General features: G+C 72.0%; 53 protein-coding genes and 2 pseudogenes (1 of these 55 running past the window's edge). 21 read left to right on the forward strand and 34 right to left on the reverse strand.

Going from position 1 to position 57,062, the window contains the following annotated elements; genetic code table 11:
• Positions 1-341 precede the first annotated feature (341 nt).
• The 8 genes from ABNF97_RS19010 (at position 342) to ABNF97_RS19045 (ending at position 8,413) form a co-directional block, all read left to right on the forward strand.
• Positions 342-1,460, forward strand: coding sequence for a substrate-binding domain-containing protein (locus ABNF97_RS19010; protein WP_349339298.1), 1,119 nt, complete (start codon positions 342-344; stop codon positions 1,458-1,460).
• 124 nt (positions 1,461-1,584) lie between these two features.
• Complete coding sequence (locus tag ABNF97_RS19015; protein ID WP_130463018.1) at positions 1,585-2,577, forward strand: phosphotriesterase family protein; 993 nt, start codon at positions 1,585-1,587, stop codon at positions 2,575-2,577.
• A complete protein-coding gene (locus ABNF97_RS19020; RefSeq protein WP_349339299.1) occupies positions 2,577-3,605 on the forward strand; it encodes an ROK family protein in 1,029 nt (342 codons plus the stop codon). The genes ABNF97_RS19015 and ABNF97_RS19020 overlap by 1 nt, the downstream gene beginning before the upstream one ends.
• Positions 3,606-4,586, forward strand: a complete 981-nt coding sequence (locus ABNF97_RS19025; protein ID WP_349339300.1) for an ABC transporter permease — start codon at positions 3,606-3,608, stop codon at positions 4,584-4,586. It begins immediately after the preceding gene.
• An 18-nt stretch (positions 4,587-4,604) separates the two neighbouring features.
• Positions 4,605-5,870 (forward strand): alanine racemase, encoded by a 1,266-nt coding sequence (locus ABNF97_RS19030; protein ID WP_349339301.1) that lies wholly within the window; start codon positions 4,605-4,607, stop codon positions 5,868-5,870.
• Complete coding sequence (locus ABNF97_RS19035) at positions 5,867-6,658, forward strand: ATP-binding cassette domain-containing protein (RefSeq protein WP_349339302.1); 792 nt, start codon at positions 5,867-5,869, stop codon at positions 6,656-6,658. The genes ABNF97_RS19030 and ABNF97_RS19035 overlap by 4 nt, the downstream gene beginning before the upstream one ends.
• Positions 6,659-6,846: 188 nt before the next feature.
• Complete coding sequence (locus ABNF97_RS19040) at positions 6,847-7,590, forward strand: methyltransferase domain-containing protein (RefSeq protein WP_349339303.1); 744 nt, start codon at positions 6,847-6,849, stop codon at positions 7,588-7,590.
• A gap of 262 nt (positions 7,591-7,852) precedes the next feature.
• Positions 7,853-8,413, forward strand: a complete 561-nt coding sequence (locus ABNF97_RS19045; RefSeq protein WP_349339304.1) for a DUF1062 domain-containing protein — start codon at positions 7,853-7,855, stop codon at positions 8,411-8,413.
• 186 nt (positions 8,414-8,599) lie between these two features.
• Here the strand turns inward: ABNF97_RS19045 and ABNF97_RS19050 are convergent, their stop codons facing one another.
• Entirely contained in the window at positions 8,600-9,187 is a 588-nt protein-coding gene (locus ABNF97_RS19050) for a TetR/AcrR family transcriptional regulator (protein ID WP_349339305.1), read from the reverse strand.
• A gap of 119 nt (positions 9,188-9,306) precedes the next feature.
• On the opposite strand from ABNF97_RS19050, the gene ABNF97_RS19055 reads away from it, so the two are divergent.
• On the forward strand, positions 9,307-10,104 hold the full coding sequence (locus ABNF97_RS19055) for a class I SAM-dependent methyltransferase (RefSeq protein WP_349339358.1): 798 nt from the start codon (positions 9,307-9,309) through the stop codon (positions 10,102-10,104).
• A gap of 57 nt (positions 10,105-10,161) precedes the next feature.
• Here ABNF97_RS19055 and ABNF97_RS19060 read toward each other — a convergent pair whose 3' ends face one another.
• Positions 10,162-10,602, reverse strand: coding sequence for a MarR family winged helix-turn-helix transcriptional regulator (locus tag ABNF97_RS19060; protein ID WP_349339306.1), 441 nt, complete (start codon positions 10,600-10,602; stop codon positions 10,162-10,164).
• A 109-nt stretch (positions 10,603-10,711) separates the two neighbouring features.
• On the opposite strand from ABNF97_RS19060, the gene ABNF97_RS19065 reads away from it, so the two are divergent.
• The 3 genes from ABNF97_RS19065 (at position 10,712) to ABNF97_RS19075 (ending at position 13,312) form a co-directional block, all read left to right on the forward strand.
• Entirely contained in the window at positions 10,712-11,215 is a 504-nt protein-coding gene (locus ABNF97_RS19065) for a MarR family transcriptional regulator (protein ID WP_130463028.1), read from the forward strand.
• 353 nt (positions 11,216-11,568) lie between these two features.
• Positions 11,569-12,693 carry a hypothetical protein gene (locus ABNF97_RS19070; protein ID WP_349339307.1) on the forward strand — a complete coding sequence of 375 codons (1,125 nt, stop codon included), beginning with the start codon at positions 11,569-11,571 and terminating at the stop codon, positions 12,691-12,693.
• A 277-nt stretch (positions 12,694-12,970) separates the two neighbouring features.
• Positions 12,971-13,312, forward strand: coding sequence for an RNA polymerase-binding protein RbpA (locus ABNF97_RS19075; protein WP_130463029.1), 342 nt, complete (start codon positions 12,971-12,973; stop codon positions 13,310-13,312).
• Between the two features lie 85 nt (positions 13,313-13,397).
• Here the strand turns inward: ABNF97_RS19075 and ABNF97_RS19080 are convergent, their stop codons facing one another.
• The 9 genes and pseudogenes from ABNF97_RS19080 to kdd form a co-directional block, all read right to left on the reverse strand.
• A complete protein-coding gene (locus ABNF97_RS19080) occupies positions 13,398-13,931 on the reverse strand; it encodes an FxsA family protein (RefSeq protein WP_130463030.1) in 534 nt (177 codons plus the stop codon).
• Between the two features lie 60 nt (positions 13,932-13,991).
• A complete protein-coding gene (locus tag ABNF97_RS19085; protein ID WP_349339308.1) occupies positions 13,992-14,795 on the reverse strand; it encodes a polyprenol monophosphomannose synthase in 804 nt (267 codons plus the stop codon).
• Positions 14,792-16,432 carry an apolipoprotein N-acyltransferase gene (gene lnt, locus ABNF97_RS19090; RefSeq protein ID WP_349339359.1) on the reverse strand — a complete coding sequence of 547 codons (1,641 nt, stop codon included), beginning with the start codon at positions 16,430-16,432 and terminating at the stop codon, positions 14,792-14,794. The genes ABNF97_RS19085 and lnt overlap by 4 nt, the downstream gene beginning before the upstream one ends.
• A 478-nt stretch (positions 16,433-16,910) precedes the next feature.
• Positions 16,911-18,308, reverse strand: coding sequence for a glutamate mutase L (locus ABNF97_RS19095; protein ID WP_349339309.1), 1,398 nt, complete (start codon positions 18,306-18,308; stop codon positions 16,911-16,913).
• A gap of 2 nt (positions 18,309-18,310) precedes the next feature.
• The gene (kal, locus tag ABNF97_RS19100; protein WP_130463031.1) at positions 18,311-18,751 is read right to left on the reverse strand and encodes a 3-aminobutyryl-CoA ammonia lyase; all 441 of its coding nucleotides are present in this window, start codon (positions 18,749-18,751) and stop codon (positions 18,311-18,313) included.
• 86 nt (positions 18,752-18,837) lie between these two features.
• A pseudogene (gene kamE, locus ABNF97_RS19105) lies at positions 18,838-19,566 on the reverse strand (lysine 5,6-aminomutase subunit beta); the annotation flags it as partial.
• Complete coding sequence (gene kamD, locus ABNF97_RS19110; protein WP_349339310.1) at positions 19,563-21,167, reverse strand: lysine 5,6-aminomutase subunit alpha; 1,605 nt, start codon at positions 21,165-21,167, stop codon at positions 19,563-19,565. The gene kamD and the pseudogene kamE, both read right to left, overlap by 4 nt.
• 21 nt (positions 21,168-21,188) lie before the next feature.
• A complete protein-coding gene (locus ABNF97_RS19115; protein WP_349339311.1) occupies positions 21,189-22,787 on the reverse strand; it encodes an amidohydrolase in 1,599 nt (532 codons plus the stop codon).
• A 4-nt stretch (positions 22,788-22,791) separates the two neighbouring features.
• A complete protein-coding gene (gene kdd / locus ABNF97_RS19120; protein ID WP_349339312.1) occupies positions 22,792-23,880 on the reverse strand; it encodes an L-erythro-3,5-diaminohexanoate dehydrogenase in 1,089 nt (362 codons plus the stop codon).
• Between the two features lie 179 nt (positions 23,881-24,059).
• Here kdd and ABNF97_RS19125 point away from each other — a divergent pair, with 179 nt between their 5' ends.
• Positions 24,060-25,466 (forward strand): KamA family radical SAM protein, encoded by a 1,407-nt coding sequence (locus tag ABNF97_RS19125; RefSeq protein ID WP_349339360.1) that lies wholly within the window; start codon positions 24,060-24,062, stop codon positions 25,464-25,466.
• A 14-nt stretch (positions 25,467-25,480) separates the two neighbouring features.
• Here ABNF97_RS19125 and ABNF97_RS19130 read toward each other — a convergent pair whose 3' ends face one another.
• Entirely contained in the window at positions 25,481-25,675 is a 195-nt protein-coding gene (locus tag ABNF97_RS19130) for a CsbD family protein (RefSeq protein ID WP_130463035.1), read from the reverse strand.
• Between the two features lie 243 nt (positions 25,676-25,918).
• Here ABNF97_RS19130 and ABNF97_RS19135 point away from each other — a divergent pair, with 243 nt between their 5' ends.
• The gene (locus tag ABNF97_RS19135) at positions 25,919-26,530 is read left to right on the forward strand and encodes a histidine phosphatase family protein (protein WP_349339313.1); all 612 of its coding nucleotides are present in this window, start codon (positions 25,919-25,921) and stop codon (positions 26,528-26,530) included.
• Here the strand turns inward: ABNF97_RS19135 and ABNF97_RS19140 are convergent.
• The 4 genes from ABNF97_RS19140 to ABNF97_RS19155 form a co-directional block, all read right to left on the reverse strand.
• Positions 26,460-26,984 (reverse strand): winged helix-turn-helix transcriptional regulator, encoded by a 525-nt coding sequence (locus ABNF97_RS19140; protein WP_130463037.1) that lies wholly within the window; start codon positions 26,982-26,984, stop codon positions 26,460-26,462. The genes ABNF97_RS19135 and ABNF97_RS19140 overlap by 71 nt on opposite strands.
• Positions 26,985-27,148: 164 nt before the next feature.
• The gene (locus tag ABNF97_RS19145; RefSeq protein ID WP_130463038.1) at positions 27,149-28,288 is read right to left on the reverse strand and encodes an acyl-CoA dehydrogenase family protein; all 1,140 of its coding nucleotides are present in this window, start codon (positions 28,286-28,288) and stop codon (positions 27,149-27,151) included.
• A 49-nt stretch (positions 28,289-28,337) separates the two neighbouring features.
• A complete protein-coding gene (locus ABNF97_RS19150) occupies positions 28,338-29,450 on the reverse strand; it encodes a M24 family metallopeptidase (protein ID WP_130463039.1) in 1,113 nt (370 codons plus the stop codon).
• Positions 29,451-29,604: 154 nt separating this feature from the next.
• On the reverse strand, positions 29,605-30,450 hold the full coding sequence (locus tag ABNF97_RS19155) for an alpha/beta hydrolase (protein ID WP_349339314.1): 846 nt from the start codon (positions 30,448-30,450) through the stop codon (positions 29,605-29,607).
• Positions 30,451-30,878: 428 nt separating this feature from the next.
• Between ABNF97_RS19155 and ABNF97_RS19160 the strand changes: the two genes are divergently transcribed.
• Both ABNF97_RS19160 and ABNF97_RS19165 read left to right on the forward strand, forming a co-directional pair.
• Positions 30,879-31,325: a DUF6069 family protein gene (locus ABNF97_RS19160; protein WP_349339315.1), complete on the forward strand. Its 447-nt coding sequence runs from the start codon at positions 30,879-30,881 to the stop codon at positions 31,323-31,325.
• A gap of 156 nt (positions 31,326-31,481) precedes the next feature.
• Positions 31,482-32,411, forward strand: coding sequence for a 5'-3' exonuclease H3TH domain-containing protein (locus ABNF97_RS19165; RefSeq protein WP_130463041.1), 930 nt, complete (start codon positions 31,482-31,484; stop codon positions 32,409-32,411).
• A gap of 123 nt (positions 32,412-32,534) precedes the next feature.
• Here the strand turns inward: ABNF97_RS19165 and ABNF97_RS19170 are convergent, their stop codons facing one another.
• Complete coding sequence (locus ABNF97_RS19170) at positions 32,535-35,321, reverse strand: DEAD/DEAH box helicase (RefSeq protein ID WP_349339316.1); 2,787 nt, start codon at positions 35,319-35,321, stop codon at positions 32,535-32,537.
• Between the two features lie 86 nt (positions 35,322-35,407).
• On the opposite strand from ABNF97_RS19170, the gene ABNF97_RS19175 reads away from it, so the two are divergent.
• A complete protein-coding gene (locus ABNF97_RS19175) occupies positions 35,408-36,184 on the forward strand; it encodes an HAD family hydrolase (RefSeq protein WP_502930517.1) in 777 nt (258 codons plus the stop codon).
• Between the two features lie 90 nt (positions 36,185-36,274).
• Here the strand turns inward: ABNF97_RS19175 and ABNF97_RS19180 are convergent, their stop codons facing one another.
• The 6 genes from ABNF97_RS19180 to ABNF97_RS19205 form a co-directional block, all read right to left on the reverse strand.
• The gene (locus ABNF97_RS19180) at positions 36,275-37,219 is read right to left on the reverse strand and encodes a diacylglycerol kinase family protein (protein WP_349339318.1); all 945 of its coding nucleotides are present in this window, start codon (positions 37,217-37,219) and stop codon (positions 36,275-36,277) included.
• Between the two features lie 76 nt (positions 37,220-37,295).
• Positions 37,296-38,246, reverse strand: coding sequence for a twin-arginine translocase subunit TatC (tatC, locus tag ABNF97_RS19185; protein ID WP_130463044.1), 951 nt, complete (start codon positions 38,244-38,246; stop codon positions 37,296-37,298).
• A gap of 14 nt (positions 38,247-38,260) precedes the next feature.
• Positions 38,261-38,557 carry a Sec-independent protein translocase subunit TatA gene (tatA, locus tag ABNF97_RS19190; RefSeq protein WP_130463045.1) on the reverse strand — a complete coding sequence of 99 codons (297 nt, stop codon included), beginning with the start codon at positions 38,555-38,557 and terminating at the stop codon, positions 38,261-38,263.
• Positions 38,558-38,743: 186 nt separating this feature from the next.
• Positions 38,744-38,998 carry a hypothetical protein gene (locus tag ABNF97_RS19195; RefSeq protein ID WP_130463046.1) on the reverse strand — a complete coding sequence of 85 codons (255 nt, stop codon included), beginning with the start codon at positions 38,996-38,998 and terminating at the stop codon, positions 38,744-38,746.
• A 9-nt stretch (positions 38,999-39,007) separates the two neighbouring features.
• Positions 39,008-40,168 carry a helix-turn-helix transcriptional regulator gene (locus tag ABNF97_RS19200; RefSeq protein WP_130463047.1) on the reverse strand — a complete coding sequence of 387 codons (1,161 nt, stop codon included), beginning with the start codon at positions 40,166-40,168 and terminating at the stop codon, positions 39,008-39,010.
• 55 nt (positions 40,169-40,223) lie between these two features.
• Positions 40,224-41,225, reverse strand: a complete 1,002-nt coding sequence (locus ABNF97_RS19205) for a helix-turn-helix transcriptional regulator (protein WP_349339319.1) — start codon at positions 41,223-41,225, stop codon at positions 40,224-40,226.
• Positions 41,226-41,303: 78 nt separating this feature from the next.
• Between ABNF97_RS19205 and ABNF97_RS19210 the strand changes: the two genes are divergently transcribed.
• The gene (locus ABNF97_RS19210; RefSeq protein WP_349339320.1) at positions 41,304-42,386 is read left to right on the forward strand and encodes a DUF3866 family protein; all 1,083 of its coding nucleotides are present in this window, start codon (positions 41,304-41,306) and stop codon (positions 42,384-42,386) included.
• Between the two features lie 105 nt (positions 42,387-42,491).
• Here ABNF97_RS19210 and ABNF97_RS19215 read toward each other — a convergent pair whose 3' ends face one another.
• The 3 genes from ABNF97_RS19215 to rfbA all read right to left on the reverse strand — a co-directional run bounded on the left by ABNF97_RS19215 (position 42,492) and on the right by rfbA (position 45,172).
• Positions 42,492-42,695: a hypothetical protein gene (locus ABNF97_RS19215; RefSeq protein ID WP_349339321.1), complete on the reverse strand. Its 204-nt coding sequence runs from the start codon at positions 42,693-42,695 to the stop codon at positions 42,492-42,494.
• A gap of 62 nt (positions 42,696-42,757) precedes the next feature.
• On the reverse strand, positions 42,758-44,116 hold the full coding sequence (gene pafA / locus ABNF97_RS19220) for a Pup--protein ligase (protein WP_130463051.1): 1,359 nt from the start codon (positions 44,114-44,116) through the stop codon (positions 42,758-42,760).
• 183 nt (positions 44,117-44,299) lie between these two features.
• The gene (rfbA, locus tag ABNF97_RS19225; RefSeq protein ID WP_349339322.1) at positions 44,300-45,172 is read right to left on the reverse strand and encodes a glucose-1-phosphate thymidylyltransferase RfbA; all 873 of its coding nucleotides are present in this window, start codon (positions 45,170-45,172) and stop codon (positions 44,300-44,302) included.
• Between the two features lie 96 nt (positions 45,173-45,268).
• On the opposite strand from rfbA, the gene rfbB reads away from it, so the two are divergent.
• Together rfbB and rfbD are read left to right on the forward strand one after the other, a co-directional pair.
• Positions 45,269-46,285, forward strand: a complete 1,017-nt coding sequence (gene rfbB / locus ABNF97_RS19230) for a dTDP-glucose 4,6-dehydratase (protein WP_130463053.1) — start codon at positions 45,269-45,271, stop codon at positions 46,283-46,285.
• Positions 46,286-46,401: 116 nt separating this feature from the next.
• The gene (rfbD, locus tag ABNF97_RS19235) at positions 46,402-47,322 is read left to right on the forward strand and encodes a dTDP-4-dehydrorhamnose reductase (RefSeq protein ID WP_502930518.1); all 921 of its coding nucleotides are present in this window, start codon (positions 46,402-46,404) and stop codon (positions 47,320-47,322) included.
• A 36-nt stretch (positions 47,323-47,358) separates the two neighbouring features.
• Here rfbD and prcA read toward each other — a convergent pair whose 3' ends face one another.
• From prcA to ABNF97_RS19275, 8 genes are all read right to left on the reverse strand, one after another.
• Complete coding sequence (gene prcA, locus ABNF97_RS19240) at positions 47,359-48,222, reverse strand: proteasome subunit alpha (protein ID WP_349339323.1); 864 nt, start codon at positions 48,220-48,222, stop codon at positions 47,359-47,361.
• Positions 48,223-48,282: 60 nt separating this feature from the next.
• On the reverse strand, positions 48,283-49,122 hold the full coding sequence (prcB, locus tag ABNF97_RS19245) for a proteasome subunit beta (protein WP_130463056.1): 840 nt from the start codon (positions 49,120-49,122) through the stop codon (positions 48,283-48,285).
• 236 nt (positions 49,123-49,358) lie between these two features.
• Entirely contained in the window at positions 49,359-49,574 is a 216-nt protein-coding gene (locus ABNF97_RS19250) for a ubiquitin-like protein Pup (RefSeq protein ID WP_130463057.1), read from the reverse strand.
• Between the two features lie 92 nt (positions 49,575-49,666).
• On the reverse strand, positions 49,667-51,184 hold the full coding sequence (gene dop / locus ABNF97_RS19255) for a depupylase/deamidase Dop (protein WP_349339324.1): 1,518 nt from the start codon (positions 51,182-51,184) through the stop codon (positions 49,667-49,669).
• A 213-nt stretch (positions 51,185-51,397) separates the two neighbouring features.
• Entirely contained in the window at positions 51,398-53,179 is a 1,782-nt protein-coding gene (gene arc / locus ABNF97_RS19260; protein ID WP_349339325.1) for a proteasome ATPase, read from the reverse strand.
• Positions 53,180-53,570: 391 nt separating this feature from the next.
• A complete protein-coding gene (locus ABNF97_RS19265; protein WP_130463060.1) occupies positions 53,571-54,143 on the reverse strand; it encodes a hypothetical protein in 573 nt (190 codons plus the stop codon).
• A 58-nt stretch (positions 54,144-54,201) separates the two neighbouring features.
• Positions 54,202-55,146, reverse strand: a complete 945-nt coding sequence (locus ABNF97_RS19270; RefSeq protein ID WP_349339326.1) for a tRNA (adenine-N1)-methyltransferase — start codon at positions 55,144-55,146, stop codon at positions 54,202-54,204.
• A complete protein-coding gene (locus ABNF97_RS19275; RefSeq protein WP_502930519.1) occupies positions 55,143-56,297 on the reverse strand; it encodes a site-2 protease family protein in 1,155 nt (384 codons plus the stop codon). The genes ABNF97_RS19270 and ABNF97_RS19275 overlap by 4 nt, the downstream gene beginning before the upstream one ends.
• Positions 56,298-56,433: 136 nt before the next feature.
• Between ABNF97_RS19275 and ABNF97_RS19280 the strand changes: the two are divergent.
• Positions 56,434-57,062 (forward strand): annotated as a pseudogene (locus ABNF97_RS19280) (RecB family exonuclease); its annotated part runs 295 nt beyond the window's last position; the annotation flags it as partial.

Consider the following 57,062-nt stretch of genomic DNA (forward strand, 5'->3'; position numbering starts at 1 on the left):
CGCGGTTCCGCGCCGGCTCGGCAAGCAGAGTTACCAAGCGTGGCGCTCCGGTCAGCTGATCGTGCGCACGCTGACCCTGCGCTGCCTACAGACCAGCGGAACAGGGGTCTTTGGTTGGCCAATCGAGTGGTCTGCGTCTCCGGCCGCCCCCTTGACGGAGTGTGATGAACGCGATAATACTTTCAGTCTGAACGGAAATAGAGGTCACCGGCCCCCACCGGTAGGCACCGGAGCCCGGGGTAACGGCACGCGTCTGCCACACGTGCCGCGCCGGTCGCGTCGGAACCCCGTGTCCGTCCGGAGCCACCGGGTCCGGATCCGTTGCTGTGGAGGGAAGGGCAATGAATCTCAGCCGTAGACGTGGGGCCGCCCTGAGCGCGCTCTGCGCCCTGGCACTCATGATCGGTGCCTGTGCTAACGAGACATCCGGTGACGACGGCGGCGCGTCGAGCGGCCCTCGTACCGAACCGAGCCTGTCGTTCGTCGGCCCCGGCGGGGAGACCCCGACCGCCGCCGACCAGCTCTCGCTGACCCCCGAGGAGCAGCAGAAGGTCAAGGACGGCAACTACTCGGCCGCCTTCGTCTGGCACGAGGGTTCCGCGCTGACCAAGGCGGTGGAGTCCGGGGTTCGCCAGGAGTTCGACAAGCTCGGCATCAGGGTACTGGCCAGCACCAGCGCCGAGTTCGACGCGGCCCGGCAGGCCAACAACGTGCAGACCGTACTGGCGCTCAAGCCCGACCTGATCGTCACCATCGCGGTCGACCCCACCGCGGCGGCCACGGCCTTCAAGCCCGCCGTGGACGCCGGCGTGAAGCTGGTCGTGATGACCACCCCGCCGAAGGACTACAGGTCCGGGGAGCAGATCGTCGGAATCGTCACCGCCGACCTGACCGCGTTCGGCAAGGCCAACGCAGAGATGCTCGGCAAGGCACTCGGCGGCAAGGGCAAGGTCGGCTACGTCTACCACGACGCCGACTTCTGGTTCACCAACCAGCGAGACAAGGCGTTCAAGGACTGGCTGGGCTACCTCTACCCGGACATCGAGATCGTCGAGGAGACCGGCTTTTCCGACCCGGCCCGGACCGAGGACATCGCCACCGCGATGCTCACCCGCCACGCCGACCTGAACGGCGTCTACGTCGCCTGGGCCACCGCCGCCGAGGGCGTGCTCGCCGCGACCCGGCAGCAGGGGCGTACCGACGTCAAGATCGTCACCAATGACCTGGAGGCGAACCTCGCCGCCGACATGGTCAAGGGCGGCAACATCGCCGGCATCGTCGCCAACGGCTCCACCCGGCTCGGCCAGAACCTGGGCATCGTCGCCGCCTACGGACTGCTCGGCAAGGAGGCTCCGGAGATGGTCGTCGGGTCGCCGATGGCCGCCACCAAGGAGAACATCGCCGAGGCCTGGCGCGACGACTACGGCCAGGAGCCGCCGGCCGAGGTGCTCGGCAACTGACAGCCGCAAACCCGGGGTCCGGGGTCTTCCGGGGGGAGGACCGCGGACCCCGTCCGGGTCGCGTCACCCAGCCCTCGGCCGGGTGACGCGACCGAGGGCGAAGCGATGGGCAAGGAGAAGCCAGATGGGGTACGTCCAGACAGTCCTCGGGCCAGTGGCCCCGGAGTCGCTCGGCCGGGTGCTGAGTCACGAGCACCTCGGCGCGTTGGTGCCCGGGCCGTGGCTGTCCGGCGGTGCCGGTGACCACCGCGCGGACCTCGCCGTCGACGCGGTACGGGGCCTGCCGGAACTGGGCTTCGGCACGATCGTGGACCTGTCCCCGTACGAGGTGGTGGGTCACGATGTGACCCTGCTCCGCGAGGTGGCCCAGCGTACCGGGCTGCACATCGTCGCCGGGTCCGCGGTCTACCTGGAGCCGTACTCGCCGCGCTGGGCGCTGGACGCGAGCGTGGACGAGATGCGGGAGCGGTTCGTCGCCGACGCCACGGTCGGGGTCGGTGACACCGGTGTCAAGGTCGGCATCTTCGGGGAACAGGCCACCGGGCTGAACGAGATCACCCCGCACGAGGAGAAGTGCCTGCGAGCCGTCGCCCGCGCCCACGTCGCCACCGGGCTGTCGGTCAACACCCACACCACGCACGGCACGATGGCGCTGGAGCAGGTCGAGATCCTGCGCGAGGAGAACGCCGACCTCTCCCGGGTCGTCATCGGTCACCTCGACATCAACCCCGACCCGGACTACCTGCGGACGGTGTTGGCGACCGGCGTCAACATCGCCTTCGACACGCTCGGCAAGGAGATCTGGGACTTCGTACTCGCCCCGCTGCCCGCGAACCTGCCGGAGGGCGAGTTCGGCAAGCGGGCGTACCACCGGCCGGACCGCGCCCGGCTGGACGTGCTCGCCGGGCTGGTCCGGGACGGGTACGCCGACCGGATCCTGCTCTCGATGGACCTGACCGGCGCCGAGGCGTACCTGAACCCGGGCACGCACGGCCGCCTCGGCTATTCGTACCTGGGCCGGGAGATCGTGCCCGGTCTCGCCCGGCTCGGCGTGCCGCCGGAGGCGCTCGACCAGATGCTGGTGGCCAACCCGGCCCGACTCCTGACGGTCGGCTGATGGCCGGGCATCCTCGCTCGCCAGCCGGTCCGACCGAGTACGTCGCCGCGGTGGACCTCGGCGGCACCAAGCTCCGGGCCGCGCTCGCGGACCTCGCCGGTCACATCGTCGCCGAGGACGTGCTGGCCACCGATCCCCGGGGCGGGACGGCGGTCGCCGCACAGATCGACGCCCTGCTGCGCGAACTGGCCGTTCGGGGCGGCGTCGACTGGTCCGACGTCCGGGTCAGCGCGATCGGTCTGCCCGGCGCCCCGCACCCGGCGACCGGCACGGTCGAACTCTCCCCGAACGTTTCCGAACTCGGCGGCCTCGACATCCGGGCCGAGCTGGTCCACCGGTTGGGACACCCGGTGGTGCTGGACAACGACGTCAACATGGCGGCCGCCGGGGAGCGGTGGCTGGGCAGCGGACGTACCCACCGGCACTTCGTCTTCGTGGCGGTCGGCACCGGGATCGGCATGGGCATCGTGCTGGACGGGGAACTGGTCCGCGGCGCTCGGGGCGCGGCCGGCGAGATCTCCTACCTGCCGCTGGGCACCGATCCGTTCGATCCGGCGAACCAGATTCGCGGCGCGCTGGAGGAGGCGGTGGCCGGCGCTGCCCTCGCCCGCCGGTACCGCACGGCGAGCGGTGAGCCGGCCAGCGTCCCCGATGTCTTCGACCGGGCTGCGGCCGGCGATCAGGACGCCCGGGTGGCGATCGACGAGGAGGCCCGGTTCATCGCCCTCGGCGTCGCTGCGGTCACTGCCGTCCTCGACCCGGAGGCGGTGATCCTCGGTGGGGGCATCGGCTCCCGGATCGAGCTGGTCGAACCGGTCCGGCGCTGGGTTGCCGCGTTGAGCGCGAACGCACCGGTGATCAAGACCAGCCGGCTCGGCGACCGGGCCGGCCTGCTCGGCGCCGTCGCGGTCGCCCGCCAGGAGGCCGGGATCGATCCCGATCTACTGCCTCAGCTCGATTCGGTGCCGCGGCCCGTCGCGACCGAGCCTGACCGGAGCACCTCGTTCGAATCAGCGGAGGGACGTTAGATGACCCAGACCGATGCGGCGGTGCAGGCCAGGAGCCGGCCGACCTGGCGCCGAGTCAACTGGCGCGACTACGTGGTCTACATCGGTTTCGCCGTCGTGTTCCTGTTCTTCGCCGTCACCCAGGGCAGCAACGGCTTCCTGACCACCAGCAACCTGACCAACATCATCATCCAGACCGCGCCGATCACCGTCATGGCGGTCGGGCTGGTCTTCGTACTGGCCGCCGGTGAGATCGACCTGTCGATCGGCTCGGTCGTCGCGCTCTCCGCGCTGGTCGGCGCGGTCACGTTGCGGGAGACCGACAACATGCTGCTCGGTGCGGCCGCGGGGCTCGCCGCCGGGGCGGCGGTCGGCCTGGTCAACGGGGTCTTCGTCACCCTCGTCCGGCTGCCCTCCTTCCTGGTCACCCTCGCCACCATGGGGGCGGTAGCCGGGCTGGCCCGCGAGGTCACCGGCCTCCAGTCGGTACCGGTCGGCAACGAGGCGTTCCTCGCCCTCTTCGGCCAGGGTGAGATCTTCGGCATCCCCGGCCTGGTGCTCTGGTCGGCGGCGGCCGTGGTGGTCGGCTACTTCGTGCTGCGGCAGACCCGGTACGGGGCGCACACCCTCGCGGTCGGCGACAACGTGGCCGCAGCCCGGGTCAACGGCATCAAGGTGGTCCGCGTCAAGATCATGGTGCTGATGGGCAGCGCGATGTGTGCCGCCCTCGCCGGTCTGCTGTACGCCGGCCGCCTACAGGGCGCCCGGTACACCCTGGGCGAGGCCGACCTGATGTCCGTGATCGCCGCCGTGATCGTCGGCGGGACCAGCCTGTTCGGCGGTAAGGGCTCCATCGTCGGGGCGCTGCTGGGCAGCCTGCTCATGGGCATGCTCAACAACGGCCTGATCCTGGCCGGGCTCTCCGTGTCCCAGCAGATGATGGCGCGCGGCGCGATCATCCTCGTGGCCGTCTCCCTCTCGCTGCGCGAGAAGCGCGGCTGACCAGGAAGGAAGCAAGGCATGTTTCTGGATCTGCTGCGCCGACGCAACCCGGGCCTGCTGGCCGCCGCCGCGTCCCTGCACCACAGTGGCGACCTGCCAGCCAACTGCTACGCGTTGGACCTGGACACGGTCGCGGTCAACGCCGCCGCGATCCGGGGCGAGGCCGACCGCCTCGGGCTGTCCACCTATGCGATGACCAAACAGGTCGGGCGCAATCCCGACTTCTGCCGGACGATCCGCGACGCCGGCATCACCGAGGCGGTCGGCGTCGACCTGCGGTGCGCGCTCGCCGACCGGCGCGGCGGGCTCGACATCGGCCACCTCGGCCATCTGGTGCAGATTCCCCGGCACGAGGCGGCCACCGCCGCCGCGCTCGCCCCGAGGTACTGGACCGTCTTCGACGACACCAAGGCCGGCGAGGCGGCGGCCGCGAGCGCCGCGAGCGGCCGGGAGCAGGCACTGCTCGCCCGGGTCATGGCCCCCGGCGACCGCTTCTACCGGGGTCACGAGGGCGGCTATCCAGCCGACGAGATCGTCGCGGTGGCGGACCGGCTCGACGCCCTCCCCGGGGCGCGGTTCGCGGGCGTCACCAGCTTCCCGACCCAGCTGTTCGACCCGGCTGTCGGCCGGGTCGTTGCGACCCCCAACCTCGACACCCTGCGGACCGCCGCCGCGGCGCTGCGGGCCGCCGGCCGGTCGCACGTGGAGATCAACGCTCCGGGTACGACCTCCACCGCGGTCCTGGCCATGCTCGCCGAGGCCGGCGCCACGCAGGTCGAGCCCGGGCACGGACTGACCGGCACGACGCCCTGGCACGCGGTCGCCGACCTGGTCGAGGAGCCGGCCGTGCTGTACGTCAGCGAGGTGTCCCACCTGTGGGACGGTCAGGCCTACGTCTTCGGCGGCGGACTCTACGTCGACCCCGTGCTCGGGCTCGGCGGCACCCGCGCCCTGATCGTGCCCCAGGGCGGCGGTCTCGACGACGCCCACCTGGTCGAGGTGGAAATGCCCGCACCGGAGGCGATCGACTACTACGCGATGGCCGACGTCGGTGCGGTACCGACCGTCGCGCCCGGCGACACGGTCCTGTTCGGGTTCCGGCCGCAGGCGTTCGTCACCCGGGCACTGACCGCGGGCCTGACCGGCGTCCGGTCCGGCACCCCGGCCGTGCCCGGGGTCTACGCCGCCGACGGCTCCACGCCGATCCGGCTCGACAGCACCGATCCGCGGGGCGGCACCGATGCGCGTGCCCGCGCGACTGGCAGTACGGGAGGAGCATCATGAGCACGGCAACCCGGAACGCCGTTCCCCCGGCCGGGACGAGCGCCCCGCCGTTGCAGCTACGCGACATCCGCAAACAGTTCGGTGGGGTCGTCGCGATCGAGCGCTTCGACCTGGACCTGGTCGCCGGGCAGATCACCGCCCTCGTCGGCGACAACGGCGCCGGCAAGTCCACCCTCGTAAAGATCATCTCCGGGGTGTACCAGCCGACCGAGGGCGACCTGCGGATGCACGGCCGGCCGGTGGCGTTCCGGGATGCCTCCGACGCCCGGCGCCAGGGTGTCGAGGTGGTCTACCAGGACCTGGCCCTGGCCGACTCGCAGCCGGTGTACATGAACATGTTCCTCGGCCGTGAACTGACTCGCGGTCCGCTGCGACTGCTCGACCGGCGCCGGATGGCGCGGGAGACCCAGGAGTTGGTGGACGCCCTGGACGTGCGCATTCCCAGTGCGAAGGCGACGATCCGGGATCTCTCCGGCGGACAGCGGCAGGCGGTGGCGATCTGCCGTGCCACCCACTGGGCGAGTGGCCTGGTGCTGATGGACGAGCCGACCGCCGCGCTGGGCGTGGCCGAGACCGCCAAGGTGGAGGAGCTGATCATGAGGCTGCGTGACCGGGGCGCCGCCGTGCTGGTCGTCAGTCACAACCTCGACCAGGTCTTCCGGATCGCCGACCGGGTGGTCGTGTTGCGTCGGGGGCGCCAGGTCGGCGTCCGGGACATCGAGGAGACCAGCCGCAACGAGATCGTCTCGATGATCACCGGCGCGTCTGCGGAGGACGAGCGGCCCTGAGCCGATCCGGGGCGCAATCCCGGCCCCCGCCTCGCCCCTTTCGGGGCGCTGGCGCGGCCGGCCCGGCCTCCCGGTGCGGCGGGTGACGGCGGAGATTTCGGCCAACGCCCGATCCACCGCGCTGCGGCTAACTCGATGGACAGCAGCCGCACCGGCCGCGATCGTTGGTCACACCGCCAGGAGGTGACATGCGCCACGACGACATCTGGGACGCCGACGCCGCCCGCCGCTACGACACCCCGGGCAGCGGGATGTTCGCGCCCGAGGTTCTCGGACCCACCGTGGACCGCCTTGCCGAGCTTGCCGGAACCGGACCGGTGCTGGAGTTCGCCATCGGCACCGGGCGGGTGGCCGTCCCGCTCACCGCGCATGACGTACCGGTCAGCGGGATCGAACTGTCCCGCCCGATGGTCGACCAGCTACGTACCAAGGCCGACGAGACGACGATCCCGGTCGTCGTCGGCGACATGGCCACCGCCACCATCGACGGTCAGTACACCCTGGTCTACCTCGTCTACAACGGGATCTCCAACCTGCTGACCCAGGCCGAGCAGGTCGCGTGCTTCCGCAACGCCGCCCGTCACCTGTTGCCCGGCGGTTGCTTCGTCATCGAGCTCTGGGTGCCTGAGCTGCGCAAACTCCCGCTCGGCCAGGAGGCGGTGGTTTTCGGGGCCAGGACCGGCTACATCGGTCTGGACACCTACGACGTCCTGCGGCAGCAGGTGGTCTCCCACCACTTCCGGTTCGGCGACGGTCGGGACGCGCGGCTGTTCCGCAGCCCGCACCGCTACATCTGGCCGGCCGAACTGGATCTGATGGCACAGCTGGCCGGCTTCGAGCTGGAGTCCCGGCACGCGGACTGGATCGGTTCGGAGTTCACCGCCGAGTCCCGATCCCACGTCTCCGTCTACCGCCTCCCAGCCGCCGGCTGAGGCGCAGCTCAACCCGGGGTCGGAAACCGGTTGAGCCCACCTGGCACGGTCCCATAGGTTGCCTACGCCCGTCATCGTGAGGACAGAGGAAAAGACCGCGTGACCCCGCCCGCTCTCCAGACCTGACACCTTCCACCGCCCACCTGTAGCCGACGACTCCCGTCGGTTCTGCCGGGCCGCCCACGGGCGCCCGGTCATACGGCGCTTGAGGCCGCGCGCATTCGGCCTCGTGTCAGGTCCAAAGAGATCAGGTCTAGAGCTCATGTCTTCACCACCTCATATCGTGCTGCCCTGGGTCGTTCGGCGGACCAGGCTGCCGCTGCTGTCGCTGCGGTGCGTGAACTGTCGGTCAGAATCGGCCACCACCGGCGAGGGCAGGTTCCGCGTCAACGCCAACAGCAAGCTGCTGGACGTGTGGCTGCTGGTCCGCTGCGTGGCCTGCGATCGGACACGCAAGCTCACCGTGCACGAGCGAACGCCGGTCAGCTCGTTCGATCCAGCCGAGCTTCGTGGCTACCGCGTCAACGATCCCGAACTGGTGGCGTCCTGGCTATTGGATCCGCTGCTGGCCAGGCGCAACCGCTTCACCCTGGACTGGACCGGGGCCTGGCGGCTGGACACCCCGTCGGCCTGGCTCGACGCGGCATGGCCGGTCCAGGTGCAGGTCGTCTTCGAGGATCCGGTACCGGTACGCCCGGAGCGGCTCATCGCGCAGGGGCTCGGCCTCAGTAGGAACCAGGTACTGCGCCGGGTCAAGTGCGACATCACGCTGCGCCGCTCGACGAGTACCGGATTCACCTTCACCGTGATGGCCGGGGACTAGCCAGGGAGGTGCCGGGCGGGGCGACGCTGCCCGCCCGGCCGGGACCGCGACAGTCCGCGCGCGCTCACCCCGGGGACCGGCGGTCGGTCGACAGGCCGGTCGCCGATTCACTGATCGGAATCGCGGCTCTCCAGGTAGAGACGCCTCCGGTAGATCCACAGACCCAGCCTGTTGGGAGGAGCGCGGTTAGGGCAGGGCGCTGGCCAGGATGGTGGTCACCACGTTGCGGACGGCAGAAGGCTGCGGTGGGCTACCGTCCTGTTCGGTGGATAGCAACTGTGCGGTGCCGATCAGGGTGGGTGCGAGCGCGGCGATGTCGGCGTCGGGCGCGATCCGGCCGTGGTCGCGTTCGGCGGTCAGGTAGCCGGCGATCATGGCCGTGCCCTCGCCGACGAGTGGGAGCCGGGTGGTGCCGGCGGCACGCAGCCGTGTGCGTAGCTCGTCGCGGGCGATCACGAGGACCACGATCGCCACGGTGACCGGCTCGAAGAAGGTCATCAGGGCTCGGGTCAGGTTGTCGGCGACGGTGCCTGTTCCGGCCGCGTCTCGCAGGGCGGTGGCCTGAGCCTCGATCAGGGCGATGCGGTCCAGCACCAGTTCGGTGAGGAAGGCGTCGAAGTCGGCGAAGTGGCGATGCAGGACGCCCTTGGCGACACCCGCCTCCGTGGTGACCGCCCGGCTGGTCAGGCCGGTGACGCCGTCCCGGACCAGCACCCGCACGGCGGCCTCGAAGAGTTGCTGACGTGGGTCTCGCAGGGCTATGCCGGTCGGCAACGGGCGTCCCTTCCCTGGCTGAACGAGCAGGATTGCTCTAGTGGGCACACGCCCACTAGAGTGGGCGCATGGTCACTATATCGCCCTCCCCCGTGCCGGAACCGCACCGGCACCGTCGCATGGCGGAGTCGTTCGGGATAGACCCGGAACGGTACGACCGGAACCGGCCCCCGTACCCCGACGCCATGATCGAGCGAATCGTGGCCGCGAGTCCCGGCTCCGACTTCCTCGACGTCGGCTGCGGCACCGGCATCGAAGCCCGCCAGTTCCTGGCCGCCGGCTGCTCGGTGCTTGGTGTCGAGACCGATCCGCGGATGGCCGACTTCGCGCGGGGAACCGGCCTGCGGGTGGAGGTGGCGACGTTCGAGGCGTGGGAGCCGGCTGGACGCACCTTCGACGCGGTCGTCTCCGGCACGGCCTGGCACTGGGTCGACCCGGTCGCCGGCGCGTCGAAGGCCGCGGCGGTGCTGCGTCCGGGTGGCGTGCTGGCGCCGTTCGGGCACGTGTACCAGCTGCCGCCCACCGTGGCGGACGCCCTCGCCGCGGCGTACCGCCGGGTGGCCCCCGACTCGCCGATCAACCTCGCCGACCGGTCCGTGGGCTCGATCCTGGACGGCTACCGGGCGCTGTACGCCAGGGCCGCGGACGGGATCCGCGAGGCAGGCGGGTTCGACGAGCCCGAGCTGTGGCGGTACGACTGGGAGCGCTCGTACACCCGCGACGAACTGCTGGGCCTGATACCCACCTCGGGCGGCCTCACCAGTCTGCCGCCGGACTGGGTGGCAGAGGTACTGGCGGCCGCGAGCGCCGCGGTCGACCGGCTGGGCGGCACCGTCACGCTGCCCTACGCCACCTGGGGTCTCACCGCGATCCGGACCGACAACCAACCGGCCGGAGAGCAACGACCGAGACCGTGACGATCGACGGAACCAGACTCCTGCCCGGCCGTATGGGTTCCGTCGCGCGACGCGTGGTCAGGGGCCGGCCAGTGCCGCGTTTGCCCTGTCCAGGACGACGCCCAGGACGCGGCCTGCGGTGGCCAGGTCCTCGGCCGGCAGATCGCCCCAGAGTCTCTGGGTGATCGGGCCGATCGCGGTGCGGACCTGCGTCCAGCGTGCCTGCCCCTCGTCGGTGACCTGGACGCGGCCGTCGCCGTTGTCGCGCAGGAGCCCTGCGGCGGTCAGTTCGGTGATGCGTTCGGCCACCGCCGCGTGACTGAACTGGGTGGCACCGCCGACCCGGCGGATGAGCTCGGCCCGGTCGGTGGGCCGGTCGCTGGCCACGGTCATTGTCAGGGTCACCCACTGGGGTTCGGTGACGCCGGTCCCGGCGAGCTGCCGGTCCAGGATCGCGTTGAGGGCCTTCTCCGTCTGGCCGATGAGTGCGGTGCCGAAGACCTGGGCTGTGGTCGTCATGATGACCTCCGATTCGTTTACGGACCTAACGTTTATCGTCCTAACGTTTACCGCTGGAACGAAACGTACATCGTTAGTCTGACTAACGCAACCGGCTATGATCAGCGTCATGACCAGCAGAGCCGAGGGCGCGGACATGCCTGACGAAGGCGGCATCACGACACCGGAAAGGCTGCGCCGACGCGCCAGTCGCCTGCTGGCACATCTGTCCGCGCAGTCGGACCGGCTGATGACCCAGGGACTGGCCGCAGTCGACTCCCGCAGGTGGCACTACGCCGTGCTGGCCTCCCTGCAGGAGTACGGCCCGGGCAGCCAGGCGGCACTGAGCCGACGCACCGGCATCTACCGCAGCGACATGGTCGGCGTCCTCAACGAACTGGCGGAACGCGGCCTCGTCGAACGGGCACCGGATCCCGACGACCGCCGCCGCAACGTCATCACGATCACCGCCCAGGGGCGTCGGCAGCTGCGCCGCCTCGACCAGGTTCTGGACGACCTCCACGAGGAACTGCTTGCCCCACTGCTCCCCGCCGAACGCGACCAGTTCGTGCAACTGCTCACCCGCCTCCTGGATCACCACACCCGGCAGACACCCTGGCCGCCGGTCCCCTGACCGCGCAGCACGCGGTGGGCGGCGACCGCCCAGGTCCGGCCGGGCCCGCCGATGTGGGGTCGGCCGCCGTCAACGGATTTCCGGGGGCTCGACGGGGTCCGTCGCCTCCTGATCCCGACGGATCAGTGAGATCCCCAGGCCGCCCGTTTCACGCTGCCCAACCAGGCGTAAGAGAACAAGCAACACCAGAACGTGCCGCGAACGGGTCCCTCCCAGACCGGGATACTCGGAGCGAACACCGACTGCCAATCCACGCCCGGTGTCTATCACGCCTCACTCCGCTACACGGCACCGCGGTTGCCTCGGCGGCAGCCCCACCGGCACAGCGGGAGGCGCACTAGACTTCCCCGGCGATGGACGCGCAGAACCCCACTCCGGAGCCGCCGGTCGAGACCCGGCCCTGTGCCCACTGTGGACGGCCGGTGCCCCAGCGGGCGGCGGCGGGCCGACCGTTCCGGTACTGCCGGGACAACGACGGCGCATGCCAGCGGGCCTCCCGCAACCAGCGGATGCGGCACCGCAACGCACCGGGGCTGGCCGGCCAGGTGGCCCGCACCTGGGAGGTCGTCGACCGGCTCGACCAGGTCACCGAGGCACTCGCCGAGGCGCTGCACGCCGAGCTCTCCCCCGCCGGGGTGGAACGCCGACTCGCCGAGGTACGGGCCGAGGCGGCCAGCCAGATCGCGGCGGCGCAGACCGAACGGGACGAGGCCCGCCGGGAGGCCGAAACGGCGGCGGTCACCCTGCGCCAGGCGCAGCAGGCGGCGAGCGCGGCGGTCGCCGACCGAACCGCCGCCCGGGAGGAGTCCGAGCGGGCCGCCCGGACCGCGGAGCGGGCAACAGCCGAGACGGCCGCGGCGCTCGCCGCCACCGCGCTGCGTACCCAGGCTGAGCAGGACCGCGACGCCGCCCGCCGGGAGTTGCGGGCGCTGCGCGCCGAGGCGGACGCCGACCGGCGGCGGCTGGCCGCCCTGACCGGAGAACTCGCCGAGGCGACCCGGGACCGCGACGCGGCCCGGGCCGCCTCGGCGCGGGCGGCCCGGTCGGCCGCCGAGGCGCTCAGCCAGGCGGAACGCTTCCAGGCCCTGGCCGCCGAGGCCCGGACCGCCGCCGAGAGCGCGGCCGAGGAATCGGCCCGGTCCCGGGCCGAGGCCGAACGGGCGGCCGACGATGCCACCCGGGCCCGGTCGACGGCCGCTGCCGCCGGAGCCGACCTGGAGCGAACCCGGGCCGACCTGCGGGCCGCGCGGGACACCGCGGCCGCCGCCGAGGCCCGGCTCGACGCGCTGACGGTACGCCTGTCGGTGGCGGAAGCTGACCGGGACGCGGCCCGGGAGCGGGCCGGCCAGCTCTCCACCCAGGTCAGCGACCTCGCCGCCGCGCTGGCCGGGCTCAGCGCCCGGGCCGTCGCCGACCCGCCGCCCGGCCGACCCGCATCCGCCGGATCCCGTCCGGCCGAACCGGTCGCCGAGTCGTGATCGGCACCTTGCGGCCGGGCCCTACCACCGGGGGCGGCGAGCCCCCGGGACGCGGTGGCGCCCGGTGCGGCCCACCGGAAGCCGGACAGCCGACGCAGAACGACATATCTCGCAATTCACCACCGGCGCCGGTGATCTCGATCACCAGTGAGGAGATCCGGCTACGCTCGGAGCGTTTGACCACTTGTACGTTTCTGCCAGCGGGCGGGAATCGCCCAGCCGGCACCTGTCGTTACACCGATAAGAACAAGCACCACGACCGAGGGGAAAGCCGATCATGGGCGAGCGCATGCTGCGCGGGAGCCGTCTGGGAGCAGTCAGCTACGAGTCCGACCGCAACACCGAGCTTGCCCCGCGACAGACCCGAGAGTACCTCTGCGCCAAGGGCCACCAGTTCGAGGTACCCTTCGCCGTCGATGCCGAAGTGCCGATGACCTGGGAATGCAAGTTCGACGGCAGCGTCGCCCGGCTGATCGACGGCAGCGAGCCGGAGCAGAAGAAGGCCAAGCCGCCGCGTACCCACTGGGACATGCTGCTGGAGCGCCGCTCGATCGCCGAACTGGAGAGCATTCTCGCCGAACGGCTCGAAGAGGTCCGGACCCGGCGCGGCCGGGCCTGACCGGTCGCTCACCGGAAAGCACACCACCGCCCTCACGGCCCCGCCGTGAGGGCGGTTCCGTCTGTCTGCCAGCCGCCGGCGGCGGTCAGGGCCGGCGCGGCTCGATGATCTCGCCCTCGATCGCCGCACCCGGCGCGGCCGGCGGCGGAGGTGTCGCCTCGGTCGGCTCCGGACCCGTGTCCGGTCGCGGCTGACCCCGCCGCACCCGCACCCGGCGCGGCCCGAACAGATCCCCGGCGACCTGAGCGGACACCCGCCGCTCCGCCATCCGCTGCACCTGCCCCCGTGCCAGCCGACGCAACACCGGCACCGTCAACAGCAGCCCGACCACCCCGGTGACCAGCCCGGGAATCGCCAGCAGCAGCCCGGCGAGCAGCCCCACCAGCCCGTCGCTGACCTCACTGCCCGGCGGCCGGCCACCCTCCACGGCGGCCCGCAGCCCCCGCCAGGCCCGCATCCCCTCCCGACGCAGCAGGGCCATCCCCAACAGCGACACGGCCAGCACCAGCAGGATCGCCCAGCCGAACCCGATCCACCGCCCGAGCAGCACGAAGACCGCGACCTCCACGATCCCGGTCAGCAGCAGTGCCAGCGGCACGAACCTCACACCTCGGCGCATGTCACCCCATCTGGATGTCGGGCCCGCAAACCCCGTACCTCCAGCATGACACGCCCCCGGTCACGGCCACCGCAGCCGCTGGTCGCCGGCGGTGCCCCGACGGGACCGGCCCGGCGCCACCCGCCGGTCCGCCACCGACCAGAGCGTGACCCGCCACAACGCCTCACCGACGATCACCGGACTCATCTTGCTCGCCCCCCGCTGCCGCTCGGCGAACGTGATCGGCACCTCGACCGTACGCAGCCCGGCCCGGTGCGCCCGCCAGGAGAGCTCCACCTGGAACGAGTACCCCTGCGAGGCGACCGAGTCGAGGTCCAGCCGGGCCAGCGCCGGCACCCGGTACACCCGGAACCCGCCGGTCGCGTCGGACAACGGCATCCCCAACGCCACCCGGGTATAGAGGTTGCCGCCCCGGGACAGCAACCGCCGGCGCCACGGCCAGTTCACCACCTGGCCGCCGGGCATCCAGCGGGAACCGATCACCACGTCCGCGTCCCGGGCCGCGTCCAGCAGCCGGGGCAGCTCCTCCGGGGCATGCGAGCCGTCGGCGTCCATCTCCACCACGGCGTCGTAGCCGCGCCCGGCCGCGAACGCGAACCCGGCCACGTAGGCGGCACCCAGGCCCTGCTTGCCGGGCCGGTGCAGGACATGCACCCGACCGTCCGCCTCCGCCATCCGGTCCGCGATCGCACCCGTGCCATCCGGACTGTTGTCGTCGACGACCAGGACCTCCACCGACGGCGCCGCCCGATGCACCCGGTCGACGATCAACCCGATGTTGTCGGCCTCGTTGTAGGTCGGCACCACCACCAGGACCCGGCCCACCCCCGGATAGCCGTTTCGGTCATCCGTCGACTCATTCACCGCTCCTCCGCATCCGCCGGGTCGCCGGCCGTCGCCGTACCGACCCCGGGAAGCGGACGCCGGCGGGTCAGCGTCGCGGCGGCCAGCGCCGCGACCGCCATGGCCAGCAGTACCATCTCCGGCCACAGGCCGACCCGGGTGGCGACCGTACGGCCCTCCCCGAGGTGCATCTGCCGGGTCACCACCGCCCTGGTGTTGAACCCGGTCGCCCCGGTTACCCGCCCGTCGGCCCCGACGAACCCGGAAACACCGACCGTCGAGGCCATCAACGCCTCCCGGCCGTGCTCCACCGCCCGCAGCCGCACCATCGCCAACTGCTGCTCCGCCTCCGCAACGTTGAACGTGGCGTTGTTGGTCTGCACGACCAGCACCTGCGCGCCACCGGTCACGGTGTCCCGGACCACCTCGTCGTAGGCGACCTCGAAACAGATCACGTCGCCGAGGGTCACCCCGCCGACCCGCAACACCCCCGGCTCGGTGCCGGCGACGAAGTCGTTACGGACCCGGTCGACCTCCTTGCTGACCTGCCGGGCGATGTCACGCAGCGGCACGTACTCGGCAAACGGCACCGGATGTCGCTTGATGTACATCTGCGACCGGTCCAGGCCGGTACCCGGCAGCCACACCAGCCCCGCGTTGCGCACCTGCCCCTCGTCCGGACCGAGCAGCACCGCACCGACCAGGATCGGCGCCCCGACCGCGTCCGCCGCCTGCGAGATCCGCAGCCCCGCCGACGCGTTGCGGGTCGGGTCGACGTCGCTGGAGTTCTCCGGCCAGACCACCAGGTCCGGCTGCTCCGCCTCGCCGTCGGCGACCTGGCGGGCCAGCTCGATGGTGGCCTCGGCGTGGTTGTCCAACACCGCCTGCCGCTGGGCGTTGAAGTCGAGCCCCATCCGGGGCACATTGCCCTGCACGATCGCCACCCGGACGGTGCCGGCCCCGGCGCCCGCCAACGGCACCAGCAGCCCTCCCGCGACCAGCGCCGCAGCCCCGGCGACCAACCCGGCCCCACCCAGCCAGCCGGCCACCGGCAGCACCCGCCACGGCCGCCACACCGCCACCACCAGCAGCCCGCCGGCCACCGCCACCACGAAGGTGACCAGCGGCGCACCCCCGTACGCGGCCAGCCGCAGCACCGGCGAGTCACCCTGGCTGAACCCGAGCCGCCCCCACGGGAACCCGCCGAACGGGGTCCGGTCCCGCAGCGCCTCCTGCGCCACCCACAACACCCCGGTGACCAGCGGCCACGACCAGCGGAACCGATCCACCAGCGGACCGGTGAACGCCAACGCCAGCCCCAGCAGCCCCAGATAGCCGGCCTGCAACCCCGACAACAACAGCCACGGCACATTACCGGTGTAGAGATTCGTCCAGCTCAGCATCGGCAGGAACAGCGCCAGCCCGGCGACGGTGCCGAGCCCGAACCCGGCCCGTAGCCGCCGCCGGTGCACGGCCACCGACAGCAGCGCCACCCCGACCGGCGCCAGCCACCACACCCCGTACGGCGGAAACGCCACCAGCAGCACCAGCCCCGCACCGACCGCCGCCGGCAGCGCCAGCCACAGCGGCAGCGGCCGCGCGGTCGACCCGGCCGGCCGATCCCCACCCTCGGCAGTCTCCGTCGGCTCGGCCGTCACCACTGTCACGCGCGCCTCACGTCTTCTCGAACGCCACCGGCCGGAGTGCCGGTGAGACCACCTGGAGAAGGCTACCGGCCGGGCCGGAACGAAAATCGGGGCGCGACCGACAGGCCGCGCCCCGATGCTCCCAGGCCCTCCCCGGCCGGTGTGGTAGGGCGCACAACACGACCTTCGGACCGACCGGACGTGAACTGGCTGTTCCCGTCGAGCCGTTGTCTACTGGCCGCCTGCAAAACCCTGCCCGAGCACCGGTAACCGCAGCCGGTTCGCGCCGCCCCGCCGACCCCCGCCCGCTGGACCTGGCCGTTGCGACGACACGAACACATGCCGCTCGGCCAGCGGACGAAGGGACGAAGCGAACAACAGCCGCTTCCCGTTGGTAGGACTCAAAGACGGTACGTGGTACCCCCCGGGCACTGTCAACCGCCCCCGGCCAGTCGTCCGGATCCGGCGGCGTGTCGGAGCCGGCGCGCCGCTACCCATCCGGTTCATCTCCCGGCTGCCCGCCGGACACCGGCCGGCAGCCGGCTCCGCCGGCCAACAGGTGCCGACGCAGCAGCCCGGCCGCCGCCACCGGATGCGGCCCCGCCAACAACCCGGCCGCCGCCAACACGTACGTGAGGTCGACCACCGTACGGGCCGACCGGGGCAGCGCCCAGCCACCGCCGTGGTCGGTCAACACCCCGTCGAGCAGCCCGGCCCCGGCCGCCACCGACCCGGCGTGCCGGAACACCCCACCGGAGCCGACCAGCAGCCGCACGTCCCGCAGGTCCCGCCCCGGCTGCCCCGCCGCACCACCCCGGGCGTGCCGGCGAACCGCCACCACGGCGGCCAGCGCCGCGATCCGCCGCTCCGCCACCCGCTCCGGGTCGTCTACCACCAGCCGGCCCGGTTCGGCCGCCAGCGTCGCCGCCACCGCCGCCAACGGACCCTCCTCGCCCGGTGACAGCAGTCGCTCCGCCACCGCCGCCCGCACCACCCCGGGCGCACTCCACCGCATCCCCAGATCACCCTCGACGGTCCGGGCCCGCCACAGCGTCCCGGCCGCCGGCCGGCCCGGACCACCCGCCCGCTCGTCCGGCACCAGCACCGAGTACACGTCGGTGGTCGCCCCGCCGACGTCGACCACCAGCAGGTCCCCGCCAAGCTGGTCGGCGAGCGACTCCACCCCGGTCAACACCGCATCCGGGGTCGCCGCCCGGACCAGCCGGGCGAACCGGCCACCCCGGGACAACCGCTTGCCGCCGATCACATGCCGCAGGAACACCTCCCGGATCGCCGCCCGGGCCGGCCCCGCCGCCAGTACGCCGATCGACGGCAGCACATTGCCGGTGACCGTCACCGGCACCCCCCGCCCGGCCAACACCTCCCGGACCGCCGGGGCCGCCTCCGCGTTCCCGGCCACCACCACCGGCACCCGAAAGCGCGCCCGGGCCAGCCGCCCCGCATTCGCGGTCAACACCTCCGCGTCACCGCCGTCGGTCCCACCGACCAGCAACACCACGTCCGGCCGGGCCGCCCGCAACACCGCCAGCCCCGCACCGTCGAGCCGCCCCGCCCCGACGTGCACCACCCGGGCCCCGGCCGACAACCCGACCTGGTGCCCGGCCCGAGCCGTGACCAGCTCCTCGTAGCCGAGAACCGCCAGCCGCAGCCCACCCCCAGCCGACGAGCAGACATACCACGGCGCCGACGCCGCCCCGGACAACCCCGCCGTCGCCTCCGCCACCGCCGCGTCCAGCCCGTGCAACACGTCCGTGCCGACCGTGGTCCGGCGCGACGCCGAGGCCAGCAACTCGCCGTCGGCGAGATCCACCACCACCACCTTGGTCCAGGTGGAACCGACGTCGGCGCAGACCGCGTACGAGCCCACCGCTACCAGGGCCCGCCATCGGCCGGCCCCGCCGACTCGGCCGCCGGAACCACCACCGTCCCGACGGCGGTCACCGCCACCACCGGCGGATCGAGCACCTCCGCCGCCGACCCGCCCAACTCCGGCCGCCCCCGGCACACCACCCGGCACTCGAACTCACAGGTGCGGCTGCGACTGCCGACCCGAACCACCGTCGCCGCCACCTCCAGCACGTCCCCGGCCCGGACCGGCGCCTCGAACCGCACCTGCGCGTAGCCGGCGAACAACCCCTCGTCACCATCGGTCCGGATACACACCTCGGTCGCCACGTCACCGAACAACCCCAGCACGTACGCCCCGTCCACCAGGTTCCCCGCATAGTGCGCATGCGAGTACGGCACGTACCGGCGGTGCAGCACCGTCAGCCCCAGCCGTGGATCCGCCGCCACGTCCCGCCCGGTCATCCGCCCATCCCTTCCGCTCCGCGACCCGATGACCGACCCCGGCCACCACTCGCCGCCACCCCGTCCCGGCCACCCCCGCCGCCGGCCACCAACCGGTGCACCAGATAGCTCACCACCTCACCCGGGGTCGTCCCCCGGCCGAAAATCCGATCCACGCCCAGCTCCTCGGCCATCAACTCGTCGAACCGGGGCCCGCCGACCACCAGCAGCGGACGCCGGCCGGCCGGCATCGCCTCCCGAAACGCCGCCGACATCTCCCGGACGTTGTGCAGATGCGCGTCCCGCTGCGTCACCACCTGCGACACCAGCACCGCGTCCGCCCGCTCCGCCCGGGCCGCCGCCACCAGGTCCGGCACACTCACCTGGGCACCCAGGTTCGTCACCCGCAACTCCCGGTAGTACTCCAGGCCCTTCTCCCCGGCGATCCCCTTCACGTTCAGGATCGCGTCGATCCCCACCGTGTGCGCGTCGGTGCCGATACACGCACCCAGCACCGACAGCTTGCGGCGCAGCCGCCGCCGAATCAGGCCGTTGACCTCCTTCGCCGACAGCAGCGGATAGTCCCGCTCCACCACCCGCACCGCCGACAGATCCACCAGATGGTTCACCCGGCCGTAGACGACGAAGAACGTGAAGCCGTCACCCAGGGACCGGGCGTGCACCAGCATCGCCGGATCCAGCCCCATCTTCGCCGCCAACTGCAACGCCGCCCCCTCGGCCCGCTTGTCATGCGGCACCGGCAGGGTGAACGACACCTGCACCATCCCGTCCCCCGTGGCGTCCCCGTACGGGCGCACCACCGGACCACCGCTCACGACCCCGCCTCCAACAGCTCCGTCGCCGGGTTGTAGTAGTCCTCGGCATGCGCCGCCACCCCGGACAGTCCCCGACCCCGGTCCGCCGGCCGCTTCGTGATTCCGAACGTGCCGTCCGCGATCGCCGGCAACAACCCGCCGCCGGCGATCCGCTCCAGCAGCGCCACCGCCTCACCCAACACCGTCGCCGCCCGCCGCTGGATGAACCCGCCCGGCGCCGGCACGAAATCCTCGTGCAACCCGCCAGCCGCACCGAGGACGTACCGGACGTTGCGCAGCGCGATGTCCCGATCCGACAGCCACGGCGTCACCACCGCCTCGGTCATCATCCCGACCAGCAGAATCCCCTGCCCGGTCATCGTCCCGACCAGATTGAAGAACCCGTCCAGCAGATTGCCCCGGAACACGTCCCCGGTCATGTGCCGGGTCGGCGGCATCCACTTCAGCGGCGCGTCCGGGAACAACTCCCGGGCCAACAACGCGTGCGCCAACTCCAACCGGAACGACTCCGGCAGATCCGGGTCGATCTCGAACGCGTGCCCCAACCCCAGCTGCGCGTCCGGCAACCCCGCCTCGTGCGCGAAGTACTCGTTGAGCAGCTGCGACACCGTCACCGTGTGCGCCTCGTCGACCGCGTCCGCCGTCGTCAGGTAGTTGTCCTCACCGGTGTTGATGATGATCCCCGCCCGGGCGTGCACCTGCCGGGAAAACCGCTGGTCCACAAAGGTCCGCACCGGATTGATGTCCCGGAACAGGATCCCGTACATCGAATCGTTCAACATCATGTCCAGCCGCTCCAGGCCGGCCAACACCGCCATCTCCGGCATGCACAGGCCCGAGGCGTAGTTGGTCAACCGCACGTACCGGCCCAACTCCTTCGACGAGGAGTCCAGCGCCGCCCGCATCAACCGGAAGTTCTCCTGCGTCGCGTACGTGCCGGCGAACCCTTCCCGGGTCGCCCCCTCCGGCACATAGTCAAGCAACGACTGCCCCGTCGACCGGATCACCGCGATAACGTCCGCACCCGCCCGAGCCGCCGCCTGCGCCTGCGGAATGTCCTCGTAGATGTCCCCGGTCGCCACGATCAGATAGATCCACGGCCGACGCGGAGGATCACCGTGCCGGCGCACCATCCGGTCCCGCTCCGCCCGACTGCGGTCGATCCGGCGCAGCCCCGCACCGACCGCCCGCCGCGCCGCCGCCCGGGCCGACCCCGCCGCCCGACCCGCCGGCACCTCGAACCGGACCGACCCGGCCGCCGCCTTCTGCGCCAGCAGCGTCACCGCCGCACCGACATCCGTTCCCGCCGGCACCGCACCCAACTCCCGCCGCAGCGCGTCGAAAACCGGCACCGCCACCCCGTGCGCCAGCCCCACGTCCGCGACCACCGCGTCCACCAACCGGTTCACCCACGGAATCCCGTCCGGATCCGCACCACCGATCCCGGCCAGCCGCAAGACCGCCCGCTCCACCGACACCGTCGTATGGCTCCGGGCCAACTCCACCACCGGCCGCCCGGCCAGCCGCGCCAACTCCCGCGCCCGGCCCACCAGCACCGGATCCAACGCCAACTTGCCACCCGACCCGCTATCCCGCACCATCGCCCGACCCCAACCGTCCCGTCACGACGCCTCCTCCCCGTCGAAGATCACCGAACCGCGCAGCACCGTCCGGCGACACCCCGGCAACGGCGTCGGATCGTCCGGCCCCCGCTCCTCCGGATCCGCCGACACCAGCACCGGCAACCCACCGTCCACCCCGGCCGGCGTCGACCAGACCGCGAACGTCGCCGCCGCACCCGGCACCAACACCCCCTCGGTCAGCCGAGGATCCCGGCCACCCGCCCCCGTCGGCACCGCCCGCCAACCACCCCGGGTGTGCGCCGCGAACGCCGCCCGCAGACCCATCCGCTGCGCGGGATTGAAATGCGCCACCGCCGCCCGCACCGCACCCCACGGATCCAGCGGCGTCACCGGCGAATCCGAACCGAACGCCAACATCACCCCGACCCCGTGCATCGCACCCATCGGATTCGACTCCAGCGCCCGCCGCACACCGAGCCGCGACGCGTACATCCGCCGCTCGCCACCCCACAACCGGTCGAACGCCGGCTGCATGCTCGCCACGATCCCGTACTCGACGAAACCGGCGATCAACCGCTTGTCCATGATCTCGGCATGCTCGACCCGGTGCCGGGCCGCCCGCAACCGCTCCACCCCGAGCACCCGCGCCGCACCGGCGAACCCGGACAGCACCGTGGCGATCGCCGCGTCCCCGATCGCATGGAACCCGCCCTGCACCCCGTGCGCCGCACAGTCCAGCAGATGGTCCCGGACCTGCTCCGAGGTCAGATACCCGTACCCGCACGCCCCCGGCTCGCCGTCCTCGTACGGCACCGACAGGTGTGCCGTACGCGCCCCCAGCGCCCCGTCCGCGAACAGGTCACCACCGGCACCGACGGCACCCAACTGGCGAGCCCGCTGCGCCCCCATCAGCTCACCCCAGTACCCGTACACCTCCGGACCGTCGACACCGGACAGGCCGAGTACGGCCGTGAAATCCGCCTCGCCGGAGATCTCCGGCCCACCACACTCGTGCACCGCCGCGATCCCCAACGACGCCGCCCGGCGCAGCGCCACCCGCTGCGCCGCCCGGCGCTGGCCGTCGGTCACCGAACCCAACGCCAGCTCCCGCACCACGTGGTGCGCGTCCCTGCGCACCCATCCCGACCCGTCGAAACCGGGCACACCGGCCACCTCCGGCGCCGCCGCCAGTAGCGCCGACGAGCAGAGCGCCGAATGGATCGACGCCTGGGACAGATACACCCGCCGGCCACCGGCCGCCCGGTCCAGCTCCGCCGCCTCCGGTACCCGCCGGTCCGACCAGCCCGACTCGTCCCAGCCGTGCCCCAACACCACCGCGTCGGCCGGCAACCCCGCCGCGAACCCGGCGACCGCCGCACAGACATCGGCGGCCGACCGCGCACCGGACAGCTCCAGCCCGGACAGCGCCAGCCCGGTATCGGTCGCGTGCACGTGCGCGTCCACGAACGCCGGCGTCACCAGCGCGCCGTCCAGCTCCACCACCCGGTCGGCCGCCGGAGCGTCGGCATCGGCACCCAGCCAGTCGATCCGGCCGTCCCGGACCAGCAGCGCGGTCGCCTGCGGATCGGCCGGACAGTACAACCGGCCGCCACGGTAGAGAGTCGAGGGGTTCGTCATCGCCTCAGTCTGCCGTGAGTCGGTCCGTGAACAGCGCGCGCACTCCGGGCACCGTACGCAGCAGCGACAGCGCATACTCGGCGTGCCCCGGCAGGTAGCCGTTGCCGATCAGCATCGTCACGTCGGCCGCCAGACCCTCCGCGCCGAGCGCCGCCGAGGCGAAACTCGTGGCCATCGAGAAGAAGACCACCGTCCCACCCCCGGCGGTGGCCAGGATCGCCCCGTGCTCGCAGCCGGGCACGTCGACACAGACCACGGTGACGTCCGCCGGTCCACCCAGCGCACCCGTCACCGCCGCCGCCAACGCCACCGGGTTCCGGGCGTCGGCGAGTACCACCGCGTCGGCCAGCCCGGCGTCGGCCAGCCGGTCCCGCTCGGCCGGCACCGGCACCACCCCGACGGTCCGGCCGGCCCCCGCCTGCCGGGCGGCGGCCAGGGCCAGCGAGCCGCTCTTGCCGGCCCCGCCGAGCACCGCCACCCGCGGCGCCCGGTAGCCGCGCACCGTCCGGGCGGTCAGCGCCGGCGCACCGCAGACGTCGAAGACCGCCAGACTCAGCCGGGGGTCGAGGTCGTCCGGGAGCACGGCGACGATCGAGCGGGCGAACAGGATCGCGTGCCCGGTGCAGGGCACCTGCTCGGAACGGCCGTCCCAGTCGACGAGGCCGTCGGTCACCGCCAGCGGGGTCAGGGTGAGCGAGACCAGCGTCGCCACCCGGTCGCCCGGGCTGACCGGCAGCGGCGACTCCGGGCCGACCTCGTCGACCGTGCCGACCAGCATCCCACCGGATCCCGTGACTGGATTGTGCATCTTGCCGCGCTCGCCGATGATCTCCAGCACCTCGGCCCGGACCGCCGCGCCATCCCCACCGTGCTTCTCCGACAACTGCCGGAAGCTCGCCGCGTCCAGGTTCAGCCGCTCCACCCGGATCCGGACCTCGTCGGCGGCGATCTCGCTCCGGGCGTCCAGCCGGTACGCCGCCTGCGGCAGTACCCCGGCCGGCTCCACCACCCGGCGCAGCCCGACCGCCGACGTCGCCGCCGTACCTCCCGGTGTCGCCCCCACCGCTGCCCCCTCCCGACGCCGACGGGACATCAATCCAACCCGCCCTGAACAGGAAAACTTACGGCAGGATATTTCCTAGGCGGGAAATCTTCCAGTAGCGTTCGAGATCGAGGCCCAGACTGGCCCCGCCCCAGACCCACCGACACCCCGCGAAACCGACACCCGAAACCGGAGGAGGCGCCGTGACCCAGGCCGAACCGGCAACCGCCGTGCTCGCCCCCCGCAACCCCACCGAACCGGCACAGCCCGGCCCGGCCCAGGCGCCCACCGGCCAGCCCTACGAATACCGCCGCCGCGCCCTAATCGAACCCGACTGGACCCGCTTCCCCGGCTGGCGCCAGACAACCCGCGAAGAGTGGGAATCCGCCCAGTGGCAGCGCGCCAACTGCGTCAAGAACGTCAAGCAGCTCCGCGCCGTCCTCGGCGACACCGTCGACGACGACTGCTACGCCGACCTCACCGCCGACCAGGCCACCCAGGCCACCATGTCGATGCTGGTCCCGCCACAGATGCTCAACACCATGGTTCCGCACGGCCCGATCGACACCGACGCCTTCCGGGCCGACCCCATCCGCCGCTACATGCTGCCGCTGCGCACCGACCGGCGCACCGACTGGCCCTCCCACCCGTACGCCACCCGCGACTCGCTACACGAGCACGACATGTGGGTCGCCGAGGGCCTGACCCACCGCTACCCCACCAAGGTCCTCGCCGAACTACTCTCCACCTGCCCCCAGTACTGCGGGCACTGCACCCGGATGGACCTCGTCGGCAACTCCACCCCCACCGTCGACAAGCTCCGACTGCGTCTCAAGCCCGTCGACCGGTACGACGCGCACATCGACTACCTGCGCGCCCACCCCGGCGTCCGGGACGTCGTCGTCTCCGGCGGCGACGTGGCCAACGTCCCGTGGCGGAACCTCGAGTCGTACCTGATGCGGCTGCTGGAGATCGAGACGATCCGGGACATCCGGCTCGCCACCAAGGCACTCGCCGGACTCCCCCAGCACTGGCTCCAGCCGGAGGTGGTGGAGGGACTCGAACGCGTCGCCCGGACCGCCGCACGCCGGGGCGTCAACCTCGCCATCCACACCCACGTCAACCACGCCCAGTCGCTCACCCCGCTGGTCGCCCGGGCCGCGCAGACCGCCCTGGAGGTCGGCGTCCGCGACGTACGCAACCAGGGGGTGCTGATGCGCGGGGTCAACGCGACCGCCACCGACCTGCTCGACCTCTGCTTCGCGCTCCAGGGGGAAGCCGGCATCCTGCCGTACTACTTCTACATGTGCGACATGATCCCGAACGCCGAGCACTGGCGGGTGCCCGTCTGGCACGCCCAGCGCCTCCAGCACGACATGATGGGCTACCTGCCCGGCTACGCCACCCCACGGATCGTCTGCGACGTACCCTTCGTCGGCAAGCGCTGGGTGCACATGGTCACCGAGTACGACCGCGAACGCGGCATCTCGTACTGGACCAAGAACTACCGCACCTCGATCGAGTCGGCGGACCACGCCGCACTGGACCGGCGGTACGCCTACTACGACCCGATCGACACCCTGCCCGAGGCCGGCCGGGCCTGGTGGGCCCGGCACGGCACTCAGCACGCCGGCTGAGGGGCGGACGACCGTCAACGGTCGAACGACTCCTTGGCGTTGCGGCCGGCTTCCTTGATGTTGGAGCCGGCCTGCTTCGACTTGGCCCGCATCTGCTCGGAAGCACCCTCGCCGCGCATCTGCTCGTTGTCGGTCCGGTCACCCATCCGTTCCTTGGCGGCGCCCTTCAGCTCCTCCGCCTTGTGGCGCATCTTGTCCATGGCGCTCATGTCGCACTCCTCACCTCGATGGCTCCGCTCGTGGCGGCTGGCCGCAACTGAGATGCCCGACCGACAGGTAATGAAACCTGCCTAATCGGCCCAGGCCTCGTGAGCAGGCATAAAAGCCGCATAGCCGGAGGGTCTGTCGTCGTGGCTGCGCGTTGCGGCTCCCCCTGACCAGGTCACAACCCGTAAGGCATCCTAGGACGCTAGCCTGAGCGTGACGCCCGGTCGGGATGGTTGACTGGACGGATGGCCGAGATCGTTCTCATCCGTCACGGCGAGACCAGCTGGAGTGCCAGCCACCGGCACACCTCCTACACCGACCTGGAACTGACCCCGGACGGCGAGCGGCAGGCCCGCGAGGTGGCCGTGGAACTCGACGGGCGAGCCTTCTCCGCCGTCCTCTCCAGTCCCCGCCGACGGGCCCTGCGCACCGCCGAACTCACCGGGCTGCGGGTGACGGAGGTCGACGAGGATCTCGGCGAGTGGAACTACGGACAGTACGAGGGGCTGACCACCACCGAGATCCGCCGCGATCACCCGGACTGGGTGCTCTGGACCGACGGCTGCCCCGGCGGCGAGTCCCCGGAGCAGGTCGGTGCCCGGCTGGACCGGGTACTGGCCAGGGCGACCGCCCTGCTCGACACCGGTGACGTGGCCCTGGTGGCGCACGGGCACAGCCTGCGGGTGGCCGGGGCGCGCTGGATCGGGCTACCCGCCAGCGGCGGCGGGCTGCTGCGCCTGGACACCGCCACGGTCTCCGTGCTCGGCTACGAACACGGCCGCCCGGTCATCCTGCGGTGGAACTCGCCGCGTCCGGCGGGAGCGCCCGCAGCCGGGCCGCCCCCGGATCCGCGCTGAGCCCCGGCTCCGCCGGCAGCTTCGGTGGGCGGTTCTCGTACGGGATCGAGAGCACCACCGTGGTCCGGGTGGTGACGTTCGCCGCGGTACGGATCTCCTGGAGCACCCGCTCCAGGTCCACCGGACTGGCCACCCGGACCAGCAGCAGGTAGAAGTCCTCCCCCGCCACCGAGTAACACGAGTCGATCTCCGGCAGGTGGGCCAACCGCTCCGGTGCGTCGTCCGGCTGCGACGGGTCGAACGGCCGGATCGCCACGAACGCGCTCAACGGCAGGTCGATCGCCTCGAACGAGATCCGTGCCGCGTACCCCTTGATCACGCCACGTTGCTCCAGCCGGCGAACCCGCTGGTGCACCGCGGACACCGACAGTCCCACCCGCTCGGCCAGGTCCGTGTACGACAGCCGGCCGTCGGCGGCCAGGGCCGCCACGATGGCCCGATCGGTCTCCTCCACGGCGTGCAACCTACCGGTAAAGCGCGGCCCGGACGACGCCGAACCGGCCACGTCGACGCCGCGCGTTATCAGGTCGATAGCTGGCGACGGCCCGCCGCGTCAGCCGACAGGCCCGGTGGACGGGGCTCGGCAGCCCCGGCAGGCGATCCCGGGGGCGGCGCGGGTCAGCGGGCCAGCGAGCGGGATATCACCAGGCGTTGGATCTGGTTGGTCCCCTCGACGATCTGCAACACCTTCGCCTCCCGCAGGTACCGCTCGACCGGATGGTCCGCCACGTAGCCGGCACCGCCGAGCACCTGCACGGCGTCGATGGTGACCCGCATCGCGGCGTCGGTGGCGAAGAGCTTCGCCTTGGCCGCCTCGGTCGAGTACGGCCGCCCCGCGTCCCGCAGTCGGGCCGCGGCCAGGGTCAGCGCCCGGGCCGCCGACACCTGGGTCGCCAGGTCGGCCAGGAGGAAGCCCACCCCCTGGAAGTCGATGATCGGCAGGCCGAACTGTTCCCGCTGCCGGGCGTAGTCGACCGCGTAGTCGAGCGCCGCCTGGGCCAGCCCGACCGCGCAGGCCGCGATGCCCAGCCGGCCACTGTCCAGGGCCGACAGCGCGATCCGAAACCCCTCCCCCTCGGCGCCGACCAGTCGGCCGGCCGGAACCCGGGCGCCGTCGAAGGCGATCTGCGCGACCGGCGAGGAGCGCAGCCCCATGGTGCGTTCCGGGGCCTGCGGGACGATTCCCGGGGTGCCGGCGTCGGCGAGCAGGCAGGAGATGCCCCGCGCGCCGGGACCGCCGGTGCGGCAGAAGATGTTGTAGAAGTCGGCATTGCCGGCGTGGGTGATCCAGGCTTTGGTCCCCGAGACGAGGTAGTCGTCGCCGTCCCGCCTCGCCCGGGTGGTCAGGGCCGCCGCGTCCGAGCCTCCCTGCGGCTCGGAGAGACAGTACGCACCCAGCAGTTCGCCGCCGATCATGTCCGGCAGCAGCTTGCGTACCTGCTCGCCGCCGTAGCCGGCCACCGGGTAGCAGGACAGGGTGTGCACGCTGACCGCCTCGGCCACCGCCAGCCAGCGGCTGGCCAGGACTTCCAGCACCTGGAGGTAGACCTCGTACGGCTGGGCCGCGCCGCCGTACTCCTCCGGATAGGGCAGGCCGAGCAGCCCGGCCCGGCCGAGGGTGCGCAGCAGTTCCCGGGGGAACACGCCGCGCTGCTCGAAGTCGGCCGCCCGGGGCGCGAGTTCCCGGTCGGCGAGTTCGGTGACGAGGTCGAGCAGCTCGTACGCCTCGTCGGTGGGCAGGATCCGGTCGACGGTCACGGCGTACCCCCACTTCGCTCGTCGCGTCCGCTGCGCACCGCTGGCCCGATCACAGCCGCACCAACTCCCGGGGAATGGTGTTGAGCCGCTCCGCCCCGTCCGGGGTGCAGACCACGATGTCCTCGATGCGGGCGCCGTGCCGGCCGGCCAGGTATATCCCCGGTTCGACGGAGAACGCCATGCCGGGCTCCAGCGGCAGCTCGTTACCGGCGACCAGGTACGGGTCCTCGTGCCCGTCCAGCCCGATCCCGTGCCCGGTGCGGTGCAGGAAGGCGGCGCCGTAGCCCGCCTCGGCGATCACCTCGCGGGCCACCGAGTCGATCGCCGCCGCGCTGACCCCGGGCCGGACCGCCCCGACCGCGGCCCGCTGGGCGGCGTGCAGCACCTGGTAGTAGTCGGCGAAGTCCGGCGGCGGGGTGCCGATGACGTAGCAGCGGGTGGCGTCCGAGCAGTAGCCGGACGGCATCGTCCCGCCGATGTCCACGACCACCGGTTCACCGACTCCGATCACCCGGTCGGAGGTGCCGTGGTGCGGGCTGGCGCCGTTCGGGCCGGCGGCGACGATCGCGAAGTCGGCGGTGGCGTGGCCCGCCTCCCGGATGGCGACCGAGATGTCGGCGGCGACCTGTGCCTCGGTCCGGCCGGGGCGCAGCCACTCGGCCATCCGGGCGTGCACCGCGTCGATCGCGGCACCGGCCTCCCGCAGCGCCGCCACCTCCGCCGGTGACTTGCGCAGCCGCAGCTCCCGCAGGACCTCTCCGGCGAGCCGCTGGGTGGTGCCGGGCAGCGCGGCGCGCAGCGCGAGCACCTGCTCGGCCCACATCCGGTCGCCGAGTCCGACCGCGCCGACGGGACCACCGAGTGCCTGCACCACCAGCGGGTACGGGTCGGTGCCGTCCGGGTGGTCCACGATGCGTACGCCCGTGCCCGGCGCGGGTGACGCCTCGGCGGCCGGCCTCTCCAGCGTCGGTACGACGAGGGTGGGTTCACCACCCGCCGGCAGCACCAGGCAGGTGAGCCGTTCGAGGGCGTGCGCGTGGTAGCCGGTCAGGTAGCGCAGGTCGGAGCCGGGCGGGATCAGCAGGGCATCCAGTCCCGCTTCGGCGGTGGCCTGCTGGGTCGCCGCCAGCCGGTGCGCCGGATAGAGGTTTTCGTAACCCACGTCACCAGCTTAACGGTCGTTCGGGTGGAACCGACCCCCGGACCGACCCGGAGCGCGACCTCCGCCTTCCGGATGACCTCCCCCGTGGTGGTCATGCGGAAGCGGAACCGATACCCCGAGGCGGATCCCGGGCCTGGGCCGTCGACGCCTGTGGTCAGCCGGTCTGTACGAAGCCTTCCGCGTCGAGCCACGCCTCGCATGCCTGGGCCCAGCGGGCTGTGTGCGGAACGTGGGTGGCGCCGTGCGCGCCGTAGGCGACTCCGTTCGCCAGGCCGAGGCCATGCCATCCCCGTGGATAGATGTGCAGTTCCACGGGGATGTCGGCGTCGAACAACGCCCTGGCGTACGCGAGGGCGTTCGGGAACCCCGGCGGGTCCTCGGCGGTAGCCCACAGGAAGGTGGGACAGGTCTCAGCGTCGATGTTGCGGGCCGGCGACAGCTCCTCGCGCAGTTCCATCCGCCCGTCGAGGATCCACTCCACCGGTGCGTCGGGCAGGAGGTGCAGATCCGCTGGGGAGTAGGCCAGGATCGCGAAGTCCGGCCGTGGCGGCGGCGAGACCAGCCGTTCCGTCGACAGCACCGTGCCGGTGGCCAGCAGGCCGGCCAGGTGCCCGCCGGCGCTCGAGCCGATGACGCCGACGTGCTCACCCACCTCCAATCCGTGCTCGCCGCTACGGATCCACTCCAGGGCGGCACGGCCGGACTCCAGCGGTGCGGGGAAGCGGTGGTCGGTCATCAGCGGGTACCGCAGGACGAACGCGTGCAGTCCGACACCGCTCAACCAGCGGGCATAGCCTTCGCCCTCATGCTCGGTGTGGAATCTGTATCCCCCGCCCGGTAGCACGAGTACCGCCGGCCGCCGGCCGGGAAAACGCTGATCAGCTGGGTAGCAGGTGATGTCGGGTTCGCCCGCGGCGTGCTCGCGTCGTGCGGCCGTGGTGTCCATCCCGGTGGCGTCCTGCCGCGCGGTGGCGGTTGTCCGGGTTGTGTCGGTGGTCATGGGGGTCCTTCTCGTCGTCGGTAGTGAGGACGGAAGCAGTGACAGGCCACCGGAGAAGACCCGTTCGAGCACGAGCCGGCGCCCCACCCCACCCGGCCCGCCGCAGGGTTCACCCACGGCGGACAGAAGTGAGAAGGAAGTCCGGACAGGCCCGACCGGCAAGCGACGCGGGTAACGCGTCATGGCTCAGCGGCGGCTGAGGTTGCTGCTGCCTCCATCGTGTCGGCCCATCCGGGGCGCGCCACCAGCCTAGCGATCAATGCCGGCAGCGCTCAAGGCACTCCTGGGGGATCGCCGGACCTGACGACTCTCGAACCAGCCGACAAGAAGAAGAGTCTTGACAAGAGAAGTTGTCGGTGCGAGAGTTCTCGTACCGGCCGGCGCCACCGAGCCGGAAACCAGATCTTCGACAGCCGAGGAGTTTCGAGATGACCACCCTGACCACCGCCCAGCCGATCACCCCGACCGTCGCCGCCGCCGGCAAGGGTCGGGTCCTGAGGTTCCGGATCGGCGTCGTCGGCGCCGCCGTGCTGGTCAACAGCGCCATCTACCTCGCGGGACGGACCCTCGGCACCGACTTCGTCCTCAGCGCCGCGGGCAACCCGGTGCCGCACCCGCTGGTCCTGACCGAGATCGCCACCATCAGCGCGGTCTTCGGGCTGCTCGGCTGGGGCAGTCTTGCCCTGCTCGAGCGCGTCACCCGCCGGGCCCGGCAGGTCTGGGCCGCCCTCGCCACCGTGGTCCTGGCGCTGTCCTTCGTGCCGCTCGGTATGGATCTGGCCTCCGCCGACACCAGGGTCCTGCTGGGCGTGATGCACCTGGTGGTCGCCGCCGCGCTCTTTCCGATGCTGCGCCAGACCCGGGTCCGGGGCTGAACCCGCCGGCCCGGCGGTGGCCGGCACCGATCACCCGAACAGCGCGACAGGTGGCAGCGCCCCGGATCCGACGGCTGGTACGCCAGCGGTGGATCCGGGGCGCTGCCGTCGCGGGGCCTGCGCCCGGGGCCGGCGGCGCTGTGCCAGGCTGTCCGGGTGAACGACAGCCGCCCCCTGCTCCTCATCGACGCACCCAGCCTCTACTTCCGGGCCTACTTCGGCATCCCGGAGTCGGCCGCCAAGGCGCCGGACGGCAGCCCGGTCAACGCCGTTCGGGGTTTCCTGGACATGCTGGCGACACTGATCCGCACCCGCCGGCCGGACCGGCTGGTCTGCGCGCTGGACTACGACTGGCGCCCGGCCTGGCGGGTGGCGCTACTGCCGTCGTACAAGGCGCACCGGGTGGCGCCGGAGGGCGGCGAGGTGGTGCCGGACACCCTCTCCCCACAGGTGCCACTGATCCTCGAACTGCTGGCCGCGGTCGGCATCCCGGCGATCGGAGTGGACGGCTACGAGGCCGACGACGTACTCGGCACGCTCGCCGCGACCGCACCGGCACCGGTGGAGGTGGCCTCCGGCGACCGGGACCTGTTCCAGCTCATCGACGACAGCCGGCCGGTGCGGCTGCTCTACTGCGGCCGGGGCGTGGCGAAGCTGGAGGACTGTGACGACGCCGCCGTCCGGGCCAAGTACGGCGTGCCGGCCGCCGGGTACGCCGACTTCGCCGCGCTGCGCGGCGACCCCAGCGACGGACTGCCCGGAGTGGCCGGCGTGGGCGAGAAGACCGCTGCCCGGCTCGTCGAGCGGTACGGCAGCCTGGACGGGATCCTCGCCGCGCTCGACGACCCGTCCTCCGGCTTCGCCCCCGGACTGCGGACCAAGCTGAACGCGGCCCGGGACTACCTGGCCGTCGCGCCGACGGTGGTCCGGGTGGCGCTGGACGTGCCGCTGCCGCCGCTGGACGCCACCCTGCCGGCGGCGCCGGCCGACCCCGACCGGCTGGTCGCGCTCGCCGAGCGGTGGAACCTCGCCGGGCCGTGCCGCCGGCTGGTCGACGCCCTCGCCGGCGACACGGCCTCGGCCTGACCCGGTGTCAGAAGGGCTGGGTCCCGAAGCACCGGCCCGGGCCGGACGACGGAGTGGCCCGGCCCGCTGCCTGCTCCTCGGCACGCCGTTCGACCGCGAGGCGTTCGGCGGCTCGACCGCCCGTCAGGTGGCGCCGTGGTACGCCAGTACGCCCCGGTTGATCGTCGCCATCGCCTGCCGCGCCGCGCCGCGCAGCTCCACCGAGGCACCCGCCGAGTCCGCGACCTGGCCGAGCAGGTCCACCACCTGCCGGGCCCACCGCACGAAGTCACCGGCCGGCATGTCACCGTCCAGGTTGTGGCCGCTGGCCAGTACCTTCGCCAGCGCCTCGCCCCGGGCCCACCGGTAGACCGGCCAGACGAAGCCGAGATCCGGCTCCCGGGTCGCCTCCAGCCCGCGGTCGGCCTCGTCGGACTCCAGCTCGGCCCAGATCTTCAGCGTCTCGCCCACCGCGTCCGACACCGGGCCCCGGGGGACCGAGGCCCGCTCGTCGGTGTCCCGCCGCGCCTCGTAGACCACCACCGATACCGCGGCGGCCAGCTCGGCCGGGGAGAGCCCGTCCCAGACCCCGCGCCGCAGGCACTCCGCGACCAGTAGGTCCGCCTCGGTCCAGATCCGGCCCAGCATCCGGCCCGCATCGGTCACCTCACCCGCCTCGGAGAGGTAGCCACGGGCGGTGAGGATGCCGCAGACCCGGTCGAAGGTCCGGGTCAACGACCCGGTACGCCCGGAGACCCGCTGCCGCAGCTCGGCGGTGTCCCGCTCCAGCCGGCGGCGGCGCTCCGCCCAGCGGGCGTGCTCCTCCCGCTCCGGGCAGCCATGGCAGGGGTGCCGGCGCAACTCGGCCCGGAGCTGGCTGAGTCGCTCGTCCTCGCCCCCGCCGCCCCGGGACCGGCCGGCACGCCGGGAATGCCGATCCAGGCCGGTGCCGCTGACCGCCGCCGCCAGGTCCCGGCGGGCCGCCGGGGAGCGGTGGTTGAAGTGCTTCGGCACCCGGATCCGGGCCAGCACCTCGGCCGGAGTGGTGAAGTCACCGGGGGTGATCCGGCCGGCCCAGCGGTCCTGGGTCAGCACCAGCGGGCGGGGCTCGCCGAACCCGCCGACGCCGGGTTCCAGCACCACGGCCAGCCCGGCCCGGCGGCCCGAGGGCACCCGGATCACGTCACCGACCCGCAGCCGCTCCAGCGCGGCCAGGGTCGCCGCCCGACGCTGCGACTGCCCCTGCCGGGCCAGCGCCTGCTCCCGGTCGGCGATCGCCAGTCGCAGCCCGAAGTACTCGTCGAAGTCGCCGTGGTGGCAGCGCACCTCCGCGCCGTACGCCTCGATGGTCTCGACGTTGCGCTGCACCTGCCGGGCCAGCCCGACCACCGACCGGTCCGCCTGGAACTGCGCGAACGACGACTCCAGCAGCTCCCGGGCCGGCGCCGCACCCACCGACCCGACCAGGTTCACCGCCATGTTGTACGACGGCCGGAAGCTGGACCGCAGCGGATAGGTACGCGTCGAGGCCAGCCCGGCCACGTGCCGGGGATCGACCTCCGGCGACCAGACCACGACGGCGTGCCCCTCGACGTCGATCCCCCGCCGCCCGGCCCGGCCGGTCAGCTGGGTGTACTCCCCCGGCGTCAGGTCGACGTGCGCCTCGCCGTTGAACTTCACCAGCCGCTCCAGCACGACGCAGCGGGCCGGCATGTTGATCCCGAGCGCCAGCGTCTCGGTGGCGAAGACCGCCTTGACCAGCCCGCGGACGAACAGCTCCTCGACCACCTCCTTGAACGCCGGCAACATCCCGGCGTGGTGGGCGGCCAGCCCGCGCTCGAGGCCGTCGAGCCACTCCCAGTAGCCGAGCACGGCGAGGTCCTCGCCGGGAACGCTGGTGATCCGGCTCTCCACCACCCGGCGGATCTCGGCACGCTCGTCCGGGCCGGTCAGCCGCAACCCGGCGGCCAGGCACTGCGCGACGGCGGCGTCGCAGCCGGCCCGGCTGAAGATGAACAGGATCGCCGGCAGCAACCCCTCGCGGTCGAGTCGTTCGACGATGTCGGCCCGCAGCGGCCCGCGCCAGCGTGGCCCCCGGGGACCACCTCGCCCCCACCCCGGCCCGTGCGTACGGCCGTCGCCGAGTTCGAGCCGGCGCAGCATCTCCCGGGTGTAGCGGAGCAGCTCCGGGTGCACGTCGTGCTTGCGGGCCGCGTCCGCGTCGTGGAACAGGTCGAACATCCGCCGGTTGACCAGCATGTGCTGCCAGAGCGGCACCGGCCGGTGCTCGCTGACCACCACCTCGGTCTCACCGCGCACGGTCATCAACCAGTCGGCGAACTCCTCCGCGTTGGAGACCGTCGCGGAGAGCGAGACCAGGGTCACCGACTCCGGCAGGTGGATGATCACCTCTTCCCAGACCCCGCCCCGGAACCGGTCGGCGAGGTAGTGCACCTCGTCCATCACCACGTACGCCAGCCCGGCCAGGCTCGACGAGCCCGCGTAGAGCATGTTGCGGAGCACCTCGGTGGTCATCACCACCACCGGCGCGTCGCCGTTGATCGCGTTGTCCCCGGTGAGCAGCCCCACCTGCTCGGAGCCGTACCGGGCCACCAGGTCGTGGTACTTCTGGTTCGACAGCGCCTTGATCGGGGTGGTGTAGAAGCACTTCCGGACCGGTCCGCCCGGCTCGGCCCCGACGTCGGCGCGCAGCGCCAGGTGCACGGCGAACTCGCCGACGACGGTCTTGCCGGCACCGGTCGGAGCGCAGACCAGCACCCCGCTGCCCCGCTCCAGCGCCTGGCACGCCTCCCGCTGGAAGTCGTCGAGATCGAAACCCAGTTGCTGGGCGAACTCGTCAAGCGCGGGGAACATGCTGGCCTGCGTGGCCCGGCGGCGCGCCGCGGCGTACCGCTCGGCGGGGCTCGACATGAAGCCAAGATTAGTGCGTACCGGGTGGTCGCATGGCGGCAGGCCGTGGAGCGGACCCCGAAGAGCCGGTCGGTAGGGTGCACGACGTGCCGGATCATGCCGAACCGCCCACGACCCGTATGTCGCGCGAAGCCGCCGACTCCGCCCCCGGGCCGCCGCCGCGCCGCCCGGTGGACGCGGTGCTCTTCGACTTCCACGGCACCCTCGCCCAGGTGGAGGAGCCGGTCGCCTGGGTACAGGCCGCCGCGGCTACCTGCGGGACGACGCTGGACCGCGCCCGGGCGACGGCGCTGGCCGACCGCCTGGTCACCGCCGGCCGGGCCGGTGGACCCCTGCCGGCCCGGGTGCCGCCGCACCTGGCCGAGGTGTGGGCCGACCGGGACCTCTACGCTCCCGCCCATCGGGCCGCCTACGTGGGGCTGGCCGAAACGGTCGACAGCGGCGTCAGCGGCCTCGCCGAGGCCCTCTACGACCGTCTCCTGGTCCCGGACGGCTGGCTCCCCTACCCGGACACCGCGCCGACCCTGCGGGCGCTGCGCGCGGCGAAGGTGCCGGTGGCGGTGGTCAGCAACATCGGCTTCGACGTGCGGCCGCTCTTCGACGCCTGGGAGCTGACCGAGCTGGTCGACGCGTTCGTCCTCTCCTACGAGGTCGGGCGCTGCAAGCCGGACCCGGCGATTTTCTACCGGGCCTGCGGCCTGCTCGGCGTCGACCCGGAGCGGGCCCTGATGGTCGGCGACACCCCCGCCGACGCCGGGGCGGTGCGCGCCGGATGCGCCGCACTGGTGCTGCCGGCGGCCGAGCCGGGACAGGTCAACGGGCTGGCCGCCGCGCTGGACCTGGCGGTCGCCAACGGCCGCTGATCAACGCAGCAGGCGTACGGCGATCAGCACCCCGGCGAGGCGGTCTTCACCTGCCTGGAGGCGATCCGGTCGGTCGCAGGCGTACGGCGATCAGCGCAGCAGGCGTACGGCGCCGGGGACCGCGGTCACGGTCACCGGAAGGGGCAGCGCACGTTCACCGTCGGCGTACCCGACGATGTCCTGGGCGACCAGTTCGACCGTGCGGACCTGCCGGGTGTGCACCATCGGGTGCGCCAGGTGGGTGCCTCGGTAGACCCGGGGCTTGATCCGGGCCAGCGTCGCCCGGCCGACCGGGCCGGCCCAGACGACGTCGAGCAAACCGTCCGTCGGGTCGGCCGTCGGACAGATTCGCATTCCCCCGCCGTAGCTGGGGCAATTGCCGACCGCCACCAGCACCCCGTCCAGCTCCCGGGTCACCCCGTCGAGCCGGAGCAGGTAGCGGCGGGGGCGGAGCCGGGCCAGCTCGACCGCGACGGCGAGATCGTACCGGCGCGGCCCGCGCGGCCAGGCCATCCGGTTCGCCCGTTCGTTGACCAGCGCGTCGAAGCCGGCCGCCAGCACCGCGCCGTACCACCGCCGGGTGCCGTCCGGACCGGTCATCCGGGCCAGGTCCGCCGGGCGGGTCCGGCCGGCGACGACCGCGGCGGCGATCACCTCGACCGCGCCGAGCGGGTCCGTCGGGTAGCCCATCCCGGCCGCGAAGTCGTTGCCGGTGCCGGCCGGGACCGGGCCGAAGCCGACGCCGGTACCGGCGACCGCCTGGAGCGCCAGGTGGATGGTGCCGTCGCCGCCGACCGTCAGCAGGGCGGCGGCGCCGTCCTCGACCGCGGCCCGGCAGGCCGTCTCCGCCTGCGCGGCACTGCCGGCCTCGAGCAGCCGTACCGGCCGGCCCACGGCGCCGAGCCGGTCGAGCATGGCCGGCAGGAGTCCCCGGAACCGGCCCCGTCCGGCGGTCGGGTTGGCCAGCACCGCGAGGTGCCCGTCGGCCAGCCGACGGGCGGCGACGGAGCCGGAAAGTTGATCGTCGGCGGTCACGGCGAGCACCGTACCGCCCGCCGTGCCGCCGCCGACAGCTCAGGTCGGCTCGTCCTGCACCCCGCTCAGATCAGTCTCAGGTCGTATCGTCGTAGCGCCGGTCGACCGGCTGCGGCGCGACGACCGGGTCCGGAGCGGAGACCGGCATCACCGGCTCGACCCGCTCACCGGCGGCCACCGGCTCGGGCTCCAGGTCGAGCGGCGAGACCTCGTCGTCGTCCAGCCCGGCGTAGATCTCCTTGCCCCGTCCCCGCCGCCGGTCGTTGAGCATCGCCACCCCGACCGCCGCGAAGTAGAGCACGCAGAGGCAGATGGCCAGCGCCGTCATGCCGAACGGGTCCGGGGTGGGGGTGACGATCGCCGCGAAGAGGAAGAAGACGAAGACGGCGACCCGCCACCAGCCGAGCATCTTCCGGCCGCTCACCAGCCCGACGAAGTTGAGCATCAGGACGATCAGCGGGAACTCGAACGCCACCCCGAACATCAGGATCAGGTTCGTGACGAAGGAGATGTACCGGGTGATCTCCAGGGTGTTGGTCACGTCCTCGCCGGCCAGGCCGACCAGGAACTCGAGCCCCTTGGCGACCACGAAGAACGCCAGTACGGCGCCGGCCGCGAAGAGCGGGGCCGCCAGCGCGGTGAAGACGTATGCGTACCTGCGTTCGTGCCGGTGCAGTCCCGGCGCGATGAACGCCCAGAGCTGGTAGAGCCAGACCGGTGCGGCGACGATCAGACCGACCCATAGCGCGATCTTGAGATCGAGCAGGAACACGTCCGCCGGCCCGAGCTGGGTGAACTGGCACTTGCCGTCCACGGTCGAACCCTCGAGCTCGCAGTACGGCTTCTGGAGCAGGCCGCGGACGTCCTGGCGTACGAAGATGCCGACGGCGAAGCCGACCACGATGCCCAGGGAGGCCTTGAAGAGCCGGTTACGCAGCTCCCGGATGTGCTCGATGAGGGTCATCGAGCCGTCGGCGGCTCGCTCGAAGTTGCTCGGACCGCGCCGGCGCAGCAGGGCGAAGGCCACGGGACGGGCCCCGGTCAGTTGTCGCGGACGCGCTGCACCGGGTCATTGACCGGCGCGGCAGGCGGCTGGTAACCGGGCTGGTGCACGCTGGTCGGGTGGACGGTGTCGCCCGGCAGCGGCTGCCGGCCCGCCTGCGCGTCAGCCTTCTCGGCCAGGTCCTTGTCGTCGTCGGCGAGACTCTTCGTCTCGGCCTTGATGATCCGCAGCGAACGACCGAGTGACCGGGCCGCGTCCGGAAGCCGCTTCGCGCCGAAGAGCAGGACCAGCACAGCCACGAGTACGAAGATGTGCCACGGCTTGAGGGCGCCCATGGAAGCTCCAGTTCGATGATTTGTCCAGCAAGGGTGTGTCCTGGCCCATCGTACGTGCGTCGGGAGGGAGTGCCACCCGCCAGGCGGTGACTTTCCGGCCGGTCGGTGCAGTCTCGACCAACCCGGAGCATCCGTCAACCACGTGGTGGGCGGCACTGAGGGCCAGGTGGGCGGCACTGAGCAGGGCTATTCCTCGGCACCGCGCTTGGCACGGATCAGCACGAGCCGCTGCTGGAGCGTCTCGACCTGATGCTGCATGGCCTCCGCCCGGTCCTGCACGGCGAGTGCGACCCGCTGGAGGTCTTCGGCCTGCGCCTGACGGCGTTGCAGGCCCAGTGCGGCCCGGTGCAGTCGCGGCAGCCGGGTCAGCACCCGGCGGACCGCCAGCCCCAGCACCAGGAGCCCGACTCCGACGGCCGCGAGCACGATCCACTTCAGCACGCGGTCAGCCTACTGGCTTCCGGCCGTTGTCGCCGGGGTGGCGCCCGGGACCAGGCGGGCATCCGGGCCCCGGCCAGCCGTCTCGGGTGCACCGGGGGACGCCGAGCCGATCGTGGCGCTGTCCGGCGGGCGGGTCGCCGGCGGTGGCGTGGCGTACGCGTCGAGCGCGGCCGCGGCCCGGTCGCGTACCTGGTCGGCGAGTTCCGCCGGGGCCACCACGGTGACGTCCGGCCCTAGCCCCAGCACGAACCGCCGGGCCCAGTCGAGATCGGTGACCCGCAGCGAGACCAGCCACTCCCGGCCGGCCCGGTCGGCGTCACCGGAACTGCCTGCCCGGTCGGCGGCACCGGCTCCCGGATCCGGCTCGACCCGCTCGCACGGGTAGTACTCGGTGATCCACCGGCTGGACCGGCCGACCCGCAGGGTCACCAGCGGCAGGTCCGGGTCGGGGCGGAAGATCCCGGCGCTCACGTCGTGCAGCCGGGCCTGCGGCGGTGGTGCGGCCGGCTCGTCCAGCTCGACGAGCGCGTCGATCCGGTCGGCCCGGAACAGCCGCATCGACTCCGCCCGCCGGCACCAGGCCTCCAGGTAGGCCAGGCCGCCGACCATCAGCACCCGGATCGGGTCGACCGTGCGTTCCGTCGTCTCGTCCCGGGTCGCGGCATAGTAGGTGATTCGCAGTGCCCGGCCCCGCTGCACCGCGCCATGCAGCGCCGCGACCCGGTCACCGTCGCCCGGCATCCGGACCGCGACGGGTGCGTCGGCGAGTTCGCCGGCCGCGTTCTCGATCTTCGCCAGGGCGCGTTCGACCGCGTCCCGGTTCGCCATACCCGGCGTCTCGGCGAGCATCCGAAGCGCCACCACCAGCGCCATCGCCTCGTCCGGCGTGAGCCGCAGCGGTCGGTCGATCCCGGCGTCGTAGGTGATGGTGACCCGGTCACCGTCGAAGGCCATGTCGATAAGGTCACCCGGCCCGTACCCGGGCAGGCCGCAGACCCAGAGCAGTTCCAGATCCTCCCGCAGCTGCCGCTCGGTCACCCCGAGGTCGGCCGCCGCCTCGGAAATCTCGATCCCCGGCCGGGCCAGCAGGTACGGCACCAGGTTCAGCAGTCGGGCCAGCCGGTCGGCCGAGGTCCGGACGCCGCCGGACCGTTGCGCCGGACGAGTCACGCCGGCTCCCCCCTCTGGTCAGTTCCCGGGGCCCCTACCCCGGTCCGCCCCCGTGTTACCCCGACGCCCGGGCGGTGGCCATCTCGTCGTGCCGGGCGGTGATTTCCTTCAGCCGTTGGATCACGGCGTCCCGGATCTCCGGCGGTTCGACCACGCGGACATCGGGACCGTAGCCGACGAGCCTACCGGCGAGCGACTCGGCGTCGGCGTACGGCAGCACCAGGCGGTCGCCGTCGGGTCCGCTGGTCACCTCCCGGGCCCACCTGCGCAGACCGGCCGCCCGGCCCGGTGCGACCAGCACGGTGGCCCGGCCGGAATGCTCCACCGGACCGGACCACTTCGCGACGTGGCTGATCAGGTCGACGCCGACCGGCGGCTCGAAGGCGCCCGGCCTGCCGATCACCCGGACCGCCCCGCCGACGATTCGGGAGAGCCGGAAACAACGGGCCGCGTCCCGGTCGAGGTCGTGGCCGACCACGTACCAGCGGGCCCGCCAGCAGACCACGCCCCACGGTTGCAGCCGGCGGCTGGTCGGGGCGTCGCCGTCGGGTACCCGGTAGTCGAAGCCGACCGTGCGGCGTTCCCGGGCCGCGGTGGTCAGCGGCCCGAACGCCGGGTCGACGGTGACCACCGGCTCCATCCCGAGGGTGGCCTGCGGGTCGACGTCGACACCGGCGGCGCGGAGCTTCGCCAGCCCCGAGGAGGCGGCCGCCGCCAGCCCGGCGTGCCGCCAGAGCCGGGCGGCGATCCCCACCGCCGCCGCCTCGTCGGGCTCCAGCGGGATGTCCGGCAGCGCGTACTCCCGGTGCGCGATCCGGTAGCCCGGCTCCGCGTCGAAGGCGCTGGCCGTGCCGGTCTCCAGTGGTACGCCCAGCTCACGCAGCTCGGCCTTGTCCCGCTCGAACTTGCGCTGGAAGGCCTCGTGGTCACGTGGGTCGTCCGGATCATGCTCGTAGCCCGGCACGGTCGCGGCGATCTGCGCGGCGGTCAGGAACCGTCGGGTGGACAGCAGGCAGATCACCAGGTTGACCAGGCGTTCGGTACGGGTCCGCGACACGACACAGACGCTAGCAGTGTCGGATCACGAAGCGGGTACCCGCGCGGGCCCGGACGGTGGCCGGTTACCCTGCCGGCCATGGTGCGATGGCGGTCCGGCACGGTCACGGCGGTGCGGCGGAGCTGGCGGGGCGCCGTGGAGCTGGACGTGCAGCAGGCCGACGGTACGCGGGTGCGGGCGCTGGCGTACCCGGCGCTGGTCGGTACCCCCGCGCCGGGCGACCGGGTACTGCTGAACGTGGGCGCGCTGCTGATGGGACTCGGCACCGGCGGGTACGCCCTGGTGGTGGCGCTGCCGGACCGGCTGCCGACGGACCCGCCGGACCCGGTCGACAGCCGTGACGCCGGGCACCTGGTCAAGGCCCGTTACACGCCGCTGCAACCGATCCTGCTCGGCGTCGACGAGGAGGCGTCCCCGCACCGGGCGGCGCTGGTCGACGCCGACGATCTCGGCGGGCTGCCGGTGGTCACCGCCGATCTGCACTCCGCGCTGCCGGCGATCGTCGCGGGGATCCGGGCCGACGCGCCCGACGCCCGGATCGGCTACCTGTGGACCGACGGCGGTGCGCTGCCGGCCTGGTTCTCCCGAACCCTGCACGGGCTGCGCGCCGAACTCGCCGGCACGGTCACCGTCGGTCAGGCGTTCGGTGGTGACCTGGAGGCGACCAACCTGCACAGCGGGCTGCTCGCCGCCCGGCACGTGCTGCGGGCCGACGTGGCGATCGTGGCGCAGGGACCGGGAAACCTCGGCACCGGTACCCGGTGGGGCTTCTCGGGGGTCGCCGTCGGCGAGGCGGTCAACGCGGTCGCCGCGCTGGGCGGCCGTCCGGTGGGCTCGCTGCGGATCTCCGGCGCCGACCAGCGGGACCGGCACCGGGGAGTGTCGCACCACAGCCTCACCGCGTACGGCCGGGTCGCGCTCGCCACCGCCGACCTGGTGCTTCCGGCCGAGCTGCCGGGGGAGCTGGCCGCGCTGGTCGAGCCGGCCGTGGCGGCGCTGGCCGGTCGGCACCGGATCGTCCGGGTGCCGGTGCGCGGGCTCGACGAGGCGCTGCGGGCCAGCCCGGTCCCGCTGGCGACGATGGGTCGGGGCCTGGCCAAGGAGTACCCGTACTTCCTGACCGCTGCCGCCGCCGGCCGGTACGCCGCCGGCCTGCGCTGAGGTCGCCGCCGCCGGCCCGCGGGTGCGGCTGCGCCCCCGGCCCGCGGGTGCGCCGCGACCAGCAGCGGTGAGCGCCCGTCGAGGATCGCGGGGGCGCGGCGCGGGTCAGCTCAGGAAGACCAGCGCCAGCCAGCCGGCCACGACCAGGACGAGCGCGAGGGTGAGCACCCAGGTGGGCACGGTGTACTCACCACGGCGGTTGCGCTCGATCTCCTCCCGAATCTTCGCTCGCCGCCGCTCGATCCGGTTCGGCCGGATCGTCTCGGGGTGACGGTGCTCGTCGTCGTCACGGCGTTCTGGATGCGTCATAGCGGGGGTCAGCCTAACCAATCCGGGCCCGGTCACCGGCGCCGCCACCGCGATGGCCGGCCTCACATGCTCGCGATCAGCCGCTCCACCCGCTCGTCGTAGGCCCGGAACGGGTCCTTGCAGAGCACCGTGCGCTGGGCCTGGTCGTTCAGCTTGAGGTGCACCCAGTCGACGGTGAAGTCCCGGCGCTTCTCCTGGGCGTGCCGGATGAACTCGCCGCGCAGCCGGGCCCGGGTGGTCTGCGGCGGGGTCTCCTTCGCCTCGAAGATCTCCGGGTCGGTCGCGATCCGGTCCACCTGCTTGCGTCGCTCCAGCAACCCGTAGAGGCCGCGTCCCCGGCGCAGGTCGTGGTAGGCCAGGTCCATCTGGGCGATCCGGGGATGCGACAGCGCCAGGTCGTTCTTGCGCTGGTACCGCTCGATGAGCTGGAGCTTGGTCACCCAGTCGATCTCCCGGGAGACCGGTTCCAGGTCGCCGGTCTCCACCGCGCGCAGCACCCGGCCCCAGAGCTCGACCACCCGCTTGGCGGTCTGGTCCCCGCCGCGCCGCTCGACGAACTCGGTCGCCTTGGCCAGGTACTCCTGCTGGATCTCCAGCGCGCTGATCTCCTTGTTCGAGGCGAGCCGGACCTTCCGCCGGCCGGTGATGTCGTGCGACACCTCGCGGATCGCCCGGATCGGGTTCTCCAGCGACAGGTCGCGCATCACCACCCCGGCCTCGATCATCCGCAGCACGATGTCCGCGCTGCCGACCTTGAGCAGGGTGGTGACCTCGTTCATGTTCGAGTCGCCGACGATCACGTGCAGCCGCCGGTAGCGCTCGGCATCGGCGTGCGGCTCGTCCCGGGTGTTGATGATCGGCCGGCTGCGGGTGGTCGCCGAGGAGACGCCCTCCCAGATGTGCTCGGCCCGCTGGGAGAGGCAGTAGACGGCGCCGCGCGGGGTCTGCAGCACCTTGCCGGCGCCGCAGATCAGCTGCCGGGTGACCAGGAACGGGATCAGCACGTCGGCCAGCCGGCCGAACTCACCGTGCCGGGAGACCAGGTAGTTCTCGTGGCAGCCGTACGAGTTGCCGGCCGAGTCAGTGTTGTTCTTGAACAGGTAGATCTCGCCCGCGATGCCCTCGTCGTGCAGCCGCTTCTCGGCGTCGACCAGCAGACCCTCCAGGATCCGCTCGCCCGCCCGGTCGTGGGCGACCAGGTCGGAGACCGAGTCACACTCGGGGGTCGCGTACTCCGGGTGGGACCCGACGTCGAGGTAGAGCCGGGCACCGTTGCGGAGGAACACGTTGCTCGATCGCCCCCAGGAGACCACCCGGCGGAAGAGGTAACGGGCGACCTCGTCCGGGGAAAGCCGCCGTTGGCCACGGTAGGTGCAGGTGACACCGTACTCGGTCTCAAGGCCGAAGATTCGCCGCTCCATGCTTGGAGATTAGTCGCCCGGAGCCCGGGTTGGTCAGTCTCGGGCCGTGGCGTTCTGCCGGGTCCCCGGCGCCCGACGGTGAACCTTCTTCAACCTCCCCTTGCGGTCCGTCGGAGCGCGAGGTCGAACGCGGTGTGTGAGCGCCGCGCGGTTCAGGTTGAAGAAGGTTCAGTGGTGCACCGGTCACCGACCGGGATCCTCGAGAATGCCGAAGAGATACTCACCGTATCCGCTCCGGCTCAGCGGCTGGGCCAGTTCGCGGAGCTGCTCGTCGGAGATCAGCCCGCTGCGCCAGACCACCTCCTCGATGCAACCCACCTTCAGCCCCTGTCGCTCCTCGATCACCCGGACGAACTCGCTGGCCTGGACCAGCGAGGTGAACGTGCCGGTGTCCAGCCAGGCGGTGCCCCGGTCCAGCGCGGTTACCCGGAGCCGGCCCGCCTCCAGGTAGATCTGGTTCACCGTCGTGATCTCCAGTTCCCCCCGGTCACTCGGACACAGCCCCTTGGCGATCTCCACCACGTCGTTGGCATAGAAGTAGAGCCCCGGTACCGCGTACCGGGACTTGGGTTTCTCCGGCTTCTCCTCGATCGACAGCGCCCGGCCATCGGCATCGAACTCGACAATTCCATAACCCTCGCAGTCGGCCACCGGATAGGCGAAGATCCGACCGCCCTCAGGGTCACCGTCGCGAGCCAGGCTCCGGCCGAGTCCGGCACCGTAGAAGATGTTGTCGCCGAGGATCAGCGCGACCGAGTCCCCGGCCAGGAACTCCTCGCCGAGAAGGAACGCCTGCGCGATTCCGTCCGGCCTCGGCTGCGCGGCGTACGCCAACCGGAGACCCCACTGGGAGCCGTCGCCCAGTAGTCGCCGGAACTGCGCCTGGTCGCCCGGAGTGGTGATGATGAGGATTTCCCGTATTCCCGCCATGACCAACGTGGAGAGCGGGTAATAGATCATCGGCTTGTCGAAAATCGGCATGAGTTGTTTCGAGACGGCCTGGGTGATCGGCCACAGCCGGGAGCCGGTGCCGCCAGCCAGCAGAATTCCGCGCATTCGCGCAGGCTACCGGGGGGTGGCGAACTGTAGAGTCAAATCTGCGACAGCTCGCCTGGCGAGGATCCCCGGGTTGACGCGTACACTTTCCAATTCATGAGGATTCTCGTGACCGGTGGAGCCGGATTCATCGGTTCCGAGTACGTCCGTATGCTGCTGACCGGCACCGGTCCCCGACTCGCGCCGAGCGCCGTCACCGTACTGGACAAGCTCACCTACTCCGGCAACCTGGCCAATCTGGACCCGGTGCGCGCCGACCCCCGGCTCCGGGTGGTGGTCGGCGACATCTGCGACCCGACGGTGGTCGACGAGGTGACCCCCGGACACGACGTGATCGTCCACTTCGCCGCCGAGTCCCACGTCGACCGCTCCATCCACCGGGCCGCCCCGTTCGTCACCACCAACGTGCTCGGCACGCAGACCCTGCTGGAGGCGGCGCTGCGGCACCGTACCGGTCGGTTCGTGCACGTCTCCACCGACGAGGTCTACGGTTCGATCGAGCAGGGGTCCTGGACCGAGTCGACTCCGCTCGCCCCGAACTCGCCGTACTCGGCCGCCAAGGCCGGCTCCGACCTGCTGGTCCTGGCCTACCACCGCACCTACGGGATGGACGTGGTGCTGACCCGCTGTTCCAACAACTACGGGCCGTACCAGTTCCCGGAGAAGGTCGTCCCACTCTTCGTCACCAATCTGCTCGACGGCGGCACCGTGCCGCTCTACGGCGACGGCGGCAACGTCCGGGACTGGCTGCACGTGCACGACCACTGTGTCGGGGTCGCCCTGGTCCAGGACAAGGGGCGGCCGGGCGAGGTCTACCACATCGGCGGCGGCACCGAGCTGACCAACCGCGAGCTGACCGACCGGCTACTCGCCGCCTGCGGCGCCGGTTGGGACCGGGTCAGGCCGGTCACCGACCGGATGGGGCACGATCGCCGCTACTCGCTGGACATCACCAAGATCAGCGAGGAACTCGGGTACGCCCCCAGGATCGACCTCGACCGTGGACTCGCCGACACGGTCAGCTGGTACCGGGAGAACCGAGCCTGGTGGGAGCCGCTCAAGGCACGGCTGACCGGCGACGAGATCGGGCGCCCCGGACCGGCGGCACCGTGACCGCCCAGCGGGGCGCGATGCCAACAGGCGCTGAGCCGGGCGTGGTGTCAACAGGCGCCCAACGGGACGCGGATCGCCCCGGCGTCCGACTCGACACGGAGCCGGCAGGTTGGCTGGTGACCGGGGCCGGCGGGATGCTCGGCCGGGACCTGGTGGCGGTGCTCTCCGCCCGGCACCAGGGACGGGTCACCGCCGCCACCCGGGCCGAGGTCGACCTGACCGATCCGGCGGCGGTCCGGGCGGCGGTCGCCGGGCACCGGATCGTGGTCAACGCCGCCGCCTGGACCGACGTCGACGGCGCGGAGCGCCAGGAGGCGGCCGCCACCGCCGTCAACGGCACCGGGGTGGCGAACCTGGCGGCGGCCTGTGCCGAGGCCGGCGCCCGGCTGCTGCACGTCTCGACCGACTACGTCTTCGCCGGTGACGCCGAGAGCCCCTATCCGGAGGACGCCCCGACCGCCCCGGTCAACGCGTACGGGCGCAGCAAGCTGGCCGGTGAACTCGCCGTCACCCGGCTGCTGCCCCGGACCGGATACCTGGTACGCACCGCGTGGCTGTACGGCGCGCACGGCTCCAACTTCGTCACCACGATGCTCCGGCTGGCCGGCGTCCGCCCACACCTCGACGTGGTGAACGACCAGCTCGGGCAACCCACCTGGTCGTACGCGCTCGCGGAGCGGCTGGCCGACCTCGGCGCCGCTGCCGAGCGCGGAACCGCCCCGGCCGGGGTCTACCACGGCACGGCGAGCGGCCACACCACGTGGTACGACCTGGCCCGCGAGGTCTTCGCCCGGACCGGCCTCGACCCTGAGCGGATCCGGCCCACCGGCAGCGACCGGTTCCCCCGACCAGCCCGCCGGCCCGGCTACAGCGTGCTCGGCCATGCCGGCTGGTCCCGGGCCGGTCTGGTCCCGATGGTGCACTGGCGGGTGATGCTCGCCGACGCGTTGCGGCCGGACGGCACGCTGACCAGCGCTCGCCGGTCGGCCGCACCCGGTCACGCCACCGGCGACCGGATCGGGTCCGGGACCCGCTAGCGGCGCGACCGGCCGAGCCGCTCGACCAGCACGGTCCTACTTCGACTTCTTCTCGCCGTTGCTCGACCCGTCGGCACCGGCGGCCGGTTTCGACCGGCCCTCCAGGTCCGCCGAGCCGGCGGACTCGGCGGGCTTTTCCGGGCCCGGGGCCGGGGCCTTCGGCTCGGCCGGCAGCGCGTCGCCCTCGTCGGCCTTGGCCTGCACCCCGTCGAGCAGCGAGACCAGCGCGGCACCGGTGATCCGGCGGAAGGTACGGCCGACCCGCTGCCGGTCCAGGATCGCCACCTCGAGTTGGCTGGCGGCGACGGTCCGGGGGGCGCCACCCTCGCCACCGACGCTGCCGAGCGCCCGGACCGCCAGCCGGACCGCGGCCTCCAGCGACATCTCCGGCTGGTGCTCCTCGCGCAGCGCCCCGGTGACCGCCTCCGCCTGCCCGCCCATCGCCATCCGGCCGGGCTCGTCGCTGACCGAACCGTCGTAGGTGATCCGGTAGAGCTCGTCCGACTCCGGCGTGCTGCCGACCTCGGCGACGCAGATCTCCACCTCGAACGGCTTGGACTGCTCGGTGAAGATCGCCCCCAGCGTCTGGGCGTACGCGTTGGCCAACGCCCGGCCCGTGACGTCCCGCCGGTCGAAGCTGAGCCCGATGGCGTCCGCCATCCGCACTCCCGCGCGACGCAGGTTCTCGAACTCGTTGTAGCGGCCGACGGCTGCGAAGGCGACCCGGTCGTAGATCTCACTGACCTTGTGCAGGGCGCTGGAGAGGTTCTCCGCCACGAAGAGCACCCCGCCGGAGTAGCTGAGCGTCACGGCGCTCCGCCCGCGCGCGATGCCCTTGCGGGCCAGCTCCGAGCGGTCGCGCATGATCTGCTCGGGTGAGGCGTAGAACTGCATGGCCACGGCGGCGGTTCTCCTAACCGGTTCTGCTGACGACGGCGGGTTTCGGGTGGTGCGGGGCGATCAGCCGCCCGGGTTCTCCATCCGGGCGGCGACCACCGCTTCGGCGACCTCGGCCGCCTCGGCGTCGGAGAGCCGGTTGGTGCCCTCCGCGGTGGCCGTCATCACCACTGGATAGATGCGGCGGCTCAGGTCGGGACCACCGGTGGCACTGTCGTCGTCGGCGGCGTCGTAGAGCGCCTCGACGGCGAGACGGATGGCGTCCGGGGTGCTCAGCCCGGGGCGGAAGCGCTTCTTCAGCGCCGCCTTGGCGAAGAGCGAGCCGGAGCCGATGCCGTCGTAACCGGTCTCCTCGTACGGCCCGCCGGCCACGTCGAAGCTGAAGATCCGACCGGCCTTGGCCGGGTCGGTGGCCGCCAGGTCGAAGCCGGCGAAGAGCGGGATCACGGCGAGCCCCTGCATCGCCGCGCCCAGGTTGCCGCGGATCATCGCGGCCAACCGGTTCGCCTTGCCGTCGAGCGAGAGCATCGCGCCCTCGATCTTCTCGTAGTGCTCCAGCTCCACCTGGAACAGTCGCACCATCTCCAGGGCGATGCCGGCCGTGCCGGCGAAACCGACCAGGGAGTACTCGTCGGCCGGGTGTACCTTGCGGATATCCCGGCTGGAGATCATGTTACCCATCGTGCCGCGCCGGTCACCCGCCATCACCACCCCGTCCGCAGTGGTCAACGCGACGATAGTGGTGGCGTGCGGAACGAGCGAGCTGGCGGACCCGGGCGGCAGCGGCCGGCGACCGGGCAGCAGGTCGGGAGCTGCCGTGCTCAGGAACTGGGTGAACGAGGACGTCCCCACGTTGAGGAACACGTCTGGTAGACGCCCGGTTGGATCAAAAGCCGCTGCCACGTGCTCCCTCTCAGCTGTCTCATCACGTCGCCCGGATCCCCCCGCGTCAGCGCGGAAACCGGGCGAGATCACCATTGCGGTTGAAGCAGAGTATCCCCCGGATCTCCCCGGTGCGATGATCGTCGCCGCCGTGTTGCGGCCTCCCGACGGCGGCGCCGGTGCGGTCGGCACCGCCGTCCCAGCGCACCGCGCCGGGCTCGGCGTGGGCGAACCCGCCCGGCCCGGCCCGGGTACGCCTACTGCCCGCCCTTCTGGACGTAGCCGCGGACGAACTCCTCGGCGTTCTCCTCGAGCACCGAGTCGATCTCGTCCAGCAGGTCGTCGACGTCCTCGCTGATCTCCGCGTGCCGCTCGGCGACCTCCGGGTTCGCCTCGGTCGCGACCTCGTCGACCTCTTCTTCCCGACGCGCCTTGCCGGACTGCGACTGACCGCCGGTGTCACGGGTAGCCATCTGCTGCCTCCTCCACGATCGCCTGGGTGAAACTTACCTCGGATGGACGACGAATCCTCCGGCACCTCCACTGCCGGCGGCGCGGTCCGGCCTCAGCCACCGGTGATCGTCTCCAGCAGGTCCTTGGCGCTGGCGCACCGGTCGAACAACGCCCCGACGTGCTTGCGGGTGCCCCGCTCGGGCTCCATCATCGGAACCCGCACCAGGGACTCCCGGCCGACGTCGAAGATGACCGAGTCCCAGCTCGCCGCCACCACCTCCGAGGCGTACTGGGCGAGACAGCGGCCCCGGAAGTAGGCCCGGGTGTCCTCCGGCGGCTCGGTCATCGCCGTCCGGGTCAGCTCCTCCGGCAGCAGCGTGGCCATCGAACCCCGGCTGACCAGCCGGTGGTAGAGACCCTTCTCCGGGCGCACGTCGGAGTACTGCAGGTCGACCAGTTGCAGCTTGTGTGAGGCCCAGCCGAGCTGCTCCCGCTCCCGATAGCCCTCCAGCAGCCGCAGCTTCGCCACCCAATCCAGCTCGCCGGCGCAGAGCATCGGATCCCGGCCGAGCCGGTCGAGTACGCTCTCCCAGCGGTCGAGCACGTCGGCGGTGTCCCGGTCGAGGTCGTCACCGTACCGCTCGTCCACAAAGGAGCGCGCCCGTTCGAAGTACGCCCACTGCAGGTCGAGCGCGGTCAACCGGCGGCCGTCACGCAACCGCAGCCGGTGCGACAGCGACGGGTCGTGGCTGACCGCCTTCAACTCGCCCACCGGGTCGGCGATGGCCAGGTCGGGGCTGAGCGCCTTCTCCTCGATCATGGTGAGCACCAGTGCCGTGGTGCCGACCTTGAGGTAGGTGGAGATCTCCGACAGGTTGGCGTCGCCGATGATCACGTGCAGCCTGCGGTACTTGTCGGCGTCCGCGTGCGGCTCGTCCCGGGTGTTGATGATCGGCCGCTTGAGCGTCGTCTCGAGACCGACCTCGACCTCGAAGAAGTCGGCCCGCTGGGAGATCTGGAAGCCGGGTTGCGTGCCGTCCTGACCGAGACCGACCCGGCCGGCGCCGCAGACGATCTGCCGGGTCGCGAAGAACGGCGTCAGGTACGTGACGATGTCGGCGAACGGGGTCTGCCGGCGCATCAGGTAGTTCTCGTGCGCGCCGTAGCTGGCACCCTTGTTGTCCGTGTTGTTCTTGTAGAGGTGGATCGGGTGGCTGCCGGGAATGGTGGAGGCCCGCCGCGACGCCTCGGCCATCACCCGCTCACCCGCCTTGTCCCAGCGGACCAGGTCCATCGGGTTGGTCACCTCGGGGGTGGAGTATTCGGGATGGGCGTGGTCGACGTAGAGTCGAGCGCCGTTGGTCAGAATCACGTTGGCCAGCCCGAGGTCCTCGTCGGCCAGCGCCTCCGCCGGGTCGTAGGCGGCTCCGGAGTAGGTGAAGCCGCGAGCGTCCCGCAGCGGGGACTCCTCCTCGTAGTCCCACCGCGCCCGGCCGCCCCGGGCCAGCTCCGGCCGGGCGCCGTAGGCGTTCACCACCTGTGACGAGGTCACCATCGGGTTGGCCCCGGCCTGGCCGGGCACGGAGATGCCGTACTCGACCTCAGTACCCATGATCCGCCGTACACTCATGCCGCCGCCTCGCTCCACTTGCCCATGTCCCGAGCCTAGTCCGCGCCGTCGCCGGATTCTTCGCCCGGTGTGTCGACACGGCCACGGTACGCCTTCACCGCTGCTTCGCCCGGTTCGGTGTGGGTGCTCCGGACGGCGGGTCGGCGCGGGGGACGCTCCGGAACAAACACTGTGGGCGCCGCGACCGCGGCGCCCACAGTTGCTGTCCGTCCGTTACAGGTACTGACCGGTGTTGCTCGCCGTCTCGATGGACCGGCCGGCCTCCGCACCCTTGCCGCCGGAGACGAGGGTACGGATGTAGACGATCCGCTCCCCCTTCTTGCCGGAGATCCGAGCCCAGTCGTCCGGATTGGTGGTGTTCGGCAGGTCCTCGTTCTCCCGGAACTCGTCGACGCAGGCGTCGAGGAGGTGCTGCAACCGCAGCCCCTTGCGCCCGGAGGAGAGGAACTCCTTGATCGCCATCTTCTTGCCCCGATCGACGATGTTCTGGATCATCGCGCCGGAGTTGAAGTCCTTGAAGTAGAGGACTTCCTTGTCGCCGTTGGCGTAGGTGACCTCGAGGAAGCGGTTCTCCTCGGTCTCCGAGTACATCCGCAGCACGACCGCCTCGATCATCGCCGCGACCGTGGCCTGCGGGTCGTTCCCGTGCTCGGTCAGGTCGTCCTGGTGCAGCGGCAGCCCGGTGAGGATGTACTTGGAGAAGATGTCCTTGGCCGCCTCGGCGTCCGGCCGCTCGATCTTGATCTTCACGTCGAGCCGGCCGGGGCGGAGGATCGCCGGGTCGATCATGTCCTCCCGGTTGGAGGCACCGATCACGATCACGTTCTCCAGGCCCTCGACACCGTCGATCTCGCTGAGCAGCTGCGGGACGATGGTGTTCTCCACGTCGGAGGAGACACCCGAGCCCCGGGTCCGGAACACCGAGTCCATCTCGTCGAAGAACACGATGACCGGGGTACCCTCGCCAGCCTTCTCCCGAGCCCGCTGGAAAATCAGCCGGATGTGCCGCTCGGTCTCACCGACGTACTTGTTGAGCAGCTCGGGGCCCTTGATGTTGAGGAAGTAGCTGGTGTGCTTCTCCTCGCCCCGCCGCTCGGCGATCTTCTTGGCCAGCGAGTTCGCCACCGCCTTGGCGATCAGCGTCTTGCCGCAGCCGGGCGGACCGTAGAGCAGGATGCCCTTCGGCGGCCGGAGTTGGTGCTCACGGAAGAGGTCGGCGTGCAGGAACGGCAACTCGACGGCGTCACGGATCTGCTCGATCTGGGCCTGCAGGCCGCCGATGTCGCCGTAGTCGACGTCCGGGACCTCCTCCAGGACCAGTTCCTCGACCTCGCTCTTCGGAATCCGCTCGTAGGCGTATGCCGAGCGAGGCTCGATCATGAGTGAGTCACCGGCCCGCAGGGGCGCGCCGATGAGAGTCTCCGCGAGGTGGACGATCCGTTCCTCGTCGGCGTGGGAGATCACCAGCGCCCTGTCGCCGACGCCGCCTGAGGGGCTGTCCAGCACCTCCTTGAGCATGACGACCTCGCCGACCCGCTCGTAGCCGAACGCGTCAACGATGTTGAGCGCGTCGTTGAGCAGGACCTCCTGCCCACGGCGCAGCTCCGCCACGTCGAGCGAGGGTGACACCGCCACCCGGAGTTTGCGTCCGCCGGTGAAGACGTCGACGGTACCGTCGTCGTGCCGGGCCAGGAAGACACCATAACCGCTCGGCGGTTGCGCCAGCCGGTCAATCTCCTCCTTGAGCGTGACGATCTGGGCGCGTGCCTCCTTGAGGGTGTTCACGAGCCGCTCGTTGTTCTCCGTGAGTCGAGCCAACTGCGCCTGTGTCGCCGCCAGCCGTTCCTCAAGCTGCCGGACGTGTCGAGGGCTTTCGGTCAACTTGCGCCGCACCAGAGCGAGTTCCTCTTGAAGAAACGCGACCTGGGTGGAGAGATCGTGGGCCTCCTTCTCCCACCGTGCGGCGCGCGAGTCCGCGTCGTCGCTGCGTGCCACGTCCCACCTCCCCGGGGGCTTGAACGTTCTGCCCTAACACTAACCGCTATGACGCTGATTCGGTTCCACGCAACACCCTCGTCGCCGAACCTTGATCACCTTGTCGACGTCCGCCGGGGCCGGCACCGGCGGATCGGAGCACCGCCGCGGGGTGCCGGGCGGGTCCGCGACAACACCGCCCGCCGGTCGCCGCGATCCGTCGCTGAGCAGCGATTCCGAGCCATGAACGGCGACCGGACCCGGCACCGCCGGCCCGGTCACGAGCCGGCGCCGGGACGCTACCGACCGTCGCGGCTTCGCCACCGAATTGCCGGGAACCGGCAAAGCGTCACGCCGAACCAGGGGTCTCCGGGCCCGCCGACCCGCAGGACACCGCCCGACAGGCCGGCGCTCACAACGTCGGGCGGCCGACCACCGAGGCGACCAGCCGGGCGAACTCCTCCAGCCGGGCGATCTGACCGGCGCCGCCGTCGTCGAGCGTCTTGCCGAACCGCAGCGCGTCGTGCCGCGGCGGCACCTGCGCGTCGTCGCCCGGCACACCCTCGTCCAGCGAGCTCAACAGCAGGTAGACGTCGATGCTGTCGACCCGGATCTGGCCGGTCGACGTACGGCTCAACCGGCGCCGGCAGCCCACCTCGCTCACCGTCGAGACCGGTACCACCCGCAACGACGACGTCATCGAGCCGGCCGGGCCGTCGTCGGGCGGCACGTCCTCGCCGTGCCAGAGGATCAGCCGGCTACCGTCGCAGATCGCGACCTCCTGCCAGACCCCGTTCACCTCGTTGACGAAGCGCTCCAGGGTGAACCCGAGCACCGAGGCACCGTTGAGCACCCCGGTCAGCGCCTCCATCGCGACGTCCGGGTCGCGCAGGTACGCCCGGGCGGCCGACTCCAGGTCCCGGTACGGCGACCAGTCCGGAAAGACGGCCGGCAGGTCTCCCCCACCGAACGCCGGCCGACTCATGCGCTGCCCTCCCCGAGCCCGGCACGCCCGCTGATGCGTCGACTCCGGCGGGGCGGGATCATTCCGCGGCCCTCCCCGAGGTCGCCTCGGCCTCCTGCCGCGCCTGGCGGCGCAGGGCGTACGCCTCGGCGCCCTTGCTGGGCTTGCGGCGGCGCGGCGGCGCGGTGACCCCGGGCGCGAGCCGACGGCTGGAGACGAGGAAGGCGGTGTGCGCGATCATGCGGTGGTCCGGGCGTACGGCGAGCCCGTCCGCGTGCCAGTCCCGGACCAGCGACTCCCAGGCCCGGGGCTCGGTGAAGCCGCCCCGCTCGCGCAGCGCCTCGACCAACTCGGAGAGCTGGGGCGTCGTCGCCACGTAACCGATGAACACCCCACCCGGGACCAGTGCGCGTTCGACCATGTCGAGCGCCTCCCAGGGGGTGAGGAGGTCAAGGATGATCCGGTCGAAACCGGACTCCTGGCAGTCTGCCACGTCGCCCACCCGGAGATTCCAGGCTGGATGCGGTCCACCGAAGAAGGATTCCACATTCCTGCGGGCGATTTCGGAAAAGTCCTCGCGCAGTTCGTAGGAATGCAGTTCGCCCTCCGGTCCGACGGCCCGGAGCAGCGAACAGGTGAGCGCGCCGGACCCGACACCGGCCTCCAGGACCTTGGCACCGGGGAAGATGTCGCCCATCGTCACGATCTGGGCGGCGTCCTTGGGATAGATCACCTGGGCGCCGCGCGGCATGGAAAGCACGTAGTCCGCGAGCAGCGGCCGCAACGCGAGGTAGGCGGTGCCGCCGGCCGAGGTGACCACGCTCCCGTCCGGCAACCCGATCAACGCGTCGTGTTCCAGCGCGCCGCGGTGGGTGTGGAACGACCGCCCGGGCTCCAGCGTGATGGTGTGCATCCGACCCTTCGGATCGGTCAGCTGGACCCGGTCGCCGGGGCGGAACGGCCCCCGGTGCGCCGGCACCGGTCCGGTCGGGGCGGCGGGAACTGCGGTGGGTTGTGCGGTCACTGAGTCATCTTCCGTTTCGGCTCCAGGAGCTGCGCCAGGTCGGCGATATGCAGAACGCCGACCACATCTTCGCCTGAGGTCACCAGGTACTGCGCGCCCGGGTGGGCCTGTACCGCGTGCACCACCTGCTCCCCGCCGAGCCCCACCGCGAGACTTGGCACCCCGTCCACGCCCCGGGCCACCGCGTCCACCGCCACCCAGGGCCGGCGCTCCACCGGTACGGCGTCGGCGGCGGTCCGGTCGACCAGCGCCACCAGCCGGCCGGACGAGTCCGCCACCCCCAGTGTCGAACCGCCGTGCCCGGCGGCCGTCCCGCGCCGCTGCGCCTCCGCCAGCGGGGTGCCGCTCGGCACCGAGTAGACCGGCCGGGCCAGTCGGGCCAGGTCGATGAGGGGGAACCGGCGGCTGATCCGGGCCGCCCGGATCGCCTGACCGGCGCCCTGCCAGAGGGTGAACGCGACCAGCAGCACGAGCGCCAGACCCAACCACGGCAGCTCGACCAGGAAGGTCAGCAGCGTGAAGAGTACGGCGGTGCCGATCGCGACGGCTCGGCCGAACCAGCCGGCCACCTCGGTGGCCAGGTGCCGGTCCCGGGTGAGCACCCAGACCCCGGCCCGCAACGCCCGACCGCCGTCCAGCGGCAACCCGGGCAGGATGTTGAAGAGCCCGACCAGCACGTTGCTGGCGGCGAGTTGGAAGGCGAACTGGTCGGCCAGGGTGCCGTCCGGCAGAGCGAGCGTGGCGGCGACCCCGACCAGGCCGAGCACCAGGGAGACCGCCGGCCCGGCGAGCGAGACGAGCAGGTCCACCCGGGGCGTCGGAGCGTCCCGCTCCATCTCGGTGTAGCCACCGAGCAGTTCGAGGGTGATACCGCGTACTCCGATCCCGTACCGGCGGGCGGTCAACGCGTGCCCCAACTCGTGCAGCAACACCGAGCCGAGCAGCAGGACCACGAAGACCAGGCCGACAAGATAGCCGACCAGCTGCGACAATCCGAGTTGTTGCCGGACGAACTCGCCGTACATGACCGTGATCAGGGCGACCAGCAACACCATGGACGGGTTGAGGTAGACCGGGACGCCGAGCACCCGGCCGACGGTGAAGCCGGGCCGCCGGTCAGCGCCGCGCCGCGGTCGCGAGTTTCCCTCCATCTCCTCAGATGCTACGGAACATCCCGTCGGGTGGACCCGGCGGTTCGGCCGGGGTGACCGCCGACGATCGGTGCCGGTACGCATGGCGGGGCGGGTGGGCCGGGTTCGGTCGTACCCGTGACATAGCCTTCCGGACATGACGGCGGAGACGGTCACATCGCAGACAGGCACGGACGGGCCGGCCGATCCCCCGAGCGAGACCCTGACGCAGGGGCAGGTCACCGCCTCGCTGTCCCCGTCCCGGGCGGCGGACTTCAAGACCTGCCCGCTGCTCTACCGGTTCCGCAGCATCGACCGGCTGCCGGAGCGGCCGTCTCTGGAGCAGGCGCGCGGCACACTGGTGCACGCTGTGCTGGAACGCCTCTTCGACCTGCCGGCCGGGCACCGGACGCCGGCGGCCGCCGGTGACCTGGTGGCGCCGCAGTGGGACCGGCTGGTGGCCGAGCAGGCGGAGCTGGCCGAGATCTTCACCGGGGGTGCCCTCGCCGGTCCGGCCGACTTCCTGGCCTCGGCCCGCGAGCTGCTCGACGGCTACTTCACGGTGGAGGATCCGAACCGGCTGGAACCGGCCGCGCGGGAGAGCCTCGTCTCCACGGTGGTGGCCGACCAGTTGCTCATCCGGGGCTACATCGACCGACTGGACGTCTCGCCCGACGGCGCCCTGCGGGTGGTCGACTACAAGACCGGTGGCGCCCCCCGGGAGGCGTTCGAGGCCCGGGCGTTGTTCCAGCTCAAGTTCTACGCCCTGGTGCTGTGGCGCACCCG

It is taken from the genome of Plantactinospora sp. B6F1, assembly GCF_040120695.1.
Lineage (GTDB): Bacteria > Actinomycetota > Actinomycetes > Mycobacteriales > Micromonosporaceae > Plantactinospora.

What these genes read in the sequence shown, in the direction of transcription:
- ABNF97_RS19010 (WP_349339298.1), top strand. Translation starts at nt 342, where the DNA reads ATGAATCTCAGCCGTAGACGTGGGGCCGCCCTGAGCGCGCTCTGCGCC.
- ABNF97_RS19015 (WP_130463018.1), top strand. Translation starts at nt 1,585, where the DNA reads ATGGGGTACGTCCAGACAGTCCTCGGGCCAGTGGCCCCGGAGTCGCTC.
- ABNF97_RS19020 (WP_349339299.1), top strand. Translation starts at nt 2,577, where the DNA reads ATGGCCGGGCATCCTCGCTCGCCAGCCGGTCCGACCGAGTACGTCGCC.
- ABNF97_RS19025 (WP_349339300.1), top strand. Translation starts at nt 3,606, where the DNA reads ATGACCCAGACCGATGCGGCGGTGCAGGCCAGGAGCCGGCCGACCTGG.
- ABNF97_RS19030 (WP_349339301.1), top strand. Translation starts at nt 4,605, where the DNA reads ATGTTTCTGGATCTGCTGCGCCGACGCAACCCGGGCCTGCTGGCCGCC.
- ABNF97_RS19035 (WP_349339302.1), top strand. Translation starts at nt 5,867, where the DNA reads ATGAGCACGGCAACCCGGAACGCCGTTCCCCCGGCCGGGACGAGCGCC.
- ABNF97_RS19040 (WP_349339303.1), top strand. Translation starts at nt 6,847, where the DNA reads ATGCGCCACGACGACATCTGGGACGCCGACGCCGCCCGCCGCTACGAC.
- ABNF97_RS19045 (WP_349339304.1), top strand. Translation starts at nt 7,853, where the DNA reads ATGTCTTCACCACCTCATATCGTGCTGCCCTGGGTCGTTCGGCGGACC.
- ABNF97_RS19055 (WP_349339358.1), top strand. Translation starts at nt 9,307, where the DNA reads ATGGCGGAGTCGTTCGGGATAGACCCGGAACGGTACGACCGGAACCGG.
- ABNF97_RS19060 (WP_349339306.1), bottom strand. Translation starts at nt 10,602, where the DNA reads ATGACGACCACAGCCCAGGTCTTCGGCACCGCACTCATCGGCCAGACG.
- ABNF97_RS19065 (WP_130463028.1), top strand. Translation starts at nt 10,712, where the DNA reads ATGACCAGCAGAGCCGAGGGCGCGGACATGCCTGACGAAGGCGGCATC.
- ABNF97_RS19070 (WP_349339307.1), top strand. Translation starts at nt 11,569, where the DNA reads ATGGACGCGCAGAACCCCACTCCGGAGCCGCCGGTCGAGACCCGGCCC.
- ABNF97_RS19075 (WP_130463029.1), top strand. Translation starts at nt 12,971, where the DNA reads ATGGGCGAGCGCATGCTGCGCGGGAGCCGTCTGGGAGCAGTCAGCTAC.
- ABNF97_RS19080 (WP_130463030.1), bottom strand. Translation starts at nt 13,931, where the DNA reads ATGCGCCGAGGTGTGAGGTTCGTGCCGCTGGCACTGCTGCTGACCGGG.
- kal (WP_130463031.1), bottom strand. Translation starts at nt 18,751, where the DNA reads ATGACCGGGCGGGACGTGGCGGCGGATCCACGGCTGGGGCTGACGGTG.
- kamD (WP_349339310.1), bottom strand. Translation starts at nt 21,167, where the DNA reads ATGGTGCGGGATAGCGGGTCGGGTGGCAAGTTGGCGTTGGATCCGGTG.
- ABNF97_RS19115 (WP_349339311.1), bottom strand. Translation starts at nt 22,787, where the DNA reads ATGACGAACCCCTCGACTCTCTACCGTGGCGGCCGGTTGTACTGTCCG.
- kdd (WP_349339312.1), bottom strand. Translation starts at nt 23,880, where the DNA reads ATGTCCCGTCGGCGTCGGGAGGGGGCAGCGGTGGGGGCGACACCGGGA.
- ABNF97_RS19130 (WP_130463035.1), bottom strand. Translation starts at nt 25,675, where the DNA reads ATGAGCGCCATGGACAAGATGCGCCACAAGGCGGAGGAGCTGAAGGGC.
- ABNF97_RS19135 (WP_349339313.1), top strand. Translation starts at nt 25,919, where the DNA reads ATGGCCGAGATCGTTCTCATCCGTCACGGCGAGACCAGCTGGAGTGCC.
- ABNF97_RS19155 (WP_349339314.1), bottom strand. Translation starts at nt 30,450, where the DNA reads ATGACCACCGACACAACCCGGACAACCGCCACCGCGCGGCAGGACGCC.
- ABNF97_RS19160 (WP_349339315.1), top strand. Translation starts at nt 30,879, where the DNA reads ATGACCACCCTGACCACCGCCCAGCCGATCACCCCGACCGTCGCCGCC.
- ABNF97_RS19170 (WP_349339316.1), bottom strand. Translation starts at nt 35,321, where the DNA reads ATGTCGAGCCCCGCCGAGCGGTACGCCGCGGCGCGCCGCCGGGCCACG.
- tatA (WP_130463045.1), bottom strand. Translation starts at nt 38,557, where the DNA reads ATGGGCGCCCTCAAGCCGTGGCACATCTTCGTACTCGTGGCTGTGCTG.
- ABNF97_RS19210 (WP_349339320.1), top strand. Translation starts at nt 41,304, where the DNA reads ATGGTGCGATGGCGGTCCGGCACGGTCACGGCGGTGCGGCGGAGCTGG.
- ABNF97_RS19215 (WP_349339321.1), bottom strand. Translation starts at nt 42,695, where the DNA reads ATGACGCATCCAGAACGCCGTGACGACGACGAGCACCGTCACCCCGAG.
- pafA (WP_130463051.1), bottom strand. Translation starts at nt 44,116, where the DNA reads ATGGAGCGGCGAATCTTCGGCCTTGAGACCGAGTACGGTGTCACCTGC.
- rfbA (WP_349339322.1), bottom strand. Translation starts at nt 45,172, where the DNA reads ATGCGCGGAATTCTGCTGGCTGGCGGCACCGGCTCCCGGCTGTGGCCG.
- rfbB (WP_130463053.1), top strand. Translation starts at nt 45,269, where the DNA reads ATGAGGATTCTCGTGACCGGTGGAGCCGGATTCATCGGTTCCGAGTAC.
- ABNF97_RS19250 (WP_130463057.1), bottom strand. Translation starts at nt 49,574, where the DNA reads ATGGCTACCCGTGACACCGGCGGTCAGTCGCAGTCCGGCAAGGCGCGT.
- dop (WP_349339324.1), bottom strand. Translation starts at nt 51,184, where the DNA reads ATGAGTGTACGGCGGATCATGGGTACTGAGGTCGAGTACGGCATCTCC.
- ABNF97_RS19265 (WP_130463060.1), bottom strand. Translation starts at nt 54,143, where the DNA reads ATGAGTCGGCCGGCGTTCGGTGGGGGAGACCTGCCGGCCGTCTTTCCG.
- ABNF97_RS19275 (WP_502930519.1), bottom strand. Translation starts at nt 56,297, where the DNA reads ATGGAGGGAAACTCGCGACCGCGGCGCGGCGCTGACCGGCGGCCCGGC.